Genomic DNA, 57,671 nt, shown 5'->3' on the forward strand with positions numbered 1-57,671 from the left:
GTAGGTGCAACCGTGTGTCTGTCTGCTACATTAAGCTGTATGATGTGTAATACAGGAGCACCATTTATCGTAGTAATTCTTACAGCACTGATCGTGGGAACTGTCTGCGGTGCAGTCAATGGTTTTATCCTTACAAAGTTTGAGGAGCTGCCTCCGATGATCGTAACATTGGCAACACAGATTATCTTCCGTGGTATTGCCGAGATCGTACTGGGAAGTGGTGGAAGTATCTCAGCATCCAATACAGATGGTTTCCGTCTTATTGGTGGAAAAGTAGGAAAAATACCATACATTCTGTTCCTGGTTCTGATCCTTGCAGTAATCTTTGCAGTGATCCTTGGAAAGTCCACCTTCGGACGCAGGGTATATGCCATTGGTACAAACCGTCTCACAGCATATTACTCAGGAATCCATGTAAAAAAGATCCGCTTTATTATCTACACAGTTATGGGAACTTTCTGTGGACTGTGTGCTCTGTTTCTGGTAGCATCATCCTATGGTGCCAACACCACCACAGGTAATGGATTTGAAATGGATGCCATCGCAATGGCAGTATTCGGAGGAATTTCTTCCACAGGTGGAAAAGGTAACCTGGCAGGCGGTCTGATCTCCGCATTCATTATTGTATGTCTGCGAGTTGGTCTTGGACAGAGAAACGTACATGCACAGGTAATTCTGCTGATCATCGGTGTACTTCTGATCTGTGCAGTAGCACTTCCGAATATTATTGAAAATGTGAAAAGAGCAGTAAAAAAATAAAGCAGTCAGGATCTGCAGAGTGGGATTCGGACAGAAATACTCAGTCAGTAGCTGCCCTTTGGGGTAATGGATGAAGGGCAGTTGCAAATAAAAGCTATATAATATTTTATTCATCCAAGGGAGGAAAAAAACATGAACAAAAAATTAGTAAGCGCAATTCTTTGTGGAGCAATGGTTCTCGCAGCAGCTACACCTGTAATGGCAGACGGTGGAGCTGCAGACGGCAAAAAAATCGCACTGGTTGGTAAATCCGCTGGTAACGCATTCTTTGAGATCGCAGCAAACTCTTTTAAGGAAACTGTAGAGGCAGAAGGTGGCACAGTAGATGTTGTTTATCCGGAAGCTGCAACAGCTGATGCTCAGATCAAAGTTCTGGATAACCTGATTTCCCAGAAACCGGATGCAATCTGCATCTCTGCAAATGACGTTAATGCTCTTCAGGCTAAACTGGAAGAAGCTATGGATGCTGGAATCAAAGTATCCTCTTTCGACTCCGCACCAAATAAAGACAGCCGTCAGATATTCGTAAACCAGGCTGGTACAAAACAGGTTGGACAGGCTCTTCTGGATGCAGTTCTTGATATCTCCGGTGGAGAAGGACAGTGGGCAGTTCTTTCTGCTACTTCCCAGGCTGCTAACCAGAATGCATGGATCGATGCAATGAAATCCATTATGGAAGGCGATGACAAATACAGCAAACTGGAATTGGTAGAGGTTGCTTATGGTGATGACGAACCTCAGAAATCTACAGACCAGACAGCAGCTCTTCTTGAGAAATATCCGGATCTGAAAGTTATCTGTGCACCTACAACAGTTGGTATCGCAGCAGCAGCTAAATATCTTCAGGATAATGATTCTGCTTGCAAACTGACAGGACTTGGACTTCCTTCTGAAATGCAGGAGTACACAGGTGATGATGATGCTCATTCCTGCCCATACTTCTATCTGTGGGATATGCAGGGCCTTGGTAAACTCAGCGCATATGCAACAGCAGCTCTGATCAACGGCGACATCACAGGCGCACTGGATGAAACATTCACAGCTGGTGACCTTGGTGATTACACAATCACAGAAGCTGATGACGGCGGCACAGAAATCGTTCTTGGCGAGCCATTACAGTTCAACACAGAAAACATCGAAGAGATGGCTAAACTGTACTAATCAGATAACCTGATAAATTCCATAAAAATACAAAAGGGAACGGGGCATTAGCTCCGTTTCTTTTTGTGGTTGTATGAAAAAAATGAATCGTATATAATGAAGTTAGAGTGTGTTTGAAAAAAGATATGTTGTTCCTGACCTGATATCTGTGAATTGCAGTGAGGAACAGAATTTACAGATTATTGTGAAACATACGGAAGGTGGAATCCATGCAGCAGGAATTATTAGATCATTTAAAGAAAATCACAGAGGAAGAACAGAAAATTCTGGATGGCAGCGCAGAGGTGGATAAGGAGCTATATACCTCAGGCAGGGATTTCATTGTAGACAGCAGAAAGATGCTGGATGAGGGCAAACTGATCACTGTGCGTACCCATACCCGGTTTGTTCATTTTCCTGCTCACAGACATAATTTTATTGAGGTGCTTTATGTATGTGAAGGCTCTGTTACCAATATAATAGACGGCAAGAAAGTAGTGGTTGGAAAAGGTGAACTTTTGTTTCTCAACCAGTATACCAGACATGAGCTTTTGCCTGCAGGGGAGAATGATATTGCCATTAATTTTATGATCCTTCCGGAATTTTTTGATGTGGCCTATTCCATGACAGGGCGAAACAATGTACTGGCAGATTTTCTGGTAAATATTCTCCGGCAGGATGAGGAGAGAGGACAATACCTGTATTTTAAAGTTTCAGAGGTTCTGCAGATCCAGAATCTGCTGGAAAATATGATCTATTCTCTGGTGACAGGAAAAGGGGAAAATAACCGGATTAATCAGACAACTATGGGACTGATTTTTCTGTATCTGGTGGATTCTGTACAGTATGTGGAAATGCGTGTGCCAAATCAGTACGAAAACATGATTTCCATGACAACCTTGGATTACATAGAACAGAAATACAAAACTGCAACTCTCACTGAGCTGTGTGAACTGCTTCATCTGCCCATGCATGTGCTCAGCAAGATGATCAAGAAAACCACAGGCTTTAATTTCAAGGAACTGCTTCAAAGGAAACGTCTGAATAAATCCGTAGAGCTGATGTGTGACACAGATCTGGCCATCAGTGACATTATTGCAGCAGTGGGATACGAGAATAACAGTTATTTTCACAGGGTATTCAAGGAAAGATATCATATGACTCCCAGGGCATTCAGGGAGGAAAACAGGCAGCAGGCACAGGTAAGACTGTAACAGAAGAAAAAATATCTGAATACAAGAAAAAAGTGAACCATAAAAATTAGAAACGAGGTATTATGACATGGATATAAAAGAGAAGATCAGTAAGGTAATGAAACAGGCGGTGGATCATTGTGAAGTGATGGGAGTGAATCTTCTGGTAGAAAAAGGAGGAGAAGAGCTCCTCTATTGTGAGGAGGGGATGGCTGACAGAGAAAATCGCAGATTAATTTCCAGAGATACCATATTCCGTCTCTATTCTCAGACAAAGCCTGTGACAGCAGCATGTGCTATGATCCTGATGGAAAGAGGACTTTTGGATCCAGGGGAGTTTGTATCCGAGTATCTGCCTTCATATTCGGAATTGAAAACAGCAGATATTCATGGAACCAGCCCTGCAAAGCAGCCTCTCAGGATCATTGACCTGCTGAATATGACATCAGGGCTGGTTTATCCGGATGATTGTACGGAACCGGGAAAAGCAGTGGATAAGGTATTTGCAGAAGCCTGCGACCGTCTGGATACAGAGAGACCTATGACTACCCGGGAACTGGCAGACAGACTGGCCCGGTGTCCACTGGCCTTTGAACCGGGGACCGGATGGAGATATGGAACCTCCGCAGATGTTCTGGGGGCTGTGATCGAAGTGATCTCAGGGAAAAAACTATCGGAATTTATGCAGGATGAGCTCTTTGCTCCTCTGGAAATGAAGGACACTGCATTCTGGGTGCCTGCTGAAAAACAAAGCCGTCTGGCAAAGGCTTATGAGACAGTCACAGCTGAGGATGGAAGTAAAAGCATGCAGCTTTATACAGGTAACAATCTGGCTGTGAGAAATGATATGGCAAAACCACCGGCATACGAGGCCGGCGGTGCAGGACTGGTGTCCACATTGGATGATTATATGAAATTTGCCAGAATGCTGAGAAATGGGGGAAAAGCAGGCACACATGAGATCCTTAAGCCTGAAACCCTGCGCTATATGTGCAGCGGACAGCTCTTGCCTGTGGGACAACAGGATTTTGACCAGTGGATCGGACTGGATGGTTTCAGCTATGGTAACCTGATGCGTGTCTGCAAAAATCCGTCACAGGCTGTTATGTTTGCCAGGGAAGGTGAATACGGCTGGGATGGATGGCTTGGCATGTATTTTGCCAATTTCCCCAAGGAAGACATGACCATTCTCATGGGTATGCAAAAAAAAGATGCAGGAACCTTTCCTCTGACCAGAAAACTGCGAAATGTAGTTATCAGTGAATATCTGGGGTGAATTTTCTGCAAAGCAGAAAATACAGACACCTGCTTCCGGGATTACTTTTTCCCGGAAGCAGGTGTTTTTTGGAATTGTGAATCATACATATTTCGGAATTCTGTGGGAGTGCACAGGTTTAATTGTTTGAACATACGTAAAAAGGCGGACAGGCTGGAAAAGCCTGATTGTGTTGCCACTTCGGTAACAGCAAGCTCCGGATCCAGCAAAAGAGATTTTGCGTATTCAATTCTTTTCTGGTTCAGAAATTTGTAGAAGGAGGAATTAGTATATTGTTTAAAAAGGCGGGCAAAGTGATATTTACTATAGCCTGCCAGACTGGCAACCTCCTCCAGAGTAAGGTTTTCAGAAAAGTGGTTGCTGATATAGTCGGTGATAAACAGAAATTTCTCCATATATTCTTTCTGATGATGAATATCACAGTCTCCGTCCTGCTGATGAAAAGCTTTGTGATTTCTGCCAATATCCACAAGGATTTCCAGGAATTTTGCAATGATGGAAAGTTCAGAATAGGTGGTGAAATTCATATATTCATCCTTGATTTCCAACATAAGACGGTGGATGTGTTCATAGATCTGTGGATATTCTTCCTTGGTGACCAGAATGGCGGGACTGAGGAGTGGTGTGATCAGATCTAGCTCTTTTAGCTTGATGTGGCTCAGGCCGGGCTGAAAAATAATCCTTTCTCCTGTAGCCGGAGCAAAGAGCTCGTGAAGCATACAGGGACATATAACAAGAATTTCTCCTTCTTTGATATGATAATCGTTATGACCGCAGACAACCCGGTAGTCATTAATAACAGGCATGATTACTTCGAATGAGGGATGCCAGTGAGGCGGATAGTTTTCGGCTTCCTCATTGTAATAAAGACAGATCTGGGTATCTGCTTTGTAATCAACGGTTTCATGAATTCCCTGTAAATTATGGATCATATGGACTCCTTTCACATCTAATTATTGCTTTTGATAGCAAATATTGCTTTTTGATGTTTGTGTATATAATGTATCAAAAACATGTGTAAATGGCAATATATAACATTGGAAAAATTGAAATAATAAAAACATATGTCAAAATACATAAAAAAGAATGTAAAAATCTATTAAAATTGACATATTGAAGAAAATAGTAGCGGATAAATAGCAAGAATTGATAGCAAAATGACAAGAATTATGGAGCCAATCACAGGACATTCTGATATAGTAGAACCATCAAGAAACGAGGTAATGAATCAAAAGGAGGATTAAAAAAATGAACAAGAAGAGATTACTTTCAGTATTACTTTCAGCAGCTATGGTAGCGGGAACCATGGCAGTAGCAGTGCCTGCATATGCAGATGACACAGAGGAAATCACATGGATGTTCTGGGATGACCTGGAAGCTACAGAGGATCTGGTTTCCAAAGGATACAAAGATGTTATTGATCGCTTCAATACAGAATATGAAGGGAAATACCATGTAACACCGATCACAACAAATCTGGAAGAATATGACGGAAAATTAAATGCCCTGATCGCAGCAGGACAGACACCGGATGTATACATTTGTAATCCGGGACCCAACATGGATGTATATGTAAATGCAGGAGCAGCAGCAGACCTGACAGATATTCTTGAGAATCAGGAAAAAGACTGGTACGCAACATTTACAGATGGAATCTTTGACAGACTGACTTATGATGGAAAGATTATGGCAGTTCCTACAAACTTCGCAGCTGCCTGTGTATACTATAACACAGAGCTTTTTGAGAAGGCCGGAGTAGAAGTTCCGACTACCTATGATGAACTGATCGATGTATGTAAGAAACTGCAGGATGCTGGTATTACACCAATCTCCTGTTCCGCAGGAACTGCATGGTGCCTGTCAATGATCGCAGGTTATCTTTGTGACCGTTCAGGTGTAGATCTTCAGGCAATCGCAGATCATACAGCGAACTGGACAGACGATAACTGTATTGCTGCAGGTGAGAAATTAAAAGAGTTATCTCAGTATTTCCAGGAAACAGCAGCTGGTGACTCCAATGATCAGGCTACAGCAAACTTCTACAATGGAGATGCAGCAATGCTGGTACAGGGATCATGGGCTATGGCTCAGATCAATGGCAATAATCCTGATTTCCAGAGCAAATGCGGTGTATTCCAGTTCCCTGAAATCGAAGGAGCGAATGATCCGAACCGTATGATCGTTAAAACAGACAACTTACTGATGAGCTCTACAACAGAGCATCAGGATGCAGCAATTGCACTGATGAAGATGTTTACAGATGAAGAAGCACAGAAATATACAGCAGAAATAGGAGGAAAATTCCCGATCATCAAAGATCTTGACATTGACTATGACAAAGCTCCTGCACAGCTGAAATATGTTCAGGATATTATGGACAAAGCAACTGGTACTTTTGGATTCTACAATGAATCTCTGGCATCTGTAGAAGCAGGTGACTGCTTCGACAATGCAATGGTTGATATATTCCTTGGAAACCAGACTCCGGAAGAAGCCTTCCAGACAGTACAGGATTTCTATGAAGAAAACGTCTGGAAATAATTGTGGATAGATAGTACAGAATTTACATGGCTGCTGCGGAAGAAAAAAGTTCCGCAGCAGTTTTTAAATGGAGGCAATTATGGATAAAATTTTACGTAATAAGAAGGCTATTTTCATATTTATCGCACCGGCACTGATCATGTTTGTCCTGGTACTGGTTATCCCTATGGTGCAGATGGTTTATTATTCTTTATGCGATTATGCGGCATTGACACCGCCCAAATTTACCGGACTTGCAAACTATAAAAAGCTATTTTTTCAAGATTCTACATTTAAAATTGCGTTAAAAAACTCTATTTTCTTTATGATCTTTTCTGCTATCACTCAGCAGGTGATCGGCCTTGGTCTTGCAGTTATGCTTACCAATATTAAGAAAGGCAGAAACCTTTTCAAAAATATTTATTATCTTCCATCCGTTCTTTCCTCAGCAGCCTTAGGTCTTTTATGGGCATTTATGTTTAACCCAAAGATCGGTATCAATAATCTGCTGGCACAGTTCGGAATCAAAGGCCCTCTTTGGCTGATGGATTCCAAAGGTTTTATTGTACTTCCCATGTGGGTGATTGCGTTTGTTGCCTTATGGCAGTATGTTGGACAGAATATGATGCTTTATATGGCTCAGATCACAGGAATTTCCAGAGACATATATGAAGCTTCTTATATAGACGGCGCATCAAAGACACAGTCATTCCGTTACATTACACTTCCGTTGATTAAACCAATGATGGTAACTTCACTTTCATTGAACTGTATCGGTTCTCTTAAATTCTTTGACCTTGTGTATAACATGACTCAGGGTGGACCGAACCACAGAACCGAGGTGCTTGCGACAGAACTTTATGCAGAAGGTTTTAACTATTTTAAATATGGTTATGCCAGTGCGATTTCTGTAGTCTTACTGGTTATGTGTCTGATCGTAACATTATTGGTTAAAAAAGTAATTAAAGTTGAAACTTACGAGGGCTAGGAGGTAACAGAGATGCAGACAAAAAAATCAAGAAAACCGGTAAAGCCTGTTACAGTAATTCTTTATATATTTCTTATTGCACTTGCTGTGATTTATGTGGCTCCGCTGTTATGGATGTTAAGTGTTTCATTAAAAGATAATGCAGGCGTAATGGCAGCTCCATTTGCCCTGCCGGAAGTATTTCACTGGGAAAATTACCAGCAGGCATGGACAATGGGTAAGCTTGGAACTGCACTTGTAAACTCAGTACTGGTCTGTGGGATCACACTTGTAGTCAGTCTGTTTTTTGGAGCAATGGCAGCATTTGCCATTGCAAGAATGCGTTGGAAATTATCAGAAGCAGCACACACATTTTTCCTGATCGGAATGATGGTTCCGGTACATTGTATCCTGATTCCGCTGTTCGTACGTTTTGCAGGGATGGGATTGACTAACTCAAGAGTAGGTCTGATGATCCCGTATATTACGTTTTCTCTTCCGATGACTATTTTCCTTCTGACAGGATTTTTCAAATCTATGCCTGGAGAATTATTTGAGGCAGCATCCATTGACGGATGTGGAATTTATGGATGCTTTTTCAGGATCGCACTTCCCCTTTGCAGAACAGGATTCTTTGTTTCAGGTCTTATGACATTCGTAGGTAACTGGAATGAGCTGTTGCTGGCTATGGTATTTGTCTCAGATCCGGTAAAGAAAACACTGCCTGTAACACTTACATATTTCGTAGGACCATATGCCACAAACTATGTACAGATGTTCGCAGCAATCATTATCGCAATCGCACCAACCGTTATTGTATACTGCCTGTTCAGTAACCAGATTGTAGAAGGCCTGACTACAGGTGCAGTAAAAGGATGATGCATAAAAACAATGCATAAAATTAGGAGGCTTGTATGAACAGAGACGAGGCAAGAAAAAAAGCACAGGAACTGGTATCCAAAATGACACTGGAAGAAAAAGCCAGCCAGTTAAGATATGATGCGCCGGCCATAAAAAGACTTGGAATCCCGGCATATAACTGGTGGAATGAGGGACTTCATGGCGTGGCCAGAGCAGGACAGGCAACTGTTTTTCCTCAGGCAATCGGAATGGCTGCTACATTTGACAGAGACTGTGTAGCTGAGATGGCAGATATTGTAGCGACAGAAGGGCGTGCAAAGTATAATGCATATTCCAGCGAAGAGGACAGAGATATCTATAAAGGACTGACATTCTGGTCTCCCAACGTAAATATTTTCCGTGATCCCAGATGGGGCAGAGGCCATGAAACTTATGGAGAAGATCCATATCTGACAAAGGAACTGGGAGTGGCTTTTGTAAAGGCACTTCAGGGTAATGGAGAAACTATGAAAGCTGCGGCATGTGCAAAGCATTTTGCAGTGCATTCCGGACCGGAAGCGATCAGACATGAGTTTGATGCAAAGGCATCTGCAAAAGATATGGAAGAAACGTATCTGCCTGCATTTGAAAGCCTGGTAGAGGAAGCGGATGTAGAGGCAGTTATGGGAGCATATAACCGCACAAATGGAGAACCCTGCTGTGGAAGCCCTGCTCTGCAGAAAAAACTGAGAGATGACTGGAAGTTCCAGGGACATTTTGTATCAGACTGCTGGGCGATCAGAGATTTCCATGAACATCATATGGTGACTAATACGGCTTATGAGTCAGCAGCACTTGCCATTAATAATGGCTGCGATCTGAACTGTGGAAATACATATCTTCATATTATGAAAGCATATGAAAAGGGGCTTGTCACAGAGGAAAGGATTACAGAATCAGCAGTAAGACTTTTTACTACCAGATATCTTCTTGGGCTATTTGATGGCAGTGAATATGATAATATTTCCTATATGGAAGTAGAATCAGCAGAACATCTGGCAGCAGCAGAGAAGGCAGCAGCGAAGAGTTTTGTACTTTTGAAGAATAATGGAATTCTTCCATTAAAAAAAGAGAATATCAAAACAATCGGAATTGTGGGACCTAATGCAGACAGCAGAAAGGCTTTGATTGGAAATTATCATGGAACTGCATCCAGATATATTACAATCCAGGAGGGAATCCAGGATTATGTAGGTGAGGATGTGAGAATTCTTAGTTCTGTAGGAAGCGAGTTGTTTAGAGACAGAACAGAACCTCTGGCATTCAGCAGAGATCGTCTTGCGGAAGCTAAGATCGTTGCAGAAAACAGTGATGTGGTGATTCTTTGTGTAGGTCTGGATGAGACACTGGAGGGTGAAGAAGGAGATACCGGAAACAGCTATGCATCCGGAGATAAAGAGAGCCTGAAGCTTCCTCAGTCCCAGATTGATTTAATGGAAGCAATGGCTGGTTCCGGAAAACCAGTGGTTCTCTGTCTGATGGCAGGAAGTGATATTGATATGAGCTATGCAGCAGAGAAATTTGATGCAGTTATGGTTCTGTGGTATCCGGGAAGCCAGGGCGGAAAAGCGGCAGCAAAAATTCTGTTTGGGGAAAACTCCCCATCCGGCAAACTTCCGGTTACCTTTTACGAGAGCCTTGAAGAACTTCCGGAATTTACAGATTATTCCATGAAAGGCAGAACCTATCGTTATATGGAAGGAAAAGCACAGTTCCCCTTTGGATATGGACTTACCTACAGTAATGTAAAAGTAGAAAATGCAGAGGTAAGACAGTGCGGACGGCAGATAACAGTAGAGGCAGAAGTATATAATAAGGGTAATGCAGATACTGAGGAAGTTGTCCAGATTTATGTAAAAAATCTTGACAGTAAAAATGCAATTCCAAATCCTGCACTGGGAGGATTCCAGAGAATTTTTATAAAAGCAGGAGAACGCAGAAAAGTTATGGTTCCTGTCTGGGAAAAGGCATTTACAGTGGTAGATGAAAATGGAGAACGCGTAGAGGATGGCAGGAAATATGAGATTTTTGCAGGCTGCAGCCAGCCGGATGAAAGAAGTATAGAGCTTACCGGAACAGAACCTGTAAAGGTAATCTGGGAGAAAGAAGACTGAGCTTATGAAATTTGAATTGTTTTATCCGCAGTGGAAAGACCGGGCAGTTACATTCAGCTATGATGATGGCCAGATTTTTGATAGAAGACTGGTTGATATTTTTAATAAATATAATCTGAAAGCAACATTTCATCTGAACTCAGGGACTTTGGATACAGAAGGATTTATAAAAACACAAGAACTGAAAAGCTTATATCAGGGACATGAAATTGCCTGTCATGGTGTTGCACATGAGTATCCCACACATCTTTCGCAGGAAAGACTGGTTCAGGAATTTTATCAGGACAGATGCAGTCTGGAGAGAGAAACGGGAAGGATTATCAGGGGATGTTCTTATGCATTTGGAGAATATGACGAAAGGGTCATCAATACCCTGAAGAATCTTGGGTTTGCATACTGCAGGACTGTGGAGTCTACAGAAAATTTCCGCATTCCGGAGGATTTTATGAGGTGGACTCCGTCCTGTCATCACAATGATGCATTCAGAGGAATTGCAGAAAAGTTTTTGCACAAGCCGGATTATCAGAAGCTTCCTCTTCTCTATGTATGGGGACACAGCTTTGAGTTTGACCGGGAACAGACATGGGAGCAAATGGAAAGCTTCTGCAGAAAGATTTCAGGCCATGAGAATGTGTGGTATACCACTAATATAGATTATGTGAATTATATGAATGCAGCCAGAAACCTGATATTCAATGCAGAATGTACCTATGTAGAAAATTTATCAAAAATAAAAATATATTGTAAAATAAATGGAGAGTGCCAGATCTTATAATCTGGCATTCACTGATATAGGGTTTTCTGAAAAGCATATAAGAGAGTCTGCAGACTTCATATTTGATTTACGGGAGGAAATGACCAATGATAACTTGTAAAAATCCGATTTTAAGTGGCTTTTATCCGGATCCGTCCATATGCAGGGTGGGAGAGTGGTTTTATCTGGTTACATCTACTTTTGCATATTTTCCGGGAATTCCTGTATTTCGCAGCAGAAATCTGGCACAATGGGAGCAGATCGGCAATATATTGACACGGGAGAGCCAGCTGCCCTTACAGGGCTGTGAACATAATGAGGGGATTTATGCTCCTACACTTCGGTGGCATAAGGGAACTTTTTATCTGATTACTACCAATGTATCTGGCGGCGGAAATTTTATAGTAACTGCAAAAAATCCCCAGGGTCCATGGTCAGAACCTCATTTTTTGGAAAATGCCATGGGAATCGACCCTAGCTTATTCTTTGATGAGGATGGAACCTGTTATTATATCGGGCAGAGAGAAAATTCCCGTGGCGGCAGGTACAATGGTGATTGCGAAATATGGATACAGAAGCTGGATTTGCAGACTTTCAGGCTAGAAGGGGAGGCGCATCCTGTTTTATATGGATTCCAGAGAAATGCAATCTGGCCGGAGGGTCCTCATCTTTATAAAAGAAATGGTTATTACTATATTTTTCATGCAGAAGGTGGAACAGCGGAGCATCACAGTGAAATGGTGGCCAGGAGTAAAAATATTTTTGGTCCCTATGAATATGCAGGGACAAATCCGATCCTGACACACAGACATTTGGGAAAAAATGCGGAGATTAACTGTGTAGGACATTGCGATCTGACTGAGGATGAACAGGGAAACTGGTTTATGGTTGTTCTGGGCTGCAGACCTGTGGACGGAAAGACATTTCTGGGAAGAGAGACTTTTCTGGCAAAGGTAGAGTGGGAGGATGACTGGCCGGTGGTAAACCCGGGAGTAGGAATGCTGGAAAAGGAAATCTGTCTGCCTGGTGAGAAGGATAACTCTATGCCCGGAGAACTGAATGAAGTCAGAAATTACAGTTTCAAAAATATGACAGATAAAAAGCTTCCACTGGATTTTATGATGCTCAGAAATCCCCAGCCGAATGCTTATACAATAGATGAACAGGAAGAATGTTTAAAACTTCCTGCAAAAGCTGTGGCAATTGGGGATAATGGGAGTCCTTCGTATGTTGCGGTGAGACAAAAGCACCATAGATTTCAGGCAGAGACGGAGTTTTTGTTAAAAGCAGGAGAAAAAGGTGACAGAGCCGGAATTGCCTATCTTCAGAATTCTCAGAATTATCTTCTGGCAGAATATGGAGAAGTAGGGGCAGACGGCTATATCTATGTCACAGTATGTATCAATGGAACAGAGAAAATACTTGCAGAAAAGAAAACAGAGAAAAGAGGTATGCAGACCCTGAGATTGAGCGTAGACCAAAGCATGGCACAGGTATGGCTGATTCGGCCTGAGACGGAAGAAAAATCGCAATGTATAATCAGGGAGGTGGATATCAGCCATATGTGTACAGAAGCGGCAGGCGGTTTTACCGGCTGTACAGTGGGAATGTATGTACACTCTGAACAGAAACAGAGTACAGGCTGTGCGCAGTTTTGCAGATTTACGGTAAAGTAACAATCATTCTGATGATTTCGGCAATTGGTTGTTCTGCCTTTGCGTTTGTGTTAAGATAAAAGTAAGTAGCGAAGCGGATTGCCAATATCCGTTTGACTTATGATTAAGCGGCAGGAGCAGAGGAGGCAGAACTGTGAAAAGTACGGAACGGCTAATTTTTCATATAGATGTAAACAGCGCATTTCTTTCCTGGGAATCAGCCAGAAGGGTGAGCCAGGGACTGCCGGATCTCAGGGAAATTCCCTCCTGCGTAGGAGGAGATCCAAAGAAACGGACAGGTATCGTGGTTGCCAAATCTATCCCTGCAAAAAAATACGGGATCCAGACCGGCGAGCCTGTGGCTATGGCTCTTCGGAAATGCCCCAATCTGGTAATCGTTTCCAGTGATTTTGAATTATATGATAAATGTTCTCGGGCATTTAAAGCAATCTGTGCTTCCTTTGCGCCTGTAATGGAATCCTTTTCCATTGATGAGGTATTTCTGGATATGACAGGCACTTCTCTGATCTATCCTGACCCTGTAGCTGCAGCTTATGAGCTGAAAGACAAGATTCACAGAGAACTGGGATTTACAGTAAATGTGGGAATTTCTACCAATAAGCTGCTGGCAAAGATGGCATCGGATTTTCAGAAGCCGGACAGAGTACACACTTTGTTCCCGGATGAAATTTCGGAGAAAATGTGGCCCCTTCCTATTCGTAACCTGTTGTTTCTGGGAAAAGCTTCCGAGCAGAAGCTTCTGAATCAGGGAATCCGTACTATCGGTGATCTGGCGAGAGAACGGGAAGCCAATGTGCAGTGCTGGCTGGGGGAAAAGCCGGGACACCAGCTCTGGCAATATGCCAGAGGCATCGATCATTCAACTGTAAAGGCAGTACCGGATGAGGCAAAGGGCTTCAGTGTAGAAACTACTTTTAACGATGATATTACTTCCACAGAACAGGTGTTGCCCATTTTGTTGGAACAGTGTGATGTTCTGGCCACCAGAATGCGCAGGAAAGGAAAGAAGTGTAGCTGTATTTCTGTTACTTTCCGGACATTAGATTTCCGAAACCGTTCTCATCAGACAAAGCTGGAAAATGCTACAGATCTTACAGATGAAATTTATGCAAATGCGACCAGACTTTTTACAGAATTCTGGAAAGGACAGCCACTGCGCCTGATCGGTGTGTCACTGACCGGTCTCACGGACGGTTCCTTTGAACAGATGTCACTGTTTGAAGATACAGAAACAAAAGAACGCCGCAGAAAGCTGGATGCAGCCATGGATGAGATACGTATGAAATTTGGAAATGATAAGATTACCCGAGCCAGTATTATGAACAGCAGTGCACGGATCGGGCGAAAGGCAAAAGCACAAATGAAAAATGAAGACAGGAAAGAATAATAATAGAAGCGCAGAGAAAAAAGTATAATCTCTGCGCTTTTATAGTGGATTGCTATACATATTTCAGAAATTCTTCATCCGGAATCTGAGAGGTATGGATGGCATTCTGGATAGCCTGTGCCATGACTTCTGCAGCAAGGGTTCCGGCCATGTTAATATCCACAGAAACATCACCAATGCTTGCTGCATAGATGGAATCGCCATCTGCCATAGTTGCTACAGGATTGATGCATCTGGCATAGGCACAGCGGGTCATAGAGGCAATTTTGTTCAGCTCAGCTTTTGAAAATGCCCCATTGGTGATCACTGCCCCGATGGTGGTGTTGCCGGTAAACTGATCGTGAGGTGTCATAAAACGGTATAATTCCTGGACACTGTCCAGAAAGTCTTTTCTGTCAGGTGTTTTTAGTCCGGCAATTTTCTGGCCATTTTTCGGATTAAAAATATCCCCTATTGCATTGACAATTACCACTGCAGCCATCTGGAAATCACCGGCAGATACAGCGGCAATCCCAAGCCCGGATTTCATGGATTGTTTCATGCCGTAGAGTTTTCCCACAGTTGCACCGGTACCTGCACCGATATTTCCGGTTCTGGTATCTGTTCCGGAAAATGCCTGACGGCAGGCTTCCTCGCCCATTTTTGCAGTTGGGCGTACTTTAGGGTTTCCGTAGGAAAGGTCATAGATGCAGGATTGACACACAAGGGGAACCAGCGCTGCACCGGTGTTATAACCTATATTCTGTGATTCCAGATAGTTCATCACACCGTCAGCGGCAGCCAGTCCATAGGCAGATCCGCCGGATAATACAATAGCGTTGATGGGATTGTCGGCGGTGACAGGAGAGGTGAGAGGTGTTTCCCTGGAGGCAGGACCACCGCCGCTGATATCACATCCCACCTTTGCTCCCTGTGGAAAGTAAAGAACAGTTACACCGGTCTGCCCGTCATGATTCGAGGCATGACCGATGCGTAAATTTGTAAACTCTGTAATAGAAATCTCTTTTAGTAATGACATAAAAATCTCCTTCTGATAAAAAATCCCTGACTACAGTGACAATGTAATCAGGGACTTTTTAGTCAAGCGGATATTCGCAATCCGCTTCGCTACTTGCTCATAACCGAATAACTGCTCCGCAGTTTATCAGAAGGAGCTTGCACTCCTCCTGATACAAGCAAGTCCCCACCCACTGCTTATTGCTTTTCGCAATTGAAGCAGGGGACTTACTTGATTCGGTTAAATATTATGCACGTTTCAGTGCTACAGAAAGTGCCTTGGAAACAATACTTCCCACTACAAAGCAGAAACCTGCCTCAATCAGTCCCTGAACTCCTACAAAGGCTGCCACAAAGACAATCGGATTACTTACACCAAGGGTGGAAACAATACCCTGAATATAATCAGTGTTGTAGAAGAAGAGACATAAAAAGCCCATGAAGAAGAAGGTATTCAGTAACGGACATGCCAGTGAAGCAATGTAATAGGAAAATTTCTTCGCCGGTGATTTATGTAATGCTGCAAAAATAAGTCCAGTGATCCATCCTTCCAGTACACGTGCCACGATACATACAATAAAGGTTGCTGCCGGGCTGATATTAAAAAGTGCAGCTGCGAAAGCAGAACTTCCTGTAACAGCCATATAGAAGCTGGTTGCACCGAAAGTAAATCCACATACAGCTCCGCCCTTCGGTCCAAGAATAATGGCACCTACAGCTACCGGGATGGTGAGAAGAGTGATGGATAAGCCGGGAGTACGAAGGTAACCCAGCGGGGTAAAGGACATGAGCAGAATAATGGCAATCATCATAGCCAGTTCTACCATGTAAAGAGTGTTACTCTTTTTTGCTACGTTTGTTGTTGTAGTTGTTGCGTTCATATAAATTCTCCTTTTGGTCTGATAAAACGGCGCAATGCGTCCCCTGCTTTTCAGACAGTTTAGAGTATGGGGATTAAGCGTTTTGAAAAATCTGCATCAGAATAAAAAGATATGAAATAAGAAATATCTTCCGGTAAAAATTTCCAGTGTGTAGACGCCTTACAGGTCGCCTCACAAATTTAACCAGACTGCGAAGTGGATGATTTGCTCCACCAGACTGCCAGATGTGGAAAACAGATGCATTTTCTTCCGAATAACGCTCCCGTAAACAATAACACATTTGATAAAAAACGGCAATGTTTTATAGCATGTTTGAAAATAAATACAGGATATAGAGTTACTGTGAACGGAGTGAACAGTAACTCTATATCCTGTAAGAAATGATTGATAGTGAGATTTAACGTTCCATCATACTGATAGACTCAATTCCTACACTTCCTCCACGCACCACTTCAATTCTGTGGAATTCTTCCTTGATTAGTTTCACTACTGCATCATTCTTGGTTGCTGTCTGGACAAATTCCAGAAGCAGGCTGTCTTTGCCGTAGTCAATGACCTTTGCTTTGAAGGTTTCGGCAATCTGAAATAGCTCAACCCTATCTTCTTTGGAGCAGTTGAAAACCTTAATATACAGAATCTCCTTCATGCGGACAAATACGTCGGTGAAGTCAATAACCTTAATCACCTCAATCATACGGTTTAACTGCTTTTTAATCTGCTCAAAAGTCTCATCATCACTGACAGTTGCGATCGTCATTCGGGATACGGTAGGGTCTTCTGTTGTTCCTACTGTAAGACTGTCCAGGTTATAACATTTTCCGGAAAAAAGACCGGAAATTTTGGACAGAACACCTACCTGGTTCTCAACATAGAGAGAAATCCATCTTTTTTTCATTCCTTTATCCATAATAATATTCCTCCTGATCAACAGTCCATAATCATATCTTCCAGAGTTCCGCCTGGTTTGATCATAGGATAAACCATTTCCTCAGGGTCAATGATGAATTCGATTACTGTAGGTGCCTTTGTATTCTTTTTGGCTTCCTCAAAGGCTGCCGCAATTTCCTCTTTCTTTGTGACACGGATTCCCTTTGCTCTGTAGCTCTCTGCAAGTTTAATGAAATCCGGGGTGTACTGTGGATATTCCATACCTTCAGTGCGGCGGGAAAGTGCTCCTGCACGCAGGTTGGTCATGGCATAGCGCTTGCCGTAGAAAAGCTTCTGCCACTGGCGTACCATTCCAAGATATTCATTGTTAAAGATACACAGTATAACAGGAAGCTCTTCCAGAACTGCAGTTGCAAGCTCCTGAATGTTCATCTGTACACCGCCGTCACCTGAGATAACGATGACCGGTCTGTCAGGATTCCCGATTTTGGCTCCGATACCGCCCGGAAGACCATAGCCCATGGTTCCCAGACCACCAGACATGATCATCTGCTTACCCTCTGTGATTTCAGCATACTGGGAAACAAGCATCTGATGCTGTCCTACATCTGTTACGATAATACTGTTTTCAAACTGTTCATTGATCTCTTTCAGAATATCCATGGGACTTAACACATCGTTTGGACGCATTTTCAATGGATGTTCTTCTTTCCATGCCTGGATTTGCTCAAGCCATTTGCCGGTAGGACATTCCTGTACATATTCACTCATCTTTGTGATAGCTTCTTTTGCATCAGCAACAATGGGGATATCCACCTGAATATTTCTGGAAATGGATGCAGTATCAATGTCAATGTGGATAATCTGGGCATGTGGTGCAAATTCATGAAGCTTTCCGGTGATTCGGTCATTGAATCGGGTTCCGATGGAGAAAAGCACATCGCAGTTGCTGACTGCCATGTTTGCTGCATAGGCACCATGCATACCAAGATTTCCGATATAGAGCGGGTGGTCTGTAGGGAGGGAGCCTTTTCCCATTACAGTTGTGACAACTGGTACCTTTGTTTTTTCTACTACTTCACGGAAGATTTCGTGGGCGCGGGAGATTACTACACCGCCGCCGGCCAGGAATAAGGGACGTTTTGCTTTATTTAAAAGTTTGATGGCACGTTTGAGCTGGCCGATGTGGACATCTGTGTTTGGTTTGTAACCGCGGATGTTTACATTTTTAGGATATTCTGCGCTGCCAAGTTCTGCCATTACGTCCTTTGGAAGGTCGATGAGGACAGGTCCCGGACGGCCGGTGCGGGCAATATAGAAGGCTTCTTTGATAATTCTGCCAAGGTCTTCACGTCTGCGGACAGTAACGCCGTATTTGGTGATGCTTCTGGTGATTCCTACGATGTCTACTTCCTGGAATGCATCGTTACCGATCAGGTGGCGGGCTACCTGGCCGGTGAAGCATACAAGGGGAACACTGTCATAGTTGGCTGTTGCAAGTCCTGTTACAAGGTTGGTTGCGCCGGGACCGCTGGTTACCAGACATACGCCGACTTTGCCGGTGGTTCTGGCATAGGCGTCTGCTTCGTGGACAAGGGCCTGTTCGTGACGGGGGAGGATGATTTTGACGTCGTCCTGTTTGTAGAGTTCGTCACTGATGTCGATGGTACAGGCTCCGGGATAGCCGAAGAGGTATTCTACGCCTTCTTCTTTTAAGGCTTTGACTAAGAGTTTGTTGCCGGATATTTGTTTCATATTTGGGTAAACCTCCTTTGTGTATGTGGATGGGGACGCTCAGAAATTTATTTGTTTGGTGTGCGGTTTCGGAGCCTAGTAGATCTAAGTGTCTGAAAATCTGCTAAAAGCGTTCAGAAAAATCTTAAACTCGCTGCGCTCAGACAGTGAGATTTTTCTGAACAACGCAGATTTCCAGGCACTTAGATCTACACGACTCCTGCAAATGCACACCAAACAAATAAATTTCTGAGCTGTGTATTGGCCAATACAGGGTGGGGCAGAATGGCGCTGCGCTGATTCTGCTGAGCAAGTAGCGAAGCGGAATGCGAATATCCGCTTGGCTGTGAGTGTAAATAGTTTATTGTGATAAATGATAAATAAAATATAGTAAAAAACGCCCTGGGCTTGTTTGCCCAGGGCGAAAAATAATCTTCCGCGGTACCACCTGTATTCAGAGTCTGGCTCTGCACTTTGTCAGTACTGATATACTGTGTTCCTGTAACGTGGAACTGACGTTGAAGCCTACTTGGCATATCTGTCCGGATCTATGGAGCATCAGACTGAATATGCGGTTGGGTTCACTGCTCGAGGGCTACTTCTACAACTCGTTTGCGGAAGCTCGCACCGACCGCTTCCTCTCTGTGCTTTCCGGGGTTGTGTACTCCTCCCTGTCATGGCATTTGGCTGATAGATAGAGATATTTATTGTCCGGATAGGGTGGACAATTGTTTTCTTGGGTTACATTATACATTTGGAGAGAGGAAGTTGTCAACGGGGTTTTGGATAATTGCTATAAAATTTGTGCTCTGGAATGAATTTGGGATACGTTGCAGAGAACGGGGTAAACAGTAATGGAATTGACAGATTTCTATATTGCTGATATAAGAAAGAAATAGTACAGTTATTCGGTTATGAGCAAGTAGCGAAGCGGATTGCGAATATCCGCTTGACAAGGAGGGAACATATGGATTATTTATCGAATAATGTGGCGGTGAATCTGAAGAGGATTCGGAAATCCAAGAGTATGAGTCTGGATCAGGTGTCTGAGCAGACGGGGGTGAGTAAGAGCATGCTGGCTCAGATTGAGAGAGGGACTGCCAATCCTTCTCTGGGTGTGCTGGGGAAGATTACCAGTGGTTTGAGGATAGAGTTTCAGGAGCTGATTCAGCCGCCGAGGGTGGACTGTTGTCTGGTGACGCCGGCAGAACTGGTTCCTACCAAGGAGGTAGCAGGACAGTACAGGGTATGGACCTGTCTGCCTTATGAGGATACCCGTCTGGTGGAGGTGTACCGGATCGAGGTGGAACCGGGGGGTGTTTATATCAGTGGCAGCCATGGGGAGAAGACAAGAGAATATCTGGCTGTTATGGAGGGTGTGCTTACTCTGGAATGTCATGGTGAGAAGTATGAAATCAACAGAGATCAGGTGTTTAAGTTTGAAACAGATCAGGAGCATGTCTATCGGAACACAGGGAAGGAGAAAGCCTGCTGTACCTGTTTCTTTCTGGATTATCATTGATGCAGTTGTATCAGGGATTCTGTTGCTGAAGTGGAGCAGGTGAGTTTATCCGAAGTATGAGTGTAAAATGTGCAATATAATGTACGAAAACGATAAAAAAGATACACCTGGAAATGAACATCTGAAAAGAAAGAATGTATGTAATGGTTTGTCAGTCTGCCATTTCATGAAGAGGCTGTGTCGTTATGAATTGTTGAGAAACCTTTATAATATCCCACGAATATGCAGGAAATATTGGATGTACAATAAGGAGAATACAGAGCTTTTTGTAAAAAATGTAAATGTTCAAAAAACATGTTGACAAATCATAAGGGCAGTGATATTGTAAGGATGTACAAAATAATACACAGAAAAAGTTAAGCAAAGGCGCTTACCCATACGGGTCAGTTTGTCTTTGCTTTTTTTATTATCTTAAGGATGCAGGAGGACACAGCTATGAAATTAAAAGACACAGGATTAACTTTTCAGGACATTAAGGACAAAGTAAACAAGTACATGATCGAGACTTATGAGAGATTTGATTTCCTTGCAGAGACAGCAGAAGGCATGTACATTTATGATGAGAATAAAACCCCATATCTTGATTTTTACGCCGGTATTGCAGTAAACAGCGCAGGAAACTGTAACCCTAAGGTTGTAGCTGCTGCAAAGGATCAGTTAGATGATATTATGCATACATTCAACTATCCATACACAATCCCGCAGGCGCTGCTTGCTGAGAAGGTCTGCGAGACAATCGGAATGGACAAGATTTTCTATCAGAACTCAGGTACAGAGGCTAACGAGGCAATGATCAAAATGGCCCGTAAATATGGTATTGAAAAGTATGGTCCAAACCGTTATCATATCGTAACTGCAAAGATGGGATTCCATGGAAGAACCTTTGGTGCCATGTCTGCAACAGGTCAGCCGGGTAATGGATGCCAGGTTGGATTCGGACCTATGACTTATGGTTTCTCCTATGCACCGTACAATGACCTTCAGGCTTTCAAGGATGCATGTACAGAGAACACAATTGCCATTATGGTTGAGCCTGTACAGGGCGAGGGTGGTGTACATCCTGCAACAATGGAATTCATGCAGGGACTTCGTAAATTCTGTGATGAGAACGATATGCTTCTTCTAATCGATGAAGTACAGACAGGATGGTGCAGAACAGGTGCTGTTATGTCCTATATGAATTATGGTATCAAACCGGATATTGTATCTATGGCAAAGGCTCTGGGCGGTGGAATGCCAATCGGTGCCATCTGTGCAACAGCAGAGGTTGCCAAAGCTTTCACAGCTGGTTCCCATGGAACTACATTCGGCGGACATCCGGTAAGCTGTGCAGCTGCACTGGCTGAGGTGAATGAGCTTCTGGACAGAGATTTGGCTGGAAATGCAAAGAAGGTTGGCGATTACTTTGCAGCTAAGCTTGAGAAGCTTCCTCATGTAAAAGAAGTAAGACATCAGGGACTTCTGGTAGGTGTGGAATTTGATGATACTATCGGCGGAGTGGATGTAAAACATGGCTGTCTTGACAGACATCTTCTGATCACAGCTATCGGAGCGCATATCATCCGTATGATCCCACCGCTTATTGTTACAGAAGAAGAGTGCGACAAAGCTGTAGAAATCATCGAAGATACAATTAAATCTCTGGAAAAATAAAAATCCGGCAACGGAGTGATACAGTAAAAGGACAAGGGCGTCACGAATTATATTCGTGCGCCCTTTTGTGATATCAGAGTCAAAAGATCAAGAAGTGGTTCGTGCTTGCACGATAAGACTTTTGACTCTAACATCTTTATAAAAATTTGAGTGTGAGAGGGAAAAGCATGAAGCATCTGGTAATTACGATTGGCTGTGAATACGGAGCCAAGGGCAATGCCATCGGTAAGAAGATCGCACAGGATTTGGGCATTAAATTTTACGACCGGGATCTTGTGGATGAGATCATTAAAGAGGTAGGCATCCCTACAGACATTATGGACAGAGTAGAGGAAGGCGGAACCATCGCAGGTAAAGGTGCACAGGGAGATGTGAGAGGTTCTTTTTCCAAATATGCGGATCTGACAGACCGCGCCATTCATGTACAGAAGCAGATCATCCGGAAGCTGGCGCAGAAAGAAGCCTGCGTGATTATCGGACGGTCTGCAGATTATATTCTGAAAGATACAGAAGGAATCCAGCTTGTGAGAGCATTTATCTATGCACCTAACAATGTTCGCGTCCACAACATTATGGAAAGTCATAATCTCTCGGAAAAGGATGCAAAGCTTCTGCTGGATGAGAAGGATAAACGTTATCATAAGAGACATCTGGCACTGACAGGAAGTAACCGTGGTGACAGACATAACAGGGATATTCTTATTAACAGTGATTTTCTGGGAATTCAGGGAACAGCAGAATATCTGGAAGACCTGATTGCAAAAAAATATGGGAAAAAGGAGGTCTGATCTATGGAACAGAAAACATCAGAATTTGACAAAGTACTTGGTGCATGGGACATACTTGTAATTGCATTTGGTGCCATGATCGGCTGGGGCTGGGTAGTTTCTTCCGGTAACTGGATTGAATCCGGTGGTGTGCTTGGTGCAGCTATTGCATTTGCAATCGGTGGAATCATGATATTTTTCGTAGGTCTGACCTATGCAGAGCTTACAGCAGCCATGCCTCAGTGTGGTGGTGAGCATGTATTCAGCTACAGGGCAATGGGTTCTACAGGTTCTTTTATCTGCACCTGGGCGATCATTCTTGGATATGTAAGTGTTGCCTGCTTTGAGGCATGTGCATTTCCCACAATCATCACTTATCTGTGGCCGGGGTTCCTGAAAGGATATCTCTATACAGTTGCAGGCTTTGATGTTTATGCATCCTGGCTGATCGTGGCGATTGTGATTGCTTTTCTTATTATGATAATTAACATTAATGGAGCAAAGACTGCGGCAGTTCTGCAGACTGTTCTTACCTGTATTATCGGCGGTGCCGGAATTATTCTGATCGTGGCTTCTGTGGTTACAGGAAGTGTGGATAATCTTCAGGGACAGATGTTTGTTGGAAACGGTACCGGCGAAGCAATGAAAAGTATTATTAAGGTTGCAGTTATCACTCCGTTTTTCTTTATTGGTTTTGACGTTATCCCACAGGCAGCAGAGGAAATCAATGTTCCGCTGAAAAAAATCGGTAAAATGATGATCCTCTCTGTTGTGCTGGCAGTTGTATTTTACTCACTGGTGATTCTTGCAGTAGGTTTTATCCTGAATCCGGCAGAGATCATTGAGTCTCAGCAGGGAACAGGACTTGTAACGGCAGATGCCATGGCCAAGGCTTTCGGGACAAAGGTTATGGCCAAGGTTATCATTGTAGGTGGAATGTGTGGTATTATTACATCATGGAACTCCTTCCTCCTTGGCGGTTCCCGTGCCATGTACTCTATGGCAGAATCCTACATGATTCCTCCGTTTTTTGCAAAGCTTCATCCGAAGCACAAAACTCCGGTTAATTCTCTGTATCTGATCGGTGCCCTGACTATGCTGGCTCCTTTTGCAGGAAGGACGATGATGGTCTGGATCTGTGATGCAGGTAACTTCGGATGCTGCCTTGCATACTGTATGGTCTCTATATCTTTCCTGATCCTTCGTAAAAAGGAACCGGATATGGCAAGACCTTACAAAGTAGGTCACTACAAATTTGTAGGCTTTATGGCAGTAGTCATGTCAGGGCTGATGCTTCTGGTTTACTGTATTCCGGGTTCCGGTGGAAGTCTGGTATTTCAGGAATGGATCATGGTAGGCGGCTGGAGCTTACTTGGAGTTGTATTTTATGCGATCTGTAAACGTAAATATAAAGAAGACTTTGGTAAACTTATTGAACTGATCTCTGATGAGGATGCAGCAAGTCTTATGCCGGAGGCTGATGATGAAGAGCTTGATGTGGTAATCGATGCGGCTATTGACAGGGTGCTTTCCTCTATGGCATAAAGATATAATTAAATGATATTGAAAAATCACAGGAAAAGAGGCAGAAATTAATGAATCCATTTGAATTTTTTATTCCTCAGAATATTACAGTCGGTGCTGGTACTCTGGCAAAGCTTCCGGAATGTGCCAAAAAGCTTGGGGGCTCTCATGCAATGCTGATCTCCGGACCAACTCTCCGGAAAATGGGAGTTGTGGATAAGGCGGCAGATTATCTGAAAGACGCCGGAATGGCAGTGGATATTTTTACAGATGTGGAAGCAAACCCATCTGTTATCACAGTAGAAAAAGCGACAGAAGCGTATAAGGATTCCGGCGCAGATTTTATCGTTGCGCTGGGCGGTGGTTCTCCTATGGATGTGGCAAAAGCAGTGGGAGTTACGGCTAAATATGGCGGCAGTATTACAGAATATGAGGGGGCACATAAGGTTCCCGGAAAAATTGTTCCGCTGATAGCAATCCCGACTACTGCGGGAACCGGCTCAGAGGTTACGGCATTTTCTGTTATCACTGACCACAGCAGAGATTATAAGCTGACGGTATTTAGTTATGAACTTCTTCCTGCATATGCGATCCTGGATCCTGAGCTTCTCACCTCTGCTCCGGCATCTGTGGCAGCAGCATGCGGAATCGATGCATTTATCCATGCGGAGGAGGCTTATGTTTCCACAGCAGCATCTCCATTCTCTGACGCAATGGCAGAGAAAGCCATGGAACTGATCGGTGGAAATATCCGCCGTTTTGTGGCAAGACGTACAGATCTGGAGGCAGCAGAAGCAATGCTTACAGGCTCTCTCTTTGCAGGAATCGCCTTTTCCTTTGCAAGGCTTGGAAATGTCCATGCCATGAGTCATCCGGTAAGTGCTTTCTTTAATGTGGCACATGGAGTGGCAAATGCAGTTCTTCTCCCTGTGATTGCAGAATATAATGCGCTGGCAGATCAGGGCAGATATCTGAAGATTTACAATTATATCAGTCCGATCCCGGCATATGAGGACGAGTTTGAACCGCTGATGCTGGTGGATGCCATCCGGGAATTAAACGAAGATATCGGAATCCCGGAAGACCTGACTACAGCCATCCGCCAGGCGAAGAAGGGAGAAAAGCTTTCTGATGAGGAGATTGAAAGCAAGATTGATGCCATGGCGGATGATGCTATGAAGAGCGGAAATATTGCAGTAAATCCAAGATCCTCCAGGAAACAGGATATTGTGGAATTGTATCATAAGGCTTTATAAATTCAGATAAAGAGGAATGCAGTATTTTATGTAATTGCTACAGATTAACAGAAGGTATTGATTAAAAATATCTGCTATTATAAAAAACGTGCAGAAACATTGAAGTCGACAGATAACTTCAGGCTTGAAAGTTTATCTCGATTTAAAAATGTATCTGCACGTTGTTTTTTGAGAAATTTCCATTGTATAACTTGCCTGATAGAAAGAAAGATTATATAGTATTAATCAAAATATAGTAAAGTAATGTGAGTCAAAATATTGATTGTTCAGGAGGATTTTATGGCAAAGAAGAAAATATATGCAGTGCGCAAGGGACATAAAACAGGACTTTTTGCTACATGGGCGGAGTGCCAGAAGGCAGTGAGCGGATATTCCGGAGCTGAGTTTCGGGGATTTACAGAAAAAGAGGAAGCACTGGCTTTTCTGAACATGGAGACAGCAGGAAATGTATCCGGTGATAAAGCAAAAGAAGCGGCAGGAATCGTGGAGGTACCTGAAAATATGGTCATTGCCTATGTGGACGGAAGCTTTGAGAAAAGCATTGGCAGATATGCTTTTGGCTGTGTGATCCTTACACCGGACGGACAGGAAGTCCGCAAATCCGGAAGTGGCAGTGACCCTGCAGGAGTTGCCATCCGGAATGTGGCAGGAGAGATGCTTGGTTCCATGACTGCCGTAAACTGGGCCATAGAAAACAAATATCCGGCTGTGGAAATCCGCTATGATTATGAAGGGGTAGAGAAATGGGTAACAGGTGTATGGAGAGCAAAAACACCACTGACCAGCAAATACGCAGCCCATATGCAGGAAGCAGGAAAGAAAGTAAAGATTTCTTTTTGTAAAATAGCAGCCCATACGGGCAATCACTACAATGAAGAAGCGGATCAGTTGGCAAAGGGTGCATTGCTTAAGACGGATGAAGAAGTGAGTATCTGAAAAAAATACCTGATATACGGAAATCAGTGTCCGTTATCAGGTATTTTTATTATCAGTAACTATTTTACAATATCTGACTGCTGTTTATGCAAGCTTTCTCTGTAAAATTACCATAGAAAATATATTGAATATCATGCAAAAGTTGTGTATAATAAAAATATAAAATAAAGTATATTATTTTAGGTAAAAGTAAAAATAAAAACTAAAAATCACCAACTGTGGAGGTAAAAATGACTAAGCTTGTAATCAATCCATCAAAAAAACAGAGCAAAATCAACAAGGAGATTTATGGGCATTTCTCAGAACATCTGGGAAGATGTATCTATGAAGGAATCTATGTAGGGGAGGATTCTCCGATTCCGAACAAAAACGGAATGCGTACAGATGTAGTAGAAGCATTGAAACATATTAAGATTCCGGTACTTCGCTGGCCAGGTGGATGTTTTGCAGATGAATACCACTGGAAAGACGGTATCGGACCAAAGGAAACACGTAAGAAAATGATCAATACACACTGGGGTGGTGTGGTAGAGGATAACAGCTTTGGTACACATGAATTTTTTGAACTTTGCGAACAGCTTGGCTGTGAAGCTTATGTTAATGGCAACCTGGGAAGCGGAACTGTTCAGGAAATGTCTGAATGGGTAGAATATATCACATTCGAAGGTGTTTCTCCGATGGCTGACCTCCGTAAGAAAAACGGACATGAGAAACCATGGAAACTGGATTTCTTTGGTGTAGGTAACGAAAACTGGGGATGCGGTGGAAATATGAATCCTGATTTCTATGCCAATGAATACCGTCGTTATCAGACTTATGTCCGTAATTATCATCCGGATCATCCGATTCATAAGATTTGCTGCGGTGCAAATGTAGATGATTATGAGTGGACTTCCGAAGTATTAAAGACAACACATAATCATTGTCTGAAAGAACTTCATGGAAATATGGATGGTCTTTCTCTTCATTATTATGTGCATCCGGAAGGATGGGAGATTAAGGGAAGTGCTACAGATTTTGATGATAAGGTATGGTATAAGAGTCTGAATAAAGCACTGTTTATGGAAACTCTGATCGAACGTCACGGACACATTATGGACGAATATGACCCTGAAAAAAAGATTGGTATGATCGTTGATGAGTGGGGCGCATGGTATACAGTAGAGCCTGGCACAAATCCAGGATTTCTGTATCAGCAGAACACAATGAGAGATGCTCTGATTGCAGGTATTACTCTGAATATCTTTAACAAACACAGTGACAGAGTAAAAATGGCTAACCTTGCTCAGATCGTAAATGTGCTCCAGTCTGTGATCCTTACTGATGGTGCAGATATGGTTCTGACCCCAACCTATCATGTATTTGATATGTATAAATATCATCAGGAAGCAATGCTTGTAGACAGTTCTATTGAAACAGAAACTATTGGTGTGGAAGAAGAATGGCAGGTACCAAACCTGACAGAGTCCGTATCTGTGGCAGAGGACGGAGCTGTACATATCACACTGACTAATCTGTCTGTTGATAAAGATTATGAGATCAGAACTATTCTTACAGATTATCAGGTGAATGAAGTGAAGGGTGAGATCGTACATGGTGAAATGCATGAAATGAACACCTTCGAGACACCAGATCAGGTTCGCGTAAAAGAATTTAACGAAGTGGAAAAAACCGCAGAGGGAATTAAATTTACAATTCCTAAATGCAGTGTTCTTCATCTGGAAGTAAGATAATACAGTGTCAGAGAATTCACAGAAATTGTCTTTTGCAAAATGGGCAGTTTCTGTGAATATTTGTAATGGGAGTAAAAAGGAGATAAAGGTATGAGCGGGAAGCTGCGTGTGTGCAGAAAATGCCTGCCCGGACAGGATAATGAAGAGGCCTTTTATGAGGATCTGTCACGCTACATTCAGCGTATGGATGAGGAACTGAAAGTAGATCAGCAGATTTACGAAAAAAGACTTAACATATGCAGTACCTGTGACCGGTTAATGAATGGGATGTGCAGACTCTGCGGATGCTTTGTAGAATTGCGGGCTGTACAGAAGGTGCGAAAATGTCCGGATCTTCCGGCAAAATGGGAGGCACAGAAATGAAAGATGGTTTAAAATGCAGTTTGTTGAACAAGGTAAAAGTAACAGACAAATTCTGGAACGGATACCAGGAACTTGTAATGGATACAGTTATTCCTTATCAGGAAAAAATATTAAACGATGAGATTCCGGGAGTGGAGAAAAGCCATGCGCTGGCAAACTTCCGTATTGCAGCAGGACTAGAGAAAGGTGAGTTTTACGGAATGGTTTTCCAGGACAGTGATGTTGCAAAGTGGCTGGAAGGTGTGGCATATGCACTGGAAGTCCGTCCGGATGCTGAACTGGAAGAACGCGCAGATAAGGTTATTGAAATTATTGAAAAAGCGCAACAGGATGACGGCTATCTGAATACATTTTTCACAATTAAAGAGCCGGAACACCGCTGGCAAAACTTACAGGAATGCCACGAATTATACTGTGCCGGACATATGATGGAGGCAGCAGCAGCTTACTATGAGGTGACAGGAAAAGACCGTCTGCTTCATGTGATGGAGCGTATGGCAGAGCATATTGAGAAGCGTTTCGGGGCAGAAGAAGGAAAAGAACCGGGTATTCCCGGACATCAGGAAATCGAGCTTGGACTTCTGCGTCTTTATGAAGCAACCGGAAAAGAAAACTACAGAAATCTGGCCAGATATTTCATTGAACAGCGCGGAAAAGATCCGGATTATTTTGTCAAAGAAAAGCAAAAAAGAGGCTGGGTTCACTTTGATATGGATGTGCACAACAGAGAATACAATCAGGCACATACTACTGTCTATGAGCAGAAAGAGGCAGTGGGACATAGTGTCCGTGCAGTTTATATGTATACGGCCATGGCGGAGCTGGCTTCCCTTTACAAAGATGAAAAACTTTATCAGGCATGCTGTAATCTCTGGGAAAATATGACGCAGAAGCGGATGTACATTACAGGCGGCATTGGAAGTACCGTAGACGGAGAGGCATTTACCATTGATTATGATCTGCCGAATGATACCGTTTATGCAGAAACCTGTGCATCTATCGGACTGGTATTTTTTGCAAGAAAGATGCTTGATAATGTGATGGACGGACGTTATGCGGATGTGATGGAACGTGCCCTTTACAATGGGATCATCAGCGGAATGCAGCTTGACGGAAAGAGATTTTTTTATGTAAATCCTCTGGAAACAGAACCGGGAGTCAGCGGGAAATTATACGGACATAAACATGTTCTGCCGGAGCGCCCGGGCTGGTATACCTGTGCATGCTGTCCTCCGAATGTAGTCCGTCTGCTGATGTCTCTTGGCAGGTATCTGTGGAGTGAGACAGAAGAAGGTGTTTATTCCCATATCCCTGCAGGTACAGAAGCACACTTTGACAAGATGGATGTGACTGTGGAAAGTGATTATCCGTGGAACGGCAAAGTGACTTATCGTGTAACCGGAAAAACAGAGGAAGAAACTATTCTGGGAATCCATATTCCATCATGGGTACGCCCAGGGTCTGTTCAGGTGCGTATAAATGGAAAAGTGGAAGATATCACTGCAGATGTGGAAAAAGGCTACCTGATTTTGAAGAGAGTGTGGGAAACTGATGAAGTAGAGCTGGTTTTCCCGATGAAGATTCGTAAAATATATGCAAACCTCAAAGTAAGAGAAGATGCCGGCTGCGTAGCATTTATGCGCGGGCCAATCGTTTATTGCTTCGAAGGTACAGACAATCCGGAATTACTTCAGTCTTATCATATCTTTGAAGATGCAAAGATGGAAGAGGAAATTTGCAAAGAAGGCCTGCTGGAAGGCTGCGTCCTGCTTAAGATCAAAGCGCGCAGGCTGGAAACAGTGGGAGACTCTCTGTACAGTGAAGTTGCACCTGTGAGAACACTGGCAACACTGACAGCAGTGCCGTATTACACATGGGGAAACCGCGGAGAAAACCAGATGAGAGTCTGGATGCGCGGGGAATAAAATAACAAAAGCAGGGAATCAGATAAAAAATAAGGATTCCCTGCTTTTGTTATTTGTGCTTTGATAAATTATATGTTCGGTGTATAATGCACCTTCACGTTGATATCCTGATTATAGTTTCCGAAATCCTTGCCAAAGAGTGTCAGACCACCGATGTTCTGTGCTGGTTCATCCACCTGGAAACGGAATATTATATCATCCTGGGCAGTAAAGGTAAGCTGCTGGGTATTGATATCTGAAATCTTCAGACCATCAATAAAGGTACCGTGTCGGTCAATGACCAGCATCTTCAGGAGACCGTACTGATTCCAGTTAGGGAACCACCAGTCAGGGGTAAACATACCGTGAACATCACCGAAATCCCCTGGGCTTGTCCATGTTCCGATCTTCGTGTTGTTCAGGAAAAATGAAATATCGGATGGCCAGTCACTGTTCACTCCGGGCGCTTCTGAACTGATTTCAAATGATAATGTCAGACGGTCGATTTTCTGTCCGGGCGGAAGCATATTCGGGATACGGTAATCAATAAAGCCGCGTCCGAGCCATAAGATCTTAGCATCTACATGACTTGGATGAGCAAAATAACGGGGATCGTCAACTTCACCGATAAGGTTCTCGGTAGTAGAAAGACCGCAGGTTGGATAGACAGAATAATTAAAGTAATTTCCAATCGGAATATCAATAGAATAACTGTTTTCTGCAGGGCTCTCATTGCTGGTAGCAACATCTACCAGGATTTTATCTACATTAATGCGGCAGACCTTCTGGTTTCCATGACCTGAATGTTCCGGCAGGATTGCAAGAATCCCGGCTTCTTCCAGTTTCTTTACATGGCTGGTCAGGGCACCGTTGGTAATTCCCAGACTGGAAGCCAGCTCGTTCATATTCATTTCCTGATGTTCAAGAAGAATCTGGATCAACCGGATACGGAGCTCGGAACCAAGGGCCTTAAAAACAGGGACTGCCTGTTCCAGACTTTTAATATACAACATAACGGATTTCCCTTTCTGAATTTATAGTATAGATTTAAAGCATTTTTCAAACGCACTCTAACGGCATTTATGGTAAATTATAACGAATGTGAACAAAATGTGCAATGAAAAGAAAAAAATATAGTTGATATTTTCTAAAAAATACGGTAAACTTTTAAATATATAAAAAGTATTTTATATAAAACTAAAATAAAAAGTAAGGTTACTGAATCAAAAGGGGGATACAATAATGAGCGAAGAACTAAAATATAATGAACCATGGATTTTACAGCGGGCAGATCCATATGTATACCGACACACAGATGGAAATTATTATTTTACGGCATCTGTACCTGCTTATGACAGAATTGTGCTGAGAAGGAGTAAAACTCTGGCAGGGTTAAAGGATGCTGAGGAAATCACAGTCTGGAAGAAACATCCTGAAGGGATTATGAGTGAACATATCTGGGCGCCGGAGCTTCATTATCTGGATGGTAAATGGTATATCTATTTTGCCGGCGGGGATAAAGATGATATCTGGGCGATCCGTCCCTATGTGCTGGAATGTGCAGATGCAGACCCTCTTACAGGAACCTGGACAGAGAAAGGGAAAATGGGACGTGCAGATGAGGATGAATTCTCTTTTGAAGCTTTTTCCCTGGATGCGACAGTGTTTGAAAACAAAGGAAAACATTATTATGTATGGGCTGAGAAGGTAGGCGTGGGAAAACAGATCTCAAATCTTTATATTGATGAAATGGAATCACCATATAAACTGAAAACTGTTCAGGTACTGCTTACAACACCGGATTATGACTGGGAGAGAGTTGGATTCTGGGTAAATGAAGGTCCTGCAGTGATCCATCATAACGGTAAAATTTATCTTACCTATTTAGCATCTGAAACAGGCGCTGCGTACTGTGTTGGAATGATGTCGGCATCTGAGGATTCTGATCTTCTTGACCCGAAATCCTGGACAAAAGAGCGTTATCCGGTTCTGTGCACGGATGCAGATAGAGGAGTTTACGGTCCCGGACATAATTCATTCACTGAAGATGAAGAGGGAAATCCGATCATGGTTTATCATGCAAGGATTGAAGAAAAGATAGAAGGAAATCCGTTGTATAATCCAAACCGCCATGCCATGCTGATGAAAATCTGCTGGGATGAAAAGACAGGAGCACCGGTATTTTCTTATGAGAGTTAAAGTCTGATCAAATAAACAGTAGTTGGAGATATGAAGAAACAGGAGAACAGGTATGAGAAAAAAATTAGGAATAATCCTCGGACTGGCAGGAATGATGATTCTGGGTACACAGACTGTATATGCGGCGGGAACAACAAATATGGAAGCAGCACAGGATGAATGGACAGACAGTAAAGAAATACCGGAAGGAGAATCAGCAGGTAATACGGACGACATCGAAAACCGGATAAAAAAAGGCGGTTTCTCAGCAGGTGTTTCCGTACATGATCCGTCTGTTATTAAAGATAATGGAACTTATTATATTTTCGGCTCTCATATGGAGTCTGCGAAGTCTGCAGATCTGAAGAACTGGAAGGCACATGGGAAGCAGAAGAAGGCACACCATATATTGATGTGACTCTCGGTGAAAATACTTATACAGGAGTTGTCCTGGAAATGACCGATGAGGCAGGCAATGATACGATGTGCTTCAGCGCCAAGGGCGATAATAATGAAACTATCTGGGGCGTGAAATACCTTCTGCCGTAAGCAATAAGAGGCTGCAGACAGGGATGTACGGTGCCGGTTGGATGGTGTTATAGTTAATGTATTATAGTTCAGGCTGGGCGATACCCAATTGTAATCCGTATATGCTGATTATAATCTCCGAAGCCTGCACCAAAAAGAGTACATCCACTGGGATGTTCAGCGCCCGGCAGAACAGAAAAACGCAATTTCATAACAGACTGATCAGTGAGCGCAAGCTGTCCGGTGGAAACATCGGACAGCTTTTCTGTGTCCAGAAAGGTGCCTTCAGGAGTGATCGTCAGTTTTTTTAATAAACCGTATTGATTCAGAAACGGAAACCACCAGGAAGGGTTATATTTTCCTTTTCGGTCTCCGTAATCTCCGGGACTGGTCCAGGTGCCAAGGATCACGCCGTTCAGGGAGAAAGTAATATCAGAAGGCCATACATCACAGAATTTAGGGGCTTCTGAACTGATTTCAAAGGAAACTGTCAGTTCTTCGATCACGCTACGGTCAGGGATGAAGTTGGGCAGGATATACTCCAGATATCCGGTGGTAAACCAGACAATTCTTGCCTGGCGGCTGCCTGGATGTATGAAGTATCGTGGCTGATCCAGCTGTCCTACAAAAGAAGTAGAGGTTGCCAGTCCGCAGGTGGGAGTTACTGAGAAATCGGAAAAATGTCCCACACCGATTTCCGCACTGTAGATCTGCAGATCAGGACCGGAAAGCGCCATATTTATCAGGAGCTGATCCCAGTCTTTTGCAAAATAGCAGCATTTCTGTGTTCCGTGCGTAAGAGCTTCATCCCTGAATTCGATCAGCTCGGCTTCAGCCAGAAGATTAAGGTGAGGGGACAGGGTTGTAACGGGAAGTTTCAGGTTTTGTGCAATCTGTTTAATGTTCAGTCCTTCTTTTCTCTGGATAAGACGCAGGATCTGTACGCGGACAGGGGAACCGAGAGCCTTGAATATGGCAAGGCCATCGGAAACAGAACAGGATTTCATGTGAAAAACCTCCTTTTGGATGTATTTGCAGATATATAATGCTAAATAAGTGTTTTTAGAAAAACACGTTTTGATTACTTATTTTATCATAAAACTGGCGAAAAAAACATAGGAAAATAGAAGAAAAATGGTCGGAGTGACTAATAAATATCAAACATTTATTTTAATAAAATCTAAAATAATAAAAATAAATCAAAAATATATTGGCATTTACAAGCAGAAATTATATAATATCAACATAAATCGGAGCTAAAAATAAAAAAAATGTGCAAAATAACCATAACAAGAAAGTGGGGCGCATATTTTAAAAAAACTCGAATTGATTATGAGGTTTGTACAATAGCATCATTGAAACCGGAAGAGCGCAAAGAAATGCAAAAAAAGGAGGATCTTTTTATGAAGAGAAGAAAATTGTTCGCGTTACTTATGACTGCAGCTATGGCAGTGTCCAGCATGAGTATGGCAGTGAATGTCTTTGCAGAAGAAGACACAACAGAGGAAACTGCTGAGAGCGAAGAACCGGCTGAGGGAGAACCTACAGCAGTAACAACCGTAGGTCCTGATGATGGAACAAAATTCGAAATGTGGTCATTCGTAGACCTGCACAATGAATTTTACGGAAAAATGGTAGACAAATGGAACGAAGAGAATCCGGACAAACAGATCCAGATTACATTCAGTACATATCCATACTCTGATATGCATAACAAATTAATGATGTCCTTACAGGCAGGATCCGGTGCTCCTGACCTCTGCGATATCGAGATCGGACAGTTCCCGAACTATTCCGGCGATGACAGTCCTCTGTATTCCATGAATGATGCACTTGCTCCATATGAAGATACAATGGTGCAGTCCAGACTTGATGTTTATTCTAAAGCTGACGGAACAAGACTTGGTGTTCCTTTCCATGTAGGTGCAACTGTTATGTACTGGAACGCAGATCTTCTTGAATCTTACGGATTAGATTACAAATCTGTAAAGACATGGGATGATTATACAAAACTTGGTGAAGAATTAAAAGAAGCTTCCAACGGTGAAGTGTACTTAACTTCTGTTGATACAGGCGGTGTTGACTGGATGTGGCTTGCAATGGCTGAGAACGGTGAAGACTGGACAGGCGGTCCGGACGGAACTGTAAACGTACAGCTTGATTCTGTAAAAGAAATGCTCACAATGCAGCAGAACTGGTTAAATGATGGAATCGCAATGGTATCCACAGACGGACATGTTGACCTTGAAGCTGGTTTCTCCAACATCATGGATGGCAAGATCGCTTCCTTCCCGAAAGCTATGTGGTACATGAGCCGTTTCAAAGATTACATGCCTGAGATGAAAGGTAAATATGACATCACAACATGCCCTGTATTTGAAGAAGGACAGAAATGCTCCGTTGGTATCGGCGGTACAGGTACTGTTGTAACAAATCAGTGTGAGAATCCTGAACTTGCAGCCGAATGGCTTGCATGGGCTAAATGCTCTGAAGAAGGCGAAAACCTGATCTGGAACGAACTCGGATTTGATGTCTGCAACACAGCATTATGGTCTGAAGAAGCGTTTGCTTATGATGAGTCCAATATATATAATACATTCTTCCGTGTAAAACCATACGAAGTGCTGAATGAACTTGCTGAAAATGATGCAATCGGAACTGTTTATACAACAAAGAACTCTCCGACACTGAACGACTACATGTGTACAACAACTCTGAACAATGTATTAGAGGATGGCATGGATGTAGAAGAAGCGCTTCAGGATGCACAGGATTATCTTGATTTCGAGTGTGAATAATAAAATGATAATGGTTCACTGATCAAGTGAATAAAGAACGGTTACTGCAGTGGCCGAAATGATATGGGAGGCCAGGGAACCGCATTCCCTGACCTCCTCTACTGTTATCCTGGTGAGAAATGAGATTTTCACAGGATGTGGAGTCTGATTTCTTTTCAGGATAATGGTAATAAGAAAAAAGAAATTATCTGTGACTGTTCAGTAAATCATGATTCTGTGAGATACTGAAAAGTTACCGCTATTTTTAGAAGAGGAGGAATTCATTGTGAATAAAGTGAAAAAGATGCTCTATTCTCAGAAGGTGGCACCCTACGTATTCGTACTTCCGTTTGTTATCAGCCTTCTGGTATTCTGGTTATATCCGCTCATCAGTGGTATTGTAATGAGTTTTCAGGATATTTCATTTGGCGGTTCTCAGTGGGTTGGTCTGAAGCATTATCAGAAACTGGCTTCCGATAAGTTCTTCAAGACGGCTGTATTTAACAGTGTGGAATACATGCTTTTGACACTGATCCTGCTGATTCCAATCCCAATGATGCTTGCAGTACTGATGGAAAGCCGTCTTACCAAAGCCAAAGGCGTATGGAAAGTGATTATGTACATTCCGGCACTTACATCTGTAGTTATTTCCGGTATGTTATTCCGACTGATGTTCTCAGAAGGTGATAACGGACAGATGAACCAGTTAATGCATTTGCTTGGAAATGCAAGTATTCCATGGCTGAAAGAAAAGACTACCGGATGGATAGCTCTGTTATTACTCTGTATGTGGAGATGGACAGGTGTTAACATGTTGTATTTTATTTCCGGTTTAAAGAGTATTGATACATCTCTTTATGAATCAGCAGATATCGACGGTGCCAATGCAAAACAGAAATTCTGGTATTTGACACTGCCGCTTCTGAAACCGACAACCATCTATGTTATTACAATTTCCGTATACGCTGGTCTGTCCATGTTCCTTGAGAGTTTCATGTTGTGGAACGGTAACTCTTCTCCGAAGAACATCGGTCTTACCATCGTAGGATATCTGTACAAACGTGGTATTGAGAAAAACGATATGGGTTATGCGTGTGCCGTAGGTATGGTACTTCTGGTAATCGCTCTGGCGATCAACATTATCCAGCTTGTGGCAACAGGAACATTCAAGAAGGAGGAAGAGTGATATGGCAAAAACAGCAGCTCAGCCAAAGACAATGGAATCAAATCATAAAGTTGCGTCTGTATTATCCACAGGGCTTTTCGCTATCCTCGGTGTGCTGATCGCATTCCCGCTTCTTGCAGGTTTCTTCGCTTCCTTCCAGGAAGGCCGTGAAGTGGTTATGAAAGGTATGTCCCTGAATCTTGATTTCTCCAAGATGCATCTGGACAACTACAAATACCTGTTTTCCGGAAATGAGGATTCCCGAAAATATTTCATGTGGTATAAAAACAGTCTGATTCTGACACTGATCACAGTAGTTCTGACACTGCTGGTATGCTACTTCATCGCATACGGTCTGACCATGTACAAATTTAAACTTCAGGGATTTTTATTCTTCCTGGTAATCGCAACTATGTGTGTTCCTTTTGAAATCCTGATGCTTCCTCTGTACAACGAGGTTACATCTCTTGGGATCATCAATACAAGAGCCGGTGTTATTCTCCCCGGACTATGTGGTGCATCGACGATTTTCTTCTTTAAACAGTACATGCAGAGTCTTCCGAAAGAGCTTCTGGATGCAGGAAGAATCGACGGATGTACAGAGTATGGTATCAGTGTTAAGATTATGATGCCGATCACCAAACCGGCATTTGCATCCATGGCGATCCTTTGTGCAATGGGATCCTGGAACAATATGTTATGGCCGATGCTGGTATTCCGTGATACAAGTAAATTTACACTGCAGATCGGTCTGAATACACTGCTTACACCTTATGGAAATAACTACAATCTTCTGATCGCAGGTTCCATGTTCGGTATTCTTCCAATCCTGATCATCTACCTGATCTTCCAGAGATACCTGATCGATGGTATGACATCCGGTGCTGTTAAGGGTTGATCAAAAGTTGTAAATATTCAAATCGTAACTTGCTGACATGATATAAAATGAGCTGTCCCATTGAGTTTTGAAATTAATGTTACTGTAACCGGTGATCATTTGACATTACTTATGAGACAGCTCAAATAATATAACGACAAACTAATTTCTCAAACTAAATTTAAGAACGGAGGTTCAAAAAACATTATGGCAAAACAGGCAAAAATGGTAGTGGACAAAGCATTCTCCATTTCCAAAATCGACAAAAGAATTTACGGTTCCTTTATTGAACATCTGGGAAGAGCTGTATACGATGGAATTTATCAGCCGGGACATCCGCTTTCCAATGCTGACGGATTCCGTAAAGATGTTATTGATCTGGTAAAAGAACTGGACGTGCCGATCGTACGTTATCCGGGCGGAAACTTCGTATCCAACTTTTACTGGGAAGACAGTGTAGGTCCGGTTGAGGAAAGACCTCACAGACTGGAACTTGCATGGAAAAGTCTGGAAAAGAACGAAGTAGGACTTCATGAATTTAAGAAATGGGCAGACGCAGCCAACTCAGAGGTGATGATGGCAGTCAATCTCGGAACAAGAGGAATCACAGATGCCTGCAACCTTCTGGAATACTGCAACCATCCGGGCGGAACCAAATACAGTGATCTCCGTATCAAACACGGACAGAAGAATCCATATGGATTCAAAACCTGGTGTCTTGGAAATGAAATGGACGGTCCATGGCAGATCGGTCACAAGACTATGGATGAGTACGGAAGACTGGCGGAAGAAACAGCCAAAGCAATGAAACTCATCGATCCCTCTATCGAGTTCGTTGTATGCGGAAGTTCCAACAAAGATATGCCGACCTTCGCACTCTGGGAAGATCATGTCCTGAGCCACACTTATGATTATGTAGATTATTTATCCCTTCATACATACTATGGAAACCGTTCTGATGACAGCAACGACTTCCTTGCAAAATCCGATGACATGGACGAATTTATCCGCACCATCATCGCAACCTGCGACTATGTAAAAGCGAAAAAACGCAGCAAAAAGAATATGTACCTCAGCTTTGATGAGTGGAATGTATGGTATCATTCAAATGCTGCTGACAATGATATCACAGAGAATCATCCGTGGCAGATAGCGCCGCCGCTTCTTGAGGATATTTATAACTTCGAGGATGCCCTGCTGGTAGGGCTGATGCTGATCGTTCTGATCCGTCATTCTGACAGAGTAAAAGTAGCATGCCTTGCACAGCTTATTAATGTTATCGCCCCGATCATGACTGACCCCAACGGAGGCGGCTCCTGGAAACAGACAATTTTCTATCCGTTTATGCATGCCTCCAAATATGGCCGCGGTGTTGCACTCCAGCCGGTGATCTCTTCCACAGAGCATGAGACAAGCGGACACGGAAGCATCACAGATATTGAAGCAGTTGCTGTTTACAATGAAGAGAAAGAAGAAGTTACTATCTTTGCAGTAAACAGAAATCTGAAAGAAGATGTTGTTCTCAATACAGATGTAAGAAGCTTCGAAGGCTACAGAGTTGCTGAGCATATCGTACTTGAAAGCGATGCTCTGAAGGTAGTCAATGCTTTCGGACAGGAAAATGTAAAACCAAAGACAACACAGCAGACAACAATGGATAATGGGGAATTGACAAGTATGCTGCATAAAGCATCATGGAAGGTGATCCGCCTTGTGAAAGATAATAAATAAGATGTTAGGGTCAAAAGGCATTTTGCCCCTAACTTGATATCTGCGGATTGCTCAGCTGCAAAGCAGCTTGCTTTAATTCTGACCCACCTGAATTCAGAAATTACCTGATTTTCAAGTGGGTCATTTCTGTATGTACTGAGGATACTGAAATGCGGTATTAACCGACAGACCCATTTTTATTATCAGTAACTATTTTACAATATCTGACTGCTGTTTATGCAAGCGTCATATCTCCGTCTTTTACCCAGCCCATTTTACGCAGAATTGTATTGATGAGTGGGCACAGAACTGCAGGGAGGATGAAGGAGATCATCAGGAGACCTGCCCAGTCCCAGGCTGTAACTGCAGTTTTTGTTCCTGCGGCGATATCATTCATCCATCCGGTGTAGACACCAATCTGTCCTACAAAACCACAGGTACCCATTCCGGAAGAAACCGGAGTACCGTTCATCTGAAGTTTGAACAGACAGGTCGCAAGAGGTCCGGTGATGGCAGAAGTAAGAATTGGTGCGATCCAGATGCGTGGATTTTTTACAATATTTCCCATCTGGAGCATGGAAGTTCCGATTCCCTGTGAAACAAGTCCGCCCCATTTATTTTCACGGAAGGACATGACTGCAAAACCTATCATCTGTGCGCAGCATCCTGCTACAGCAGCTCCTCCGGCAAGCCCGGTAAGACCAAGAGCAGCGCAGATTGCAGCTGATGAGATAGGAAGTGTCAATGCAATACCCACAAATACAGAGACAAGGATTCCCATAAGGAATGGCTGCAGGTTGGTAGCCCACATAATAATATTTCCTACTTTCATTGCTGCGCTTCCAAGTGCCGGAGCCCACCATGCGGAAAGGGCAACGCCTACGCCGATGGTAACAAGGGGTGTGACCAGAATATCGACTTTTGTTTCCTTGGAAACTGCCTTACCGATTTCAGAAGCAAATATAGCTACAAATAATACTGCCAGTGGACCGCCTGCACCGCCAAGTGCGTTGGAGGCAAAACCGACTGTGATCAGTGAAAACAACACCAACGGCGGACAATGCAGTGCATAACCGATGGCGACAGTCATTGCAGGACCGCTCATTGCAGAAGCCAGAGAGCCTACGGTGTACTGTGTGTCGTTTACAGTTGCCACAGCAGTGGTCAGGAACGAAATATGAAACTGTGTTCCAAGTGTGTTGATGATAGTGCCGATCAGAAGGGAGCAGAAAAGACCCTGAGCCATGGCACCAAGAGCATCGATTCCATAACGTTTTATGGAAATCTCGATGTCTTTGCGTCTGAGAAATGCTTTAAACTTTTCCATAATAATTCTCCTTATGATATTTTGATGTCAGAGATTTATTATAAAGGCATTTGTCATAAATGTAAACCAAGTTAAAAATGGAATATTTCTGGTTGCTATTTTCGGAAAGATTGTTGTAAAGTACTTCACTTCTTGATATAATTAATCGATTTTACAGAGGAAAAGGAAATGAGAGAACGAATAAAAAAAATAAACTGGAAGTTTGTATTTGTGATGCTTGTTGGAAATATTATTCTGGGACTGGGAGTTGCAATCTTTAAGCTTTCAGGGCTTGGAAATGATCCCTTTACAGGAATGGCTATGGGACTGGCAGAATGTATAGGGATTGAATATCCCCGATTTGTGATTTTACTCAATGTGGGATTTTTTGTCATAGAAATCATATGGGGAAGAAAACTGATCGGTGTGGGGACAATTGTAAATGCGTTGCTGCTGGGATACTTTGTTACATTTTTCTATAATCTTGTGACATCTGTGATCAATGCACCTGAACAGATGGTTCTGAGAGTGGTGACAGTATGTATAGGAGTGATTGTTGCAAGTCTTGGGATTTCTATGTATCAGCTGCCTAATCAGGGAGTGGCGCCATATGACAGCATTTCACTGATCATGGCAGACAGATGGTCAAAGTTTCCGTATTTCTGGTGCCGAGTCTTTACGGATGGAATCTGTGCACTTGTATGCTGGCTGTCAGGTGGTATAGTAGGCCTTGGAACCCTGGTCGGTGCATTTGGATTTGGACCATTTGTACAGTTTTTTGACACACACTTTACATCTAAAATACTGGAAAAATGCAATAAATAATAAAAGACTGTCCCGTATATACGCAGAAGAAAATGGGTATATACAGGGACAGTCTTTTTCAAACACACTCTAGCTGCGCATATGACATGCTTCACATGCAGAGGGTGTGACAGCACATCCGCCCATTGCAGTTTCACGTAGTTCAGCAGGAAGCTTTCTGCCTACTGTAAACATAGTCTGTATCATTTCATCCAGAGGAATCAGCTGATGAATTCCGGCGAGAGCCATCTCAGCAGCGATGACTGCATTGGCCACACCTGCTGCATTTCTGTTCTGGCAAGGATATTCTACCAGACCGCCTACCGGATCACAGACCAGGCCCAGCATATTCATAAGAACAGTAGATGCGGCATAAGTACATTCTTTTGGGGTACCGCCCATTAGTTCCACAGCAGCAGAAGCTGCCATGGCAGAAGCAACACCAACCTCAGCCTGGCATCCGCCTACAGCACCTGCGACTGTGGCATTGCGCATTGCCAGGTATCCGATAGCACTTGCATTAAATAATGCCTGGATAATCGTGTCATCAGAGAAATGATAGTGCTCCTGCATTGCAAGCATCAGTCCGGGAACGATTCCGGCAGAACCGGCAGTGGGAGAGGCCACGATCAGTCCCATAGAGGCATTGGTTTCCAGTGTTGCCATGGCATAAGTGATGGCTTTTTGAAGAAAATCGCCGCAAAGTCCCTTTTTTTCCTGAGAGTGAATATTGAGTTTTCGGGCTTCTCCGCCAATAAGACCGCCCATGGATTTTACCGGCTTTTCAATGGGAGAACGTGCAGCTTCTCGCATAATTTCAAGTACTCTGGTCATTTTTTCTTTCACAGCTTCTGCTGTTGTTTCCCCAAGTTCAATTTCACGGATCCGCATGATCTCTGAGATGGGAAGATTTCTTTCTTCACAGAGTGCAATCAGTTCCTGTGCATTTTTAAAGTCCATAATAAAAATTCTCGTTACTGTTTAACCTGTACACAGTAACACTCCTTTCTCTACATCTGTACGATCATAACTTCGTGAATATTCGGGTTTTCACGGATCACGGGGACAATGTCCTCCGGAAGTCTGCCGTCAGATTCTACGATGGTGTAGGCAATATCACCTTTTCCCTCGCGGAAGAGGCGCATAAATGCAATGTTGATCCTGCGGTCACTGAGACATTTTGTGATATAAGCCGCAACCCCCGGAGTATCCTGATGAATCACGATCACAGCACTGTATTCGCCTGTAAAATCTACCTGTACATGGTTGATCTCCACGATGCGGACCTTGCCGCCGCCCAGAGATTCTCCACGGACAGTCATTTTCTGGCCCTTTTCATTTTCCATACAGATATCTACAGTATTTGGATGGATATCTGTTTCTGTTTCATTTGGAGTAAAAGAAAATTCCAGACCATTTTCGTGTGCAAGCTCATAAGAATTCCGGATGCGCATATCATCTGTGGAAAAACCCATGATGCCCCCAAGCAGAGCACGGTCTGTGCCGTGTCCGTGGTAGGTTCTGGCAAAGGAACCGTACAAAATAAAATCAGCTCTTTTTAAGGGACCTTCAAGCATCTTTTGGGCAAGATAGGAAATACGTGCCGCACCTGCGGTATGTGAGCTGGAAGGGCCGATCATGTTCGGCCCCATTACATCAAAAGCACTGATAAATGACATAAAAAATATTCTCCTGTAAATATGTGAAATATAGTGTTGATAAAGTGATTTTATTGTAACATTTGTCTGCAAAAGAAGCAAACCTGTCATTACGTTAATATTAACAAAATTTAATGTAAAAAATAGTAAAACAGGGTTGCTTTTTCAGTGTGGGGCGGTTACAATAACAGTGCATTTCAGTTTTGAACAAATTGATAATTTGAAAATTTAACCGAATAAACTGCGGAGCAGTTATTCGGTTATGAGCAAGTAGCGAAGCGGATTGCGAATATCCGCTTGACAGAAAAGGCAGGTGGAACAGAATGGATAATTGCGATTCTCATGGGCGAAGTAGTAGCACAGGATCTGAAATAAAAAGAGTATATGAGTATAGCAGCCCTTCTGTTCTGCTGTAGTCATATATTACCACGTCTTTTTATATCTTATCCTGTATTATGAAATCTCCCGAATCATGCAATTACATATTTGACAGAGGACAAGAGTAAGTGATGACAGAACTTACTCATTTGTTGTGCTGGAAAATGTATAGAGAAGGTAGCAGTAAACATAACAAGTGTAACAGACTGCTTTCTTTTTGTGTACTTTTATGTAAATAACGGAGGAAAAAGTAATGGAAAAAAGAGTACAGGATTATTCAAAAGAAATTCTGAAGATTATCCGCAGCAACACATCTCCGGCTGTTATGGTAGCCAGACTGCAGGATTATCATGAGAATGACCTGGCTGATGTATTACCGGTTCTGACTGTACAGGAGCGATACAAACTGTACCGTATTCTGGACACAGATATGCTTTCTGATATTTTTGAATATACAGATGAGGAGAATGCAGCAGAGTATCTGAATGAAATGGATGTGAAAAAAGCAGCAGCCATTTTATCCAGAATGGAGACAGATGCTCTTGCAGATGTATTAAATAAAGTTGAAAAAACAAAGAAAAAAATACTGATCGATCTGCTTGAACCTGAGGTTCGACGTGATGTGGAGATGATCGCATCCTTTGATGAGGATGAGATCGGAAGCCGCATGACAACAAATTATATTGTGATCACAGATAAACTGACAGTTAAGCAGGCAATGAGCAGTCTGATCGAGCAGGCTGCAAAAAATGACAATATTTCTACTATTTTTGTAGTGACAGAGCAGCAGAAATTTTATGGGGCGATCAACCTGAAAGAACTGATCATTGCAAGACGGGATGATCTGCTTGAGAATCTGGTGGTGACTTCTTATCCGTATGTATACGCGGAGGAAAGCATTGATGACTGTATTGAAGAACTGAAGGATTATTCTGAGGATTCAATTCCGGTTCTTGACAATGATAATCAGCTTCTGGGGGTTATCACATCTGCCAGTATCATTGACCTGGTTGATGATGAGATGGGTGATGACTATGCGAAGCTGGCCGGTCTGACTGCAGAAGAGGATCTGAAAGAGCCGCTGAAAGAGAGTATGAAGAAACGTATGCCATGGCTGATCATTCTTCTGGGACTTGGTATGGTTGTTTCCTCTGTGGTAGGAATTTTTGAAAAAGTAGTAACTGCACTTCCGATTATTATGTGCTTCCAGTCACTGATCCTGGATATGGCAGGTAACGTCGGTACACAGTCACTGGCTGTAACAATTCGTGTTCTCATGGATGAATCACTGACAGGAAAGCAGAAATTGGAACTGGTATGGAAGGAAATGAGGATAGGCTTGTGTAACGGCAGTCTTCTTGGATTCCTGTCCTTTATACTGATAGGATTGTATATCTATCTGTTTAAGGGGAAAACACTTCTGTTTTCCTATGCAGTATCAGGATGTATTGGCGCAGCACTGCTGCTGGCAATGCTGATCTCCAGTGCAGTTGGTACATGTATTCCGCTGTTTTTTAAGAAGATAAAGATTGACCCTGCAGTTGCATCCGGTCCGCTGATCACTACGATCAATGACCTTGTGGCAGTTGTGACATATTATGGTTTGAGTTGGGTACTTTTATTAGAAGTATTGCATCTGGCAGGATGATAAATTGAATAGTAATAACAAGACGGATCCGGCATCTTTATTTGTAAGATGTCGGATTTGTTTTCTTATGAAATAATAATGTAAAATAGAAAAAAGGCGGTTGATATTATTATAAGAATATGTGATAATAATCTATTGCAATTCCCCCAAATATTAATTTGCTTTAGAAGGCAAAAAGTAATAAAAAATTAAAAAGGATAGTATATTGAGTTCATGAAGATATAAAACAGAGATACTGTTTCAGGATTCAGTATAGGCAAAGCAGTCGAAAGGCTGTGGCCCAAAGCTGGACATTATTCTTTTTTTGTATGTTGGAGAGAGGTTGAGAATATTATGTCAGAGCATGAAAGTATGCTTGGGAAAATGAATAACATCGAAATATATATGGCAAATAAAGATGCGGATATGGATACAGATATCAATGCTTCTGCTCAGGAAGCTTTTAAATATGTACTGACTCAGAATGACCCTGTAGGGACAGTTGCCGGTTATTATGATGAAAAACTTAGTATCTGGACGATAAGCAATTTTTTTCTGCAGATTTTAGGATATGAACTTAATGAATTTATGGAAGTATCCGGTGGCTATTTGAGCAATGTGATCTGCAATGATCAGGAGTGTTTCCTTTCTGCTGAAGAATTCAGGAATCTGCATGGATTCTATACAATGTATCTTATGGACAGCAAAGGCTCCCCCATATTAGTCAGGATCGTAAAAACAGATGCTGAGGATAATGAAGGACGGCCGGTATGGGTGTTATCTGCCAGGTCTGACCGTTCAACTCAGAATCTGGAACTGATCAATGAAATGGTGGAGAATGGTTTATGGAGTATAGATTATGATCAGGAAGAAACAATATCAAAGGTGACATTGAGTGACACGTTCTGCCATATGCTGGGATTTAAAGATAATAGTGAAATACCGAACACTGCAGAAGCTGTATTGGGCAGAATACATCCGGATGACCGTTCTGAAATCATTGAATTTATGGAAAGAGTTCCTGGCGATTTTCAGCATGAAAAATATGAGGGAGAATACAGAATTTTAATGCGGGATGGAAACTATCAGTGGTTTAATACAAATTGCAGGGCTGTCCGGCGTATGAATGGTTCTCTCAGTCAGTTGGTGGGGGTTATTGTTAACATTGATAAACGTAAGAAAGCATCAGAACAGGAAGCAAGAGAAGAAGCTTTTCATCGTGCTTTTACTGATTTGAATATGTGTGAATATTATGTCGATCTTCAGGAAAATACTTTTGAATCCATGAAAGTAGAGAATCCACTTCTGGAAATTTTCAGAAACAGTCAGACATGGGATGAGCTGATACAGAGGTTTCTTGATAATTATGTCTGTCCGGAGAGTAAAGTGGCAGTCGCACAAATTTATAACAGGGAATATATTATAAAGGAACTGGGCAAGATTAAAGGAGAATTAAGTCAGGAATGTAAGGTGATGATTAACGGAGAACAGCGTATTGCCAGAAATGTAGTGATGGCAGGGGATACAGATGAGAATGGAAATCCCAAACATGCCATGATCTTTTTACGTGATGTGACAGATTCGAAGAATGCGGAAAAAGAGCGCAGAAAGATGCTGAGGCAGAATATTGCCATGGATCAGCTTCTCCAGGGTGTTACCAGAATTGTGGAGCGCTTTGCTGTCTGTGATCTGGACAGTGGACGGTATGACTATTATGAAATGAACAATGACGCAGTTTATCAGCCTGCAGGAGATTATCTGAAATTTATTCATTATATGTCTCAAAAATATGTGGTTATTACGGAATCAATCAATGCACAGATGGAATATCTGCTTTCGCCGGAACATCTAAGAAAGGTTATTTTGTCGGAAGAGGATTTGTACACGTTTGAATATTGTAATTTTGATAAGTCTTCTTACAAAGTAATGTCAGTGATTCCTGTGGAATGGAAAGGAAGCGTACTGTCGAAAGTTATGCTGATCGTTCAGGATATTGGTCAGAAGCATGAACTTGAGAAGCTGGCAAATACAGATGGACTGACCGGACTTTACAATGAGCGTTATCTTTCCACAAAATTAAAACAAAATGGTAAATTCCATAAAAAATTCGCAATGTTTTATCTGGATCTGGACAGGTTTAAACCGGTTAATGATACGTATGGACATGATATGGGAGACAAATTACTGAAGGCGGTTTCCCAGAGACTGCGTAAATGTATACGAAATACAGATTATGCTTTCCGGATCGGGGGAGATGAGTTTTCACTGATCATTGAGGAGGGCAATATAAATGATGAATTCTGTGAAATGATGGTCAGAAGAATAAAGAATGCAATTGATGCGCCCTTTGTGATAGAAGGACATATACTGCATGTGGATACAAGCTGTGGCTATGCTATTTATCCGGAGCACAGCCCTGAGGTTGGCGATATCCGTATTATGGCAGATCACAGAATGTACAGAGATAAAATTCAAAACAGAAAAAAGATTTAATGGCGGATAAAAACAGAAAGAGAGACAAAATCTTTATGGATTTAAAACAATTACAGTATTTCGTAGTATGTGCACAGACTGGTTCATTCAGTGATGCTGCGAAAAATCTGTATTCTACACAGCCCAGTGTCAGCAAGGTGATCAAGGGACTGGAAGATACGCTGGGAATGCAGCTTTTTGAACGGTTGCCAAGAGGAATCAGACTGACAGTGCAGGGACACAAGATTTATGAATATGCGTCGAAAATTATAAATGAAGTAAATGTTCTGGAAAATATGGCTTCCAGCGGAATGACAAAATGGATCCGGATATCTTTAAATCCCAGCTCCTGGTTTGCAAATCAGTTTGTAGACTTTTATAATGAAACCTATGAAAAAAAGTACCATTTCCAGGTAACAACAGCAGGCGTAAAAAGTGTAATGGAAAGGGTACGGGATTATATGGATGACATTGGTTTTGTATATATCCTCAGTCAGCAGAAGGAAAATTTCCTGTATGAACTGTCAAAAAACAAAATGTATTTCGAACCTATCTATGAAACAGATGTAATGCTGTATCCGGGAGGGCTGACAGAGCTTTACAATTCCGGCAAAGAGAGGGCAGAACTGGAAGACCTGGAAGGAATCCGTTTTATACAGAATTATCAGGATGAATTTTTTGACATCGGTGCTGTAAAAGAAGATGCATTCCAATGGAAGGACATTGACATTTCCGTGCTGACCAACAGTGATTATATTATGGAAAAAATGCTGAAGAACAGTAAGGTGGCAAATATAAGCGGAAGTTACCTGTCAGAAAACAAAGAAGGAACTACACCGGGAATTCCTTTGGATCTTGGAGACAGTAAAGTGATTTTTGGCTTTATACTCCACAAAGGAGAAGAGATGGACGAGAGTGTGGCTGAACTTGTGGGATTTTTAAAGAATAGATTGCCAAAGCATTAAATGATCATAGGTATTCCAAAAACAAAGATAGATATTCAAATTAAGAATAGCTTATAACCCCCAGGGTGGGTTGTGGGCTATTTTTGCTTTTGTTAAACTGAATGGTGGCTAATTAGGAGTATAATTTTGAAAAATTATAAAATGGAGATATTCAAATGAAAAAATACGCATTCAGACGACTGCTTCAGCTGATCCCCATTTTGTTTGCGATTACTTTTCTCTCTTATGGCATGATGCGGATTGCGGGAAGTGATGTAGTAACACAAAAAATGGAAAATACAGGACAGATCCTGTCAGAAGATAAGTTAAATGCAGCCAGAGAACAGCTGGGACTGGACAAACCATTTCTGACCCAGTATTTTGTGTGGCTTGGGAAACTGCTTCATGGAGATATGGGAAACAGCTATGTATCCGGTATTCCGGTTTTTGATACGTTCATATCGAAGCTTCCGGCAACACTGCTTCTTACAGTGACATCTATTTTGCTGACCATCATTATATCGATCCCTCTGGGGATTCTGTCAGCAGTGAAACAGAATACGATCACAGATTATCTGATCCGTTTATGCAGCTTTATAGGAAACAGTCTTCCTAATTTTTTTGTATCATTGTTATTAATGTATTTTCTTGCAATCAGGCTGAGGATTTTTCCGGTTATATCCAAAGATGTAAGTTTAAAGAGTGTGGCAATGCCGGCGATCGCTCTGGCAATTGCCATGTCAGCCAAGTATCTGCGACAGGTCCGTGCAACTGTGCTGGATGAATTAAGCAAAGACTATGTGGCAGGAGCGAAAGCAAGAGGAGTAAAGTTTTCTGTCACTCTTTGGAAAAGTATTATGAAGGCTTCGCTGGTAACCATCATTACCTTGCTGATGCTGTCAGTGGGAAATCTGCTGGGAGGAACTGCGATCGTAGAATCAATCTTTATGTGGGATGGAGTTGGAAAGATGGCAGTAGATGCTATCTCCATGCGTGATTATCCTATTATTCAGGCATATGTTATGTGGATGGCGATCATCTATGTTGTAGTAAATCTGCTTACAGATCTGTCATACCGGTTCCTGGATCCGAGAATCCGTCTGGGAGGTGTGAAACAATGAGTGAAAAGCAGAATAAAAATGTGACAGTGCGTGTACAGAAGATTAAGAAAAACCATATAAAACAAAAGCTGGTCTTTTTTCTTATTCTGGCAATAGGGCTTGTGATACTTGCAGTTTTTTCAGAGCATCTCTGTCCATATGACCCTTATGCACAGGATCTGGCAAGTGCACTTCAGCCCCCCAGTCTTCAGCATCCTATGGGAACAGATACATATGGGAGAGATATGCTGTCCAGAGTTATAAGTGGTGCAAGAGCCAGTATTTTTTCGACCTTTATCTTGGTTGCTGTGATTTTTGTGTTAGGAACAGCTGTGGGTGTATGCTGCGGATATTTTGGCGGAGCTGCAGATACTGTTATGATGAGGATTTCAGATGTATGTCTTGCTTTCCCTGGGCTTGTATTTGCCATGGCGATTGCGGCTATTCTTGGGGGAGGCATTCAGAATGCTGTTATAGCACTGGCAGTAGTAAGCTGGCCGAAATATTCACGTATTGCCAGAGGGCAGACTCTGGCATTAAAAGAGGAACCCTATATTCATGCTGCCATACTGGCAGGTGACAGCTCAGGTCAGATTATGCTCAGGCATATTCTTCCCAATATGCTGGGGCCTGTTCTGGTAACAGCCATGCTTGATATCGGTACTATGATGATGGAGCTTGCAGGTCTGTCATTTCTTGGACTGGGAGCACAGATTCCCATGGCTGAGTGGGGAAGTATGATGAGCAGCGGACGAAGTATGATCCAGACATATCCATGGGTAGTATTATCACCTGGAATTGCAATTTTTATATCTGTGGCAATTTTCAATCTGTTAGGTGATACAGTTCGTGACTATCTGGATCCTAAGAACAGCCGTTCATGATAAGTAATATGAAAACAAACGAGGAGGAAAGAAAATGAGAACAAAGAAATTTCTGGCAATGGCAATTGCCCTGGGGCTGGCGGTAGGAGCGACAGCTATGCCAACACTGGCTGCAGATAAAAAGACATTTGTATTTGGCGATACCACCTTTAATGCGGAAAATGAAGAGGCAGATATTAATCCACAAAATACATATGCAGGATGGGCGTGTATCCGTTATGGAGTAGGGGAAACTCTTTTCCGTTATTCCGATGCAATGGAAATAGAGCCATGGATCGCAAAAGAGTATGAAAATATTGACGAGCTGACCTGGAAGATCACACTGAATGACGGAGTTGTGTTCTCCAATGGACGTGCCTGTGACGGAGAGGCAGTAAAGGAAAGCCTGGAGGCTCTGGTTGCCAATCATGAGCGTGCAGCAGGAGATCTCTGCATTGATACCATCGAGGCAGATGGAAATACTGTTACCATAAAGACTACAGAACCGAAGCCTGCACTTATCAATTATCTCAGTGATCCTTATGGATGCATTATTGATATGCAGGCCGGGATCAGTGATGATGGGATTGTGATCGGTACAGGCCCTTATGTGGCAACTGAACTGGTGACAGATGATCATGTTAATCTTGCAAAAAATGAAAATTACTGGAACGGAGATGTAAATGTGGACGAGATCACTGTCCGCACAATTTCTGACGGTGATACACTGGCAATGGCTCTTCAGGCAGGGGAGATCAATGCTGCCTATGGTATGGCATATGCAAGCTATCCCTTATTTGAAAATGATGACTTTACATTTACCAGTACAGCTACAAGCCGTGCATTCTATGGGTGGATGAACTTTGAAAGTCCTGTAACATCTGACCCTGCAGTGCGCAAAGCAATTGCCATGGGTATTGATAAGGAAAGCTTTGTATCTGTGCTCCTGAAAGGATACGGATATCCTGCAGTGGGTGTTTTCCCGGATACCTTTTCTTTTGGCGGGCAGAATCTGACAACAGAGAGCTATGATCCTGATGGGGCAAAGAAGGTTCTGGAGGAAGCTGGATGGGTGGATTCTGATGGTGACGGTATCCGTGAAAAAGACGGACAGAAACTGGAGATCCGCTGGCTTACTTATCCCAGCCGTCAGGAGCTTCCGCTTCTTGCAGAGTCTGCACAGGCAACCTTAAAAGAAATCGGTATGGATGTTCAGATAAATTGTACCTCTGATAATAATACTATCCGTAAAGACCCTACATTATGGGATGTATATGCAAGTGCCATGGTAACTGCACCTACAGGAGATCCGGAGTATTTCTTCACTTCCTGCACACTGGATGAATCTGCAAGCAATAACGGACATTATCACAGTGATAAACTGGAAGATCTGGAAAAACAGATGAAGCAAGAATTCGATGCAGATAAGCGTTCAGATCTGGCGATTCAGATGCAGCAGACAATCCTGGATGACAATGCCTATGTATTCTGCTCTTACCTGAGAATGAGCATGATCATGCAGTCTAATGTAACAGGACTGACTGCACATCCATGTGATTATTATGAATTGACAGCGGATTTGGATATCAACTAAACTGTAACAATAAATGAAGAATATTTGAACGATGATATTTCAGGGGCAGATGATATTTTGCGTTACTGTTCACATATCACTATTCCGCGAGGTGTTTTGGCATGAATATGTCAAAATCCCGAGACATACAAGCCAAAATTCCATTGCCGCAGGCAATCTGGAATGAATTTTGGCTACGTTACTGAGAACGGAGTGAACAGTAACTATTTTGCCCCTGATTTGGTAAGGATTAGCAAGGATGGTTTGCAGATGGATAGAAAAATACTGACCTACGATTCCGTAGAGATATCATTTGGCGGGAAAGCGGTGGTTCATGATGTGAGCTTCTCCCTTGAACATGGAGAAATACTTGGTCTTGTGGGGGAATCAGGCAGTGGAAAAAGCACTCTGATCAAAGCTGCAATGGGACTTCTGGGATCGGATGGTCTTGTGACAAGAGGAGATATCCGATATATGGATCAGAATATCCTGGATATACCGGAGAAAGAAAAAAGAAAGATCAGAGGTGCAAAAATCGGAATGATCTTTCAGGACGCAGGTGCCTCTCTGTGTCCGATACGCACCATTGGAGAACAGATTTATGAAAGTATGCGTGCGCATACGAAGATAACAAGAAGTGAGGCCAAAACCAGAGCAATGGATCTGTTTGACAAACTGAATTTTAAGGACAGCCAGCGCGTGTGGGACAGTTATCCATTTGAACTGTCTGGCGGAATGAATCAGAGAGCAGGTATTGCAATCGCCATGCTTATGAATCCGCCTGTCTTATTTGCAGATGAGCCGACCAGTGCTCTGGATGTGTCTGTACAGCGTCAGGTTGTAAAGGAAATGCTTAAGTTAAGAGAGTTGTTTGGAACTGCAATCGTGATCGTGACACATGATATCGGAGTAGTCCGGGCAATGGCAGATACTGTGTTGGTTTTGAAAAATGGCAAAACAATAGAATATGGCACAGCAGACCGTGTACTGGATCATCCCCGGGATCCGTATACCAGGAAATTGCTGGAGGCTGTACCAAAGCTGCAAAGGAAGGTTAGAGTATGAGCATACTTTTAGAGGCAGAACATTTAACAAAAATATTTACCCAGAGAGGAAAAAATCCTTTTAAAGCAGTAAATGATGTAAGCTTTACACTAAAAAAAGGAGAAACGCTGGGAATCGTAGGAGAATCCGGCAGTGGGAAAAGTACAATAGCAAAGCTGCTCACCCGGCTGACTGATATCACAGAGGGTACATTGAAATTTGAAGGAAAAGATATTACAAGACTGAAACAAAGTCAGCTGAAAGAGGTATATGGAGATATACAGATGGTTTTTCAGAATCCGGTGGGTTCTTTTGATCCCAGAAGGACACTGGGTGACGGGATCGGTGAGAGCCTTCGCAACCGTGGAATGAAAAAGGCTGATATAGAGAAAAGAGTAGCAGAATTGCTTGAGCAGTGCGGTCTTGAGAAGGAATATGCAAAAAGATATCCTCATGAGGTAAGTGGCGGACAGTGTCAGCGGGCTGCGATCGCAAGAGCCCTGGCAGTGGAACCAAAAGTTCTGATCTGTGATGAGGCAACCAGTGCCCTGGATGTAACCATACAGAAACAGATCATGGAGCTTCTGAAAGACTTGAAAGAGAAGAAGGGGCTGTCTTTTATCTTTATCTGCCATAATCTGGCTCTTGTCCAGATGTTCTGCGACAGGGTCCTGGTACTGTATGAGGGAAAAGTAGTGGAAAGCGGAATTCCCGATGATATCATCAATGAACCAAAGGAAGAATATACGCGAAGACTGGTGGATGCGGTACTTTCATAATTAACTGAATCAGGCTACTAAAATATTTTCTTTTCGGTATAAAGGTATAAAAAAAGTACTTCCTGTGGACGAAGTACTTTTTTATGAGTTTTTAGATGTGCATTGCGCGGAGGTTTGTGCACCTTTATTTGTCATCTGACACGTAACTGTTCAGAAGTCTGCTGTCAACATACCGACCAGTTACTTTGATATTGAATTTTATTTCGGGCTGGTTACTGCAGTCAGATATGTTTTGATATCTTCCAGATCATCAGCAAAATAAATTCCCTGTTGACGATTTTCTGAGGACAGCCCCATCTTGATCATATGGTTAAGAAGCTGCTTCAGGCTGTCATAATATCCATTCAGATTATACAGAATACAGGGGGCATCCAGGTGTTTGAGGGAAACCATGGACATAACTTCTGTGATTTCCTCCAGAGTACCGGTGCCTCCCGGAAATGCAATAAATGCATCACCAAGTTCAATCATTTTTGCTTTTCTTTCAGCCATATTTTTCGTAACGATCAGTTCTGTGATCTCATCATACTGCAGTTCAGAATCTATAAAAAACTGTGGTTCCACGCCTGTTACTTTTCCTCCGGCATTCAGCACACTTTCTGCTATCTGTCCCATAAGGCCGGACTTCGATCCACCATATATCAAAGAATTTCCGCTTTCTCCAATCCATGTACCAAGTTCCCGGACAGCATCTCCAAGTGCCGGATCATTTCCCTCCAAAGCTCCAAGATAAACGGTAATATTCATTGTAATTTCCACCTTGTATTTTTTAAATTTCCGTCATCGGAAACAATTTATCTTTTCCGAGTTCTGATATCGGAACTCATTATAGAACTTTCCAGGTTACGGTTCAATAGTAATTTTGGTGGTTGACAAATTTCAGAATTATTCTAAATGTGATCGGAAATCTGGTGCTGGCAGCGGGACTTCATATGGATGCAGCCGGAGCTGCCATTGCAACAGTAACGGGAATTATATTGAATGTGGGATTTTATATATACCTGAACCGCACAGAAAATACACCGGGCTGATTTTTTCTGGACATTCTGATAGTGTTATGTCATACTTGAATAAATATTAAAAATGAACAGGAGACATCAGCACAATGTTAGATGAGAGAATATATCAGAATTACATAGGCATTCTGAAAGAAGAAATGATTCCTGCAATGGGATGTACAGAACCGATCGCGCTGGCATATGGAGCAGCCAGAGCACGAGAAGTTTTGGGAAAAGAACCGGAACATATCACCGCAAAATGCAGTGGAAACATTATAAAAAATGTCCGTTGTGTTATCATTCCAAACTCCGGCGGATTGACTGGAATTGAAGCAGGTGTAGTCCTTGGTGCAGTAGCCGGAGACCCATTATTGAATATGGAAGTTCTTTCGAAGGTAAATGAATCCGGAAGAAAGAGATGTTGTGAACTTCTGGACAAAAAGATATGCAAAGTAGAACTTCTGGACTCCCCGGTAGTCCTGCACTTTATCATAGAAATGCAGGCTGGAGATGACACAGTAAGTCTGGAAATTAAATACGATCATATAAATGTAACCAAAATTGTAAAGAACCAGGAAGTCCTGCTGGATTCAGATCATAAATCCGGTGAAACTCCGGCTGCAGCAGACAGAACTCTGCTCAATCTGGAAGATATTAAAACATTTGCAGATACTGTAGAACTTGATGATGTCAAAGAAATTATAGAAAATCAGATCCGCAGCAATATGGCAATCGCCCATGAAGGAATGACTGGTAAATACGGTCTTGGAATCGGCCGGATCATCCGTGAAACCTACTCCAATGATATGCTCACGAAAATGCGCAGCCTTACAGCCGCAGCTTCCGAAGCCAGAATGGGCGGATGTGACATGCCGGTAGTCATCAACTCAGGCAGCGGAAACCAGGGAATTGCCTGTTCTGTACCTCTGATCGTATATGCCAGAGAAATGGAACTTCCGGACTATGTACTTTACCGCGCACTGGTATTTTCTAACCTCTTAACTGTATACCAGAAACAGTACATCGGTAAACTTTCCGCATTTTGCGGTGCGGTATCTGCGTCCTGTGCAGCCGGTGCGGGGATTACTTACATCGGCGGTGGAGAACTTTCTGTGATCAAGAAGACCATAGAGAATACGCTTGCCAATATTCCGGGAATCATCTGTGATGGAGCGAAAATATCCTGTGCAGCGAAAATCGCCGCCAGTCTTGACGCTGCATTCCTGGCACATCACCTTGCTATGAATGGTCAGTCCTATGCGCCATACACCGGAATCCTCAAGGAAGAAGCCGGCGAAACCATCAGCTGCGTAGGACAGATCGGCAAAGAAGGAATGAAAGAAACAGATAAAGAAATTCTGCGGATTATGTTGGAAAGTGTATAATCTGCTGGAACAGGTAAAATAATTAATGGGCGGAGGAAATATGTGGCTGTTATTTGCGTTTGGTTCTGCTTTGTTTGCTGGCTTGACTGCCATACTGGCAAAATGTGGAATCAGAAATACAGATTCTAATGTTGCGACAGCATTAAGAACCGGCGTAGTACTAATCTTTTCATGGATTATGGTATTCGTGGTCGGGGCACAAAGCGGAATCAGAGATATTTCAGAAAAAGTCCTGATCTTTCTGATTTTGTCAGGACTGTCAACGGGGATATCCTGGCTGTGCTATTTCAAAGCACTGCAGATCGGAGATATCAATAAAGTAACACCAATTGATAAATCAAGTACAGTGATAACGATGCTCCTGGCGTTTATTTTTCTCGGGGAAGAAATAACGTGGCTGAAATTTGTTTCAATGATACTTATCGGGATTGGCACTTATCTGATGATACAGAAAAAGGAAACACAGGAGAAAAAAGAAGATAAGAAGTGGCTGCTTTATGCAGTCGGCTCTGCTGTTTTTGCCAGTCTTACCTCTATTTTGGGAAAGATTGGAATTCAGGATGTCAATTCAAATCTCGGAACTGCGATCCGGACAGCTGTTGTATTAGTGATGGCATGGATTGTTGTATTTGTGACCGGAAAGCAGGATACGGTTAAGAATA

At 42.6% G+C, this 57,671-nt stretch carries 50 protein-coding genes and 1 other annotated feature (2 of these 51 only partly in view); of the genes, 39 read left to right on the forward strand and 11 right to left on the reverse strand.

Annotation, left to right across the window (positions count from 1 at the left end):
• From ACTNC6_RS01330 to ACTNC6_RS01345, 4 genes are all read left to right on the forward strand, one after another.
• Positions 1–759 carry the 3' portion of an ABC transporter permease gene (locus ACTNC6_RS01330; protein ID WP_441034552.1) on the forward strand. It extends 240 nt beyond the left edge of the window, so the window shows 759 of its 999 coding nt (coding positions 241–999); the start codon falls outside the window, past its left edge; its stop codon occupies positions 757–759.
• 132 nt (positions 760–891) lie between these two features.
• Positions 892–1,920 carry a substrate-binding domain-containing protein gene (locus ACTNC6_RS01335; protein ID WP_441034550.1) on the forward strand — a complete coding sequence of 343 codons (1,029 nt, stop codon included), beginning with the start codon at positions 892–894 and terminating at the stop codon, positions 1,918–1,920.
• A gap of 209 nt (positions 1,921–2,129) precedes the next feature.
• Complete coding sequence (locus ACTNC6_RS01340) at positions 2,130–3,113, forward strand: AraC family transcriptional regulator (protein WP_173742168.1); 984 nt, start codon at positions 2,130–2,132, stop codon at positions 3,111–3,113.
• A gap of 67 nt (positions 3,114–3,180) precedes the next feature.
• Positions 3,181–4,368, forward strand: a complete 1,188-nt coding sequence (locus ACTNC6_RS01345; protein ID WP_441042991.1) for a serine hydrolase domain-containing protein — start codon at positions 3,181–3,183, stop codon at positions 4,366–4,368.
• A gap of 41 nt (positions 4,369–4,409) precedes the next feature.
• On the opposite strand, the gene ACTNC6_RS01350 is transcribed toward ACTNC6_RS01345, so the two are convergent.
• The gene (locus tag ACTNC6_RS01350) at positions 4,410–5,300 is read right to left on the reverse strand and encodes a helix-turn-helix domain-containing protein (RefSeq protein WP_441042992.1); all 891 of its coding nucleotides are present in this window, start codon (positions 5,298–5,300) and stop codon (positions 4,410–4,412) included.
• Between the two features lie 316 nt (positions 5,301–5,616).
• Between ACTNC6_RS01350 and ACTNC6_RS01355 the strand changes: the two genes are divergently transcribed.
• From ACTNC6_RS01355 to ACTNC6_RS01385, 7 genes are all read left to right on the forward strand, one after another.
• On the forward strand, positions 5,617–6,909 hold the full coding sequence (locus tag ACTNC6_RS01355) for an ABC transporter substrate-binding protein (protein WP_154780693.1): 1,293 nt from the start codon (positions 5,617–5,619) through the stop codon (positions 6,907–6,909).
• 79 nt (positions 6,910–6,988) lie between these two features.
• The gene (locus ACTNC6_RS01360) at positions 6,989–7,876 is read left to right on the forward strand and encodes a carbohydrate ABC transporter permease (protein WP_117850467.1); all 888 of its coding nucleotides are present in this window, start codon (positions 6,989–6,991) and stop codon (positions 7,874–7,876) included.
• A gap of 12 nt (positions 7,877–7,888) precedes the next feature.
• The gene (locus tag ACTNC6_RS01365; protein ID WP_441034541.1) at positions 7,889–8,734 is read left to right on the forward strand and encodes a carbohydrate ABC transporter permease; all 846 of its coding nucleotides are present in this window, start codon (positions 7,889–7,891) and stop codon (positions 8,732–8,734) included.
• 35 nt (positions 8,735–8,769) lie between these two features.
• Positions 8,770–10,869: a glycoside hydrolase family 3 C-terminal domain-containing protein gene (locus ACTNC6_RS01370; RefSeq protein ID WP_441042993.1), complete on the forward strand. Its 2,100-nt coding sequence runs from the start codon at positions 8,770–8,772 to the stop codon at positions 10,867–10,869.
• 4 nt (positions 10,870–10,873) lie between these two features.
• Complete coding sequence (locus ACTNC6_RS01375) at positions 10,874–11,644, forward strand: polysaccharide deacetylase family protein (RefSeq protein ID WP_441042994.1); 771 nt, start codon at positions 10,874–10,876, stop codon at positions 11,642–11,644.
• A gap of 86 nt (positions 11,645–11,730) precedes the next feature.
• Positions 11,731–13,299: a family 43 glycosylhydrolase gene (locus ACTNC6_RS01380; protein ID WP_441042995.1), complete on the forward strand. Its 1,569-nt coding sequence runs from the start codon at positions 11,731–11,733 to the stop codon at positions 13,297–13,299.
• Positions 13,300–13,432: 133 nt separating this feature from the next.
• A complete protein-coding gene (locus ACTNC6_RS01385) occupies positions 13,433–14,686 on the forward strand; it encodes a DNA polymerase Y family protein (RefSeq protein ID WP_441042996.1) in 1,254 nt (417 codons plus the stop codon).
• 52 nt (positions 14,687–14,738) lie between these two features.
• On the opposite strand, the gene ACTNC6_RS01390 is transcribed toward ACTNC6_RS01385, so the two are convergent.
• From ACTNC6_RS01390 to ilvB, 4 genes are all read right to left on the reverse strand, one after another.
• The gene (locus ACTNC6_RS01390) at positions 14,739–15,704 is read right to left on the reverse strand and encodes a P1 family peptidase (RefSeq protein ID WP_186994666.1); all 966 of its coding nucleotides are present in this window, start codon (positions 15,702–15,704) and stop codon (positions 14,739–14,741) included.
• Positions 15,705–15,930: 226 nt separating this feature from the next.
• Positions 15,931–16,563, reverse strand: coding sequence for an ECF transporter S component (locus tag ACTNC6_RS01395; protein ID WP_019162660.1), 633 nt, complete (start codon positions 16,561–16,563; stop codon positions 15,931–15,933).
• 397 nt (positions 16,564–16,960) lie between these two features.
• Positions 16,961–17,470 carry an acetolactate synthase small subunit gene (gene ilvN / locus ACTNC6_RS01400; protein WP_441042997.1) on the reverse strand — a complete coding sequence of 170 codons (510 nt, stop codon included), beginning with the start codon at positions 17,468–17,470 and terminating at the stop codon, positions 16,961–16,963.
• A 17-nt stretch (positions 17,471–17,487) separates the two neighbouring features.
• Positions 17,488–19,206, reverse strand: a complete 1,719-nt coding sequence (ilvB, locus tag ACTNC6_RS01405; protein WP_019162658.1) for a biosynthetic-type acetolactate synthase large subunit — start codon at positions 19,204–19,206, stop codon at positions 17,488–17,490.
• A gap of 393 nt (positions 19,207–19,599) precedes the next feature.
• Positions 19,600–19,872, reverse strand: a binding site (T-box leader).
• 280 nt (positions 19,873–20,152) lie between these two features.
• Here ilvB and ACTNC6_RS01410 point away from each other — a divergent pair.
• The 9 genes from ACTNC6_RS01410 (at position 20,153) to ACTNC6_RS01450 (ending at position 30,864) form a co-directional block, all read left to right on the forward strand.
• The gene (locus ACTNC6_RS01410) at positions 20,153–20,707 is read left to right on the forward strand and encodes a helix-turn-helix domain-containing protein (protein ID WP_441034529.1); all 555 of its coding nucleotides are present in this window, start codon (positions 20,153–20,155) and stop codon (positions 20,705–20,707) included.
• Between the two features lie 435 nt (positions 20,708–21,142).
• Entirely contained in the window at positions 21,143–22,360 is a 1,218-nt protein-coding gene (locus ACTNC6_RS01415; protein WP_441034528.1) for an aspartate aminotransferase family protein, read from the forward strand.
• 167 nt (positions 22,361–22,527) lie between these two features.
• A complete protein-coding gene (locus ACTNC6_RS01420; RefSeq protein WP_441034526.1) occupies positions 22,528–23,148 on the forward strand; it encodes a cytidylate kinase-like family protein in 621 nt (206 codons plus the stop codon).
• Positions 23,149–23,151: 3 nt separating this feature from the next.
• Positions 23,152–24,672 (forward strand): APC family permease, encoded by a 1,521-nt coding sequence (locus ACTNC6_RS01425; protein ID WP_441034524.1) that lies wholly within the window; start codon positions 23,152–23,154, stop codon positions 24,670–24,672.
• Positions 24,673–24,722: 50 nt separating this feature from the next.
• Positions 24,723–25,907 (forward strand): iron-containing alcohol dehydrogenase, encoded by a 1,185-nt coding sequence (locus tag ACTNC6_RS01430; protein WP_441042998.1) that lies wholly within the window; start codon positions 24,723–24,725, stop codon positions 25,905–25,907.
• Between the two features lie 279 nt (positions 25,908–26,186).
• Positions 26,187–26,843 carry a ribonuclease H1 domain-containing protein gene (locus ACTNC6_RS01435; protein WP_441042999.1) on the forward strand — a complete coding sequence of 219 codons (657 nt, stop codon included), beginning with the start codon at positions 26,187–26,189 and terminating at the stop codon, positions 26,841–26,843.
• Between the two features lie 230 nt (positions 26,844–27,073).
• A complete protein-coding gene (locus ACTNC6_RS01440; protein WP_441043000.1) occupies positions 27,074–28,576 on the forward strand; it encodes an alpha-N-arabinofuranosidase in 1,503 nt (500 codons plus the stop codon).
• Positions 28,577–28,666: 90 nt separating this feature from the next.
• On the forward strand, positions 28,667–28,939 hold the full coding sequence (locus ACTNC6_RS01445) for a DUF6171 family protein (RefSeq protein ID WP_441043001.1): 273 nt from the start codon (positions 28,667–28,669) through the stop codon (positions 28,937–28,939).
• Positions 28,936–30,864 carry a glycoside hydrolase family 127 protein gene (locus tag ACTNC6_RS01450; protein ID WP_441043002.1) on the forward strand — a complete coding sequence of 643 codons (1,929 nt, stop codon included), beginning with the start codon at positions 28,936–28,938 and terminating at the stop codon, positions 30,862–30,864. The genes ACTNC6_RS01445 and ACTNC6_RS01450 overlap by 4 nt, the downstream gene beginning before the upstream one ends.
• Before the next feature lie 68 nt (positions 30,865–30,932).
• Here the strand turns inward: ACTNC6_RS01450 and ACTNC6_RS01455 are convergent, their stop codons facing one another.
• Complete coding sequence (locus tag ACTNC6_RS01455) at positions 30,933–31,856, reverse strand: ArsR/SmtB family transcription factor (RefSeq protein WP_441043003.1); 924 nt, start codon at positions 31,854–31,856, stop codon at positions 30,933–30,935.
• 229 nt (positions 31,857–32,085) lie between these two features.
• Between ACTNC6_RS01455 and ACTNC6_RS01460 the strand changes: the two genes are divergently transcribed.
• The 3 genes from ACTNC6_RS01460 to ACTNC6_RS01470 are packed head-to-tail and all read left to right on the forward strand — an operon-like array spanning position 32,086 to position 33,570.
• Positions 32,086–33,042 carry a glycoside hydrolase family 43 protein gene (locus tag ACTNC6_RS01460; RefSeq protein ID WP_441043004.1) on the forward strand — a complete coding sequence of 319 codons (957 nt, stop codon included), beginning with the start codon at positions 32,086–32,088 and terminating at the stop codon, positions 33,040–33,042.
• Between the two features lie 52 nt (positions 33,043–33,094).
• Positions 33,095–33,439 carry a hypothetical protein gene (locus ACTNC6_RS01465; RefSeq protein ID WP_441043005.1) on the forward strand — a complete coding sequence of 115 codons (345 nt, stop codon included), beginning with the start codon at positions 33,095–33,097 and terminating at the stop codon, positions 33,437–33,439.
• Positions 33,436–33,570 (forward strand): lipocalin-like domain-containing protein, encoded by a 135-nt coding sequence (locus ACTNC6_RS01470; protein WP_441043006.1) that lies wholly within the window; start codon positions 33,436–33,438, stop codon positions 33,568–33,570. Before ACTNC6_RS01465 ends, ACTNC6_RS01470 begins: the two co-directional genes overlap by 4 nt.
• A 68-nt stretch (positions 33,571–33,638) precedes the next feature.
• Here the strand turns inward: ACTNC6_RS01470 and ACTNC6_RS01475 are convergent, their stop codons facing one another.
• Positions 33,639–34,556, reverse strand: coding sequence for an ArsR/SmtB family transcription factor (locus ACTNC6_RS01475; RefSeq protein WP_441043008.1), 918 nt, complete (start codon positions 34,554–34,556; stop codon positions 33,639–33,641).
• Positions 34,557–34,952: 396 nt separating this feature from the next.
• On the opposite strand from ACTNC6_RS01475, the gene ACTNC6_RS01480 reads away from it, so the two are divergent.
• From ACTNC6_RS01480 to arfA, 4 genes are all read left to right on the forward strand, one after another.
• Positions 34,953–36,347, forward strand: coding sequence for an ABC transporter substrate-binding protein (locus tag ACTNC6_RS01480; RefSeq protein WP_441043009.1), 1,395 nt, complete (start codon positions 34,953–34,955; stop codon positions 36,345–36,347).
• Between the two features lie 265 nt (positions 36,348–36,612).
• The gene (locus ACTNC6_RS01485) at positions 36,613–37,512 is read left to right on the forward strand and encodes a carbohydrate ABC transporter permease (RefSeq protein ID WP_441043010.1); all 900 of its coding nucleotides are present in this window, start codon (positions 36,613–36,615) and stop codon (positions 37,510–37,512) included.
• A 1-nt stretch (position 37,513) separates the two neighbouring features.
• Entirely contained in the window at positions 37,514–38,389 is an 876-nt protein-coding gene (locus tag ACTNC6_RS01490; RefSeq protein ID WP_441043011.1) for a carbohydrate ABC transporter permease, read from the forward strand.
• Between the two features lie 186 nt (positions 38,390–38,575).
• Positions 38,576–40,099: an arabinosylfuranosidase ArfA gene (gene arfA, locus ACTNC6_RS01495; protein WP_441043012.1), complete on the forward strand. Its 1,524-nt coding sequence runs from the start codon at positions 38,576–38,578 to the stop codon at positions 40,097–40,099.
• Positions 40,100–40,313: 214 nt separating this feature from the next.
• Here arfA and ACTNC6_RS01500 read toward each other — a convergent pair whose 3' ends face one another.
• On the reverse strand, positions 40,314–41,405 hold the full coding sequence (locus ACTNC6_RS01500) for a PTS transporter subunit IIC (RefSeq protein WP_441043013.1): 1,092 nt from the start codon (positions 41,403–41,405) through the stop codon (positions 40,314–40,316).
• 168 nt (positions 41,406–41,573) lie between these two features.
• Between ACTNC6_RS01500 and ACTNC6_RS01505 the strand changes: the two genes are divergently transcribed.
• Positions 41,574–42,209: a YczE/YyaS/YitT family protein gene (locus ACTNC6_RS01505; protein WP_441043014.1), complete on the forward strand. Its 636-nt coding sequence runs from the start codon at positions 41,574–41,576 to the stop codon at positions 42,207–42,209.
• A gap of 69 nt (positions 42,210–42,278) precedes the next feature.
• Here the strand turns inward: ACTNC6_RS01505 and sdaAA are convergent, their stop codons facing one another.
• Both sdaAA and sdaAB read right to left on the reverse strand, forming a co-directional pair.
• A complete protein-coding gene (gene sdaAA, locus ACTNC6_RS01510; RefSeq protein WP_441043015.1) occupies positions 42,279–43,148 on the reverse strand; it encodes an L-serine ammonia-lyase, iron-sulfur-dependent, subunit alpha in 870 nt (289 codons plus the stop codon).
• A 50-nt stretch (positions 43,149–43,198) separates the two neighbouring features.
• A complete protein-coding gene (gene sdaAB / locus ACTNC6_RS01515) occupies positions 43,199–43,867 on the reverse strand; it encodes an L-serine ammonia-lyase, iron-sulfur-dependent subunit beta (protein WP_173744095.1) in 669 nt (222 codons plus the stop codon).
• Between the two features lie 610 nt (positions 43,868–44,477).
• Between sdaAB and mgtE the strand changes: the two genes are divergently transcribed.
• From mgtE to ACTNC6_RS01555, 8 genes are all read left to right on the forward strand, one after another.
• Positions 44,478–45,872: a magnesium transporter gene (gene mgtE, locus ACTNC6_RS01520; protein WP_441034515.1), complete on the forward strand. Its 1,395-nt coding sequence runs from the start codon at positions 44,478–44,480 to the stop codon at positions 45,870–45,872.
• A gap of 333 nt (positions 45,873–46,205) precedes the next feature.
• On the forward strand, positions 46,206–48,344 hold the full coding sequence (locus tag ACTNC6_RS01525) for a sensor domain-containing diguanylate cyclase (protein WP_441043016.1): 2,139 nt from the start codon (positions 46,206–46,208) through the stop codon (positions 48,342–48,344).
• Between the two features lie 35 nt (positions 48,345–48,379).
• Positions 48,380–49,288 carry a LysR family transcriptional regulator gene (locus ACTNC6_RS01530; protein WP_441034513.1) on the forward strand — a complete coding sequence of 303 codons (909 nt, stop codon included), beginning with the start codon at positions 48,380–48,382 and terminating at the stop codon, positions 49,286–49,288.
• Between the two features lie 155 nt (positions 49,289–49,443).
• On the forward strand, positions 49,444–50,388 hold the full coding sequence (gene nikB / locus ACTNC6_RS01535; RefSeq protein ID WP_441043017.1) for a nickel ABC transporter permease: 945 nt from the start codon (positions 49,444–49,446) through the stop codon (positions 50,386–50,388).
• Positions 50,385–51,251, forward strand: a complete 867-nt coding sequence (nikC, locus tag ACTNC6_RS01540) for a nickel transporter permease (RefSeq protein ID WP_441043018.1) — start codon at positions 50,385–50,387, stop codon at positions 51,249–51,251. The genes nikB and nikC overlap by 4 nt, the downstream gene beginning before the upstream one ends.
• 34 nt (positions 51,252–51,285) lie before the next feature.
• On the forward strand, positions 51,286–52,824 hold the full coding sequence (locus ACTNC6_RS01545; RefSeq protein ID WP_441043019.1) for an ABC transporter substrate-binding protein: 1,539 nt from the start codon (positions 51,286–51,288) through the stop codon (positions 52,822–52,824).
• A gap of 249 nt (positions 52,825–53,073) precedes the next feature.
• Positions 53,074–53,868, forward strand: a complete 795-nt coding sequence (locus ACTNC6_RS01550; protein ID WP_441043020.1) for an ABC transporter ATP-binding protein — start codon at positions 53,074–53,076, stop codon at positions 53,866–53,868.
• Positions 53,865–54,626 (forward strand): ABC transporter ATP-binding protein, encoded by a 762-nt coding sequence (locus tag ACTNC6_RS01555; protein WP_441043021.1) that lies wholly within the window; start codon positions 53,865–53,867, stop codon positions 54,624–54,626. The genes ACTNC6_RS01550 and ACTNC6_RS01555 overlap by 4 nt, the downstream gene beginning before the upstream one ends.
• A gap of 198 nt (positions 54,627–54,824) precedes the next feature.
• Here the strand turns inward: ACTNC6_RS01555 and ACTNC6_RS01560 are convergent, their stop codons facing one another.
• Positions 54,825–55,373 (reverse strand): TIGR00730 family Rossman fold protein, encoded by a 549-nt coding sequence (locus ACTNC6_RS01560; protein ID WP_441043022.1) that lies wholly within the window; start codon positions 55,371–55,373, stop codon positions 54,825–54,827.
• A gap of 122 nt (positions 55,374–55,495) precedes the next feature.
• Between ACTNC6_RS01560 and ACTNC6_RS01565 the strand changes: the two genes are divergently transcribed.
• From ACTNC6_RS01565 to ACTNC6_RS01575, 3 genes are all read left to right on the forward strand, one after another.
• Positions 55,496–55,657, forward strand: coding sequence for a hypothetical protein (locus tag ACTNC6_RS01565; protein ID WP_441043023.1), 162 nt, complete (start codon positions 55,496–55,498; stop codon positions 55,655–55,657).
• A 74-nt stretch (positions 55,658–55,731) separates the two neighbouring features.
• The gene (locus ACTNC6_RS01570; RefSeq protein ID WP_441043024.1) at positions 55,732–57,009 is read left to right on the forward strand and encodes an L-cysteine desulfidase family protein; all 1,278 of its coding nucleotides are present in this window, start codon (positions 55,732–55,734) and stop codon (positions 57,007–57,009) included.
• 40 nt (positions 57,010–57,049) lie between these two features.
• Positions 57,050–57,671, forward strand: the 5' portion of a protein-coding gene (locus tag ACTNC6_RS01575; RefSeq protein ID WP_441043025.1) for an EamA family transporter. 236 nt of this gene lie beyond the right edge of the window; only the first 622 of its 858 coding nucleotides appear in the window; it begins with the start codon at positions 57,050–57,052; its stop codon lies beyond the right edge, outside the window.

This window comes from Blautia sp. HCP3S3_C4 (genome assembly GCF_052064095.1).
Taxonomy (GTDB): Bacteria; Bacillota; Clostridia; order Lachnospirales; family Lachnospiraceae; genus Blautia_A.

Bases quoted from the DNA above. Each gene is read 5' to 3' on its own strand.
- ACTNC6_RS01480 (WP_441043009.1), top strand. From the start codon at position 34,953: ATGAAGAGAAGAAAATTGTTCGCGTTACTTATGACTGCAGCTATGGCA.
- ACTNC6_RS01435 (WP_441042999.1), top strand. From the start codon at position 26,187: ATGGCAAAGAAGAAAATATATGCAGTGCGCAAGGGACATAAAACAGGA.
- ACTNC6_RS01390 (WP_186994666.1), bottom strand. From the start codon at position 15,704: ATGTCATTACTAAAAGAGATTTCTATTACAGAGTTTACAAATTTACGC.
- ACTNC6_RS01360 (WP_117850467.1), top strand. From the start codon at position 6,989: ATGGATAAAATTTTACGTAATAAGAAGGCTATTTTCATATTTATCGCA.
- ACTNC6_RS01555 (WP_441043021.1), top strand. From the start codon at position 53,865: ATGAGCATACTTTTAGAGGCAGAACATTTAACAAAAATATTTACCCAG.
- ACTNC6_RS01415 (WP_441034528.1), top strand. From the start codon at position 21,143: ATGAAATTAAAAGACACAGGATTAACTTTTCAGGACATTAAGGACAAA.
- nikC (WP_441043018.1), top strand. From the start codon at position 50,385: ATGAGTGAAAAGCAGAATAAAAATGTGACAGTGCGTGTACAGAAGATT.
- sdaAB (WP_173744095.1), bottom strand. From the start codon at position 43,867: ATGTCATTTATCAGTGCTTTTGATGTAATGGGGCCGAACATGATCGGC.
- ACTNC6_RS01345 (WP_441042991.1), top strand. From the start codon at position 3,181: ATGGATATAAAAGAGAAGATCAGTAAGGTAATGAAACAGGCGGTGGAT.
- ACTNC6_RS01450 (WP_441043002.1), top strand. From the start codon at position 28,936: ATGAAAGATGGTTTAAAATGCAGTTTGTTGAACAAGGTAAAAGTAACA.
- ACTNC6_RS01335 (WP_441034550.1), top strand. From the start codon at position 892: ATGAACAAAAAATTAGTAAGCGCAATTCTTTGTGGAGCAATGGTTCTC.
- sdaAA (WP_441043015.1), bottom strand. From the start codon at position 43,148: ATGGACTTTAAAAATGCACAGGAACTGATTGCACTCTGTGAAGAAAGA.
- ACTNC6_RS01465 (WP_441043005.1), top strand. From the start codon at position 33,095: ATGAGAAAAAAATTAGGAATAATCCTCGGACTGGCAGGAATGATGATT.
- mgtE (WP_441034515.1), top strand. From the start codon at position 44,478: ATGGAAAAAAGAGTACAGGATTATTCAAAAGAAATTCTGAAGATTATC.
- ACTNC6_RS01530 (WP_441034513.1), top strand. From the start codon at position 48,380: ATGGATTTAAAACAATTACAGTATTTCGTAGTATGTGCACAGACTGGT.
- ACTNC6_RS01550 (WP_441043020.1), top strand. From the start codon at position 53,074: ATGGATAGAAAAATACTGACCTACGATTCCGTAGAGATATCATTTGGC.
- ilvN (WP_441042997.1), bottom strand. From the start codon at position 17,470: ATGGATAAAGGAATGAAAAAAAGATGGATTTCTCTCTATGTTGAGAAC.
- arfA (WP_441043012.1), top strand. From the start codon at position 38,576: ATGGCAAAACAGGCAAAAATGGTAGTGGACAAAGCATTCTCCATTTCC.
- ACTNC6_RS01460 (WP_441043004.1), top strand. From the start codon at position 32,086: ATGAGCGAAGAACTAAAATATAATGAACCATGGATTTTACAGCGGGCA.
- ACTNC6_RS01395 (WP_019162660.1), bottom strand. From the start codon at position 16,563: ATGAACGCAACAACTACAACAACAAACGTAGCAAAAAAGAGTAACACT.
- ilvB (WP_019162658.1), bottom strand. From the start codon at position 19,206: ATGAAACAAATATCCGGCAACAAACTCTTAGTCAAAGCCTTAAAAGAA.
- ACTNC6_RS01420 (WP_441034526.1), top strand. From the start codon at position 22,528: ATGAAGCATCTGGTAATTACGATTGGCTGTGAATACGGAGCCAAGGGC.
- ACTNC6_RS01455 (WP_441043003.1), bottom strand. From the start codon at position 31,856: ATGTTGTATATTAAAAGTCTGGAACAGGCAGTCCCTGTTTTTAAGGCC.
- ACTNC6_RS01490 (WP_441043011.1), top strand. From the start codon at position 37,514: ATGGCAAAAACAGCAGCTCAGCCAAAGACAATGGAATCAAATCATAAA.
- ACTNC6_RS01380 (WP_441042995.1), top strand. From the start codon at position 11,731: ATGATAACTTGTAAAAATCCGATTTTAAGTGGCTTTTATCCGGATCCG.
- ACTNC6_RS01500 (WP_441043013.1), bottom strand. From the start codon at position 41,405: ATGGAAAAGTTTAAAGCATTTCTCAGACGCAAAGACATCGAGATTTCC.
- ACTNC6_RS01445 (WP_441043001.1), top strand. From the start codon at position 28,667: ATGAGCGGGAAGCTGCGTGTGTGCAGAAAATGCCTGCCCGGACAGGAT.
- ACTNC6_RS01430 (WP_441042998.1), top strand. From the start codon at position 24,723: ATGAATCCATTTGAATTTTTTATTCCTCAGAATATTACAGTCGGTGCT.
- ACTNC6_RS01570 (WP_441043024.1), top strand. From the start codon at position 55,732: ATGTTAGATGAGAGAATATATCAGAATTACATAGGCATTCTGAAAGAA.
- ACTNC6_RS01365 (WP_441034541.1), top strand. From the start codon at position 7,889: ATGCAGACAAAAAAATCAAGAAAACCGGTAAAGCCTGTTACAGTAATT.
- ACTNC6_RS01425 (WP_441034524.1), top strand. From the start codon at position 23,152: ATGGAACAGAAAACATCAGAATTTGACAAAGTACTTGGTGCATGGGAC.
- ACTNC6_RS01340 (WP_173742168.1), top strand. From the start codon at position 2,130: ATGCAGCAGGAATTATTAGATCATTTAAAGAAAATCACAGAGGAAGAA.
- ACTNC6_RS01370 (WP_441042993.1), top strand. From the start codon at position 8,770: ATGAACAGAGACGAGGCAAGAAAAAAAGCACAGGAACTGGTATCCAAA.
- ACTNC6_RS01560 (WP_441043022.1), bottom strand. From the start codon at position 55,373: ATGAATATTACCGTTTATCTTGGAGCTTTGGAGGGAAATGATCCGGCA.
- ACTNC6_RS01375 (WP_441042994.1), top strand. From the start codon at position 10,874: ATGAAATTTGAATTGTTTTATCCGCAGTGGAAAGACCGGGCAGTTACA.
- ACTNC6_RS01410 (WP_441034529.1), top strand. From the start codon at position 20,153: ATGGATTATTTATCGAATAATGTGGCGGTGAATCTGAAGAGGATTCGG.
- ACTNC6_RS01545 (WP_441043019.1), top strand. From the start codon at position 51,286: ATGAGAACAAAGAAATTTCTGGCAATGGCAATTGCCCTGGGGCTGGCG.
- nikB (WP_441043017.1), top strand. From the start codon at position 49,444: ATGAAAAAATACGCATTCAGACGACTGCTTCAGCTGATCCCCATTTTG.
- ACTNC6_RS01440 (WP_441043000.1), top strand. From the start codon at position 27,074: ATGACTAAGCTTGTAATCAATCCATCAAAAAAACAGAGCAAAATCAAC.
- ACTNC6_RS01355 (WP_154780693.1), top strand. From the start codon at position 5,617: ATGAACAAGAAGAGATTACTTTCAGTATTACTTTCAGCAGCTATGGTA.
- ACTNC6_RS01350 (WP_441042992.1), bottom strand. From the start codon at position 5,300: ATGATCCATAATTTACAGGGAATTCATGAAACCGTTGATTACAAAGCA.
- ACTNC6_RS01475 (WP_441043008.1), bottom strand. From the start codon at position 34,556: ATGAAATCCTGTTCTGTTTCCGATGGCCTTGCCATATTCAAGGCTCTC.
- ACTNC6_RS01505 (WP_441043014.1), top strand. From the start codon at position 41,574: ATGAGAGAACGAATAAAAAAAATAAACTGGAAGTTTGTATTTGTGATG.
- ACTNC6_RS01525 (WP_441043016.1), top strand. From the start codon at position 46,206: ATGTCAGAGCATGAAAGTATGCTTGGGAAAATGAATAACATCGAAATA.